This window comes from Campylobacter concisus, from assembly GCF_002913225.1.
In the GTDB taxonomy this organism is placed as follows: Bacteria; Campylobacterota; Campylobacteria; order Campylobacterales; family Campylobacteraceae; genus Campylobacter_A; species Campylobacter_A concisus_J.
The window spans coordinates 1-44,415 of sequence record NZ_PPAW01000034.1; the positions used below are offsets into that span (position 1 = coordinate 1).

The window sequence follows — 44,415 nt, forward strand, 5'->3', positions numbered from 1 at the left end:
GGTCACCACTAAATTTACGGCTCTCGTTTTTGGTATTTATCACTACATCCGCGCTTAGACTAACGCCGCTAAGCTCTTTAAACCAAAACTCATCTTTTTGCACGCTAAAGCCAACAAGGGCAGGCGCGAGAGGTGAGAGCTCAATGCCAAATTCGCTAGCTATCTTGTAGCCAATGTCGCTTGCACCAAGGGCTTTGTAGCTTAGTCCGCCACTTGCGATAACTAAATTTTTAGCTCTAAATTTCTCATCTTTTGTCAAAATTTCAAAAATTTCATCTACTTTTTTAGCGCCGATAACCTCTTTGTTATAAAAAATATCTGCATTTTGCCTTTTTAAAAGTAGGCTCAAAACGCTCTTTGCACCGCTGTCACAGAAAAATTGATTTTGTTTTTGCTCGCTAAATTTAAGCTCACTAAAAAATTTCAAAATCTGATCAGGGTTTAGTACTTTTAAAATTTGCTCTATAATTTTTTGCTCGCCAAGGTAGTTTTTGGCGCTTACAAAGCGGTTTGTGATGTTGCATCTGCCGCCACCGCTTGCTAAGATTTTTTTACCAGTGCTGCTGTTTTTTTCTAAAATGGCAACCCTTTTGCCTTTTAAATTTGCCCCTAAAAAGAGCCCGCTAGCGCCAGCACCAACGATGATGACGTCGTAGATCAAAACTTCAAGCTCTCTTTTAAAGCCGCCTCGCTTGTTAGGCGAGAGTCAAATTTGATCACTTGATTTTTCTCGTTTTTGTAATAATCCACCACGCCTTTTTGGCTGTTTAGAAGCTCTAAATTTAAGCTCGCTTCTGGGCTTAGGTAGATATTTTTAAAAATTCTTGGGTCATTTAGGCTAAAAAGCAAAACAAGCCAAATCACGCAAAGCACCACACAGACGATGGCAAGCACTTTAAAGTCAAAGGCGTGCATGATGTATCCGCCAACAGCGCCCCCAATGAAGCTTCCAAAGTAGCCAAATGAGTTAAAGATGCCAAGAGCGGTGCCTTTTTGTGAGGATTTTACAAATTTGGTCGCGGTTGATTGCATGATTGGCTCGTGAAGGTTAAAACCTATAAAAAATATCGCGATACCAACCACAAAGATAAATTTCGTAAAGCTAAGGGCAAAAATAGCGTAGGTTATGGCAAAAAGCAGCGTGCCAGCTATCAAGATGACCTTGCTAAACCCCTTGCCATCGCCCAGCGCGCCAGCTAGCCCCATAGCCAAAAAACCAAGCACAGCGCCAAGCGTATAGACCTTGTAAAGTTCGCTGCTCTCATAGCCATACTCTCTTACCAAAACGATAGGGATCACTAAAAATGCGATGCTTGTGAGCATCTTTTGCATAAAAGAGGTGAAATTTATGATCATATAGTCTTTTTGTAAAAAGAGTTTGCCAAATGGCACCTTCTGGGCCTTTGCGCTCACTTTTATCTCTTTTGGCACGACGGTGTAGAGTAGCACGACGCAAAGCAAGCTAAGAGCAGCGCTTAGATAAAAGAGGCTTGAAAGCCCGTAGTCTTTGGCAAGAAGCGGTCCAAGCACCATCGAAAGCGTAAAACTAAGCCCTATAAAAGCGCCCATTATCGCCATAGCTTTTGAGCGATTTTCTTCAGCCACAAAGTCGCTTATCATCGCTGTTGCCACGGCTCCTACAGCCCCCACACCTTGTAAAAACCTACCAAAAAGCATTGTGTAAATTTCACTTGCTAGAGCGCAGACGATAGAGCCAACCACAAAGATCAAAAGCCCGATGGTTAGGGCTTTTTTGCGGCCGATCTTATCTGAAAGAGCGCCAAAAGGCACTTGAAATATCATCTGTGAGATCGCATAGACGCCTACTATTAGCCCAACTAAAAATTCATTTGCACCCTCTAAATTTAGGGCATAAAGGCTAAGCACCGGTAGGACTATAAAAAGTCCAAAAAATCTGCTAGCTACGATAAAAGATAGTGGCAAAACGCTTTTTAACATAAATTTTCCCTTACTTTTAAAAGGACTAAGTTTATCATTTTAACACTAATTTAAATTTAAAAATTTAATCTACTTTTTTGTAAAATACGCCTAAAAATCAAGGAGTTTTGCGATGAAAATCGTGCTTGCGACATCAAATTTAGACAAAGTAAAAGAGATAAAAGAGTTTTTAAAAGGCTATGAAATTTACGCACTAAGCGAGGTTGTGAAGCCATTTGAGATCGTTGAAGATGGTAGCACTTTTCAGCAAAATGCGCTCATAAAGTCAAGAGCTGTCTTTGCAAAGCTTAAAGAGCAGGGACTTGATAGCGAGTTTGTCTCACTTAGCGATGATAGTGGCATCAGCGTGGATGCACTTGGTGGCGAGCCAGGGATCTACTCGGCGCGCTATTTTGACCTTGATGAAAATGGCAAAGTGTGTGGCAAAAACGCAAATGACACAAACAATAGAGCAAAGCTAATTAGCAAGCTAAACGCTCTAAATTTACAAAGCTCACTGGCTCACTACACCGCTTGTATCGCTATTAGCTCAAAATTTGGAGACTACACGGCGCATGGCTTTATGTATGGCGAGGCGATAAACGATGAGCGTGGCACAAACGGCTTTGGCTACGACGCACTCTTTATCCCAGATGGCTTTAACAAGACGCTTGGCGAGCTAGATAACGAGACGAAGCTTAAGATTTCTCACCGCTCAAAGGGGCTCGAGCTTGCAAATTTTGTGCTAAAAAGTCTAAAGAAAAACTTTAGTTAAGCTCCTTTAGCCCCTTGTTGGCTCGTTCCAAAAGACCAAGCACACGAGGGTTTTGCTCCTTGCTTTTTAAAATTTCAAGTACTTCTTTGCAGTTTTTGGCAGCTTCGTCCTTTTGCTCAAGCTTTACTAGATCGTTAGCGACCTCTATTAAAAGCTCTGATCGCACAAGCTCGTTGCCACTTAACTCTGGTGTGATATCGAGCAAATTTAACGCTAAAATGTGCTTGTTGAAGGCATTTGCAAAGTCATTTTTTCATGTAGTAGGCGTTACCGATGGACTTTATGCAAAGCAGCTCGTCGCGCATCGGCGTATTTGGCGTGACGTCATAAATTTTTTGAGCTTCTTGAAAATTAGCAAGCGCTTCATCGTATTTGCCTAGCGCCTTTTTTGCTGCGCCTATGTTTTGATAAGAGCGCGCTAGCAGCAGTTTGTCACTAACGTTTGCCGCGAGCTCAAACGCTCTTTGTGAGAGCTCTAACGCCTTTTGTGGCTCTTTATTTACCATGCAAATGCTAGCGCCATTTATGAGCGAAGTGATCGCCTGCTCGGTGTTGCCCTCTTTTAAGCAGACATCAGTCGCTTGCTCAGCTAAATTTATGGCTCTCTCCAAATTTCTATCGCTTTTATAAAACTCATTTACGCTCTCTTGCACCAGCTCGTCGCAGCTATTTGCAAAGAGGCAAATCGGCGCTAAAAATGGCAAAATTTTCTTCATATCTTTCCTTTAAATTTTTGGCTTATTTTACCTTTTAAATCGAGAAATTTATATTAACTTTGCTAAAATCACTAAAATTTTAAGGAGCCAAAAATGTCAAATATCTTAATCATCGGAGCAGGTGGAGTTAGCCAAGTCGCAACCGTAAAATGTGCGATGAACTCGGACGTTTTTACAAATATCACCCTAGCAAGCCGCACAAAAAGCAAGTGCGACGCGATCGCTAAATTTATAAAAGATCGCCTTGGTGTGCAGATAAACACCGCGCAGATCGACGCTGACGACACGGTGGCCGTGGTGGAGCTCATCAAGCAAACAAAGGCTGATCTGCTTCTAAACGTCGCGCTACCATATCAAGACCTAACCCTTATGGATGCTTGCGTAAAGGCTGGCATACCTTACATCGACACCGCAAACTACGAGCACCCAGACACCGCAAAATTTGAGTACAAGCTTCAGTGGGCAAAGGATAGTGACTTCAAAAATGCTAGCACCATGGCGCTTCTTGGCTCTGGCTTTGACCCAGGCGTGACAAACGTATTTTGTGCCTATGCACAGCAAAATTTATTTGACGAGATCCACGAGATCGACATCCTAGACTGCAACGCTGGCGATCACGGATATCCATTTGCGACAAATTTCAACCCAGAGATAAATTTACGTGAAGTTAGCGCAAATGGCCGCTACTGGGAGGCTGGCAAGTGGATCGAGACAAAGCCTATGCAGATAATGTTTAAGTGGGACTACCCAAAAGTAGGCGTCAAAGATAGCTATCTACTCTATCACGAGGAGCTAGAAAGCTTGGTAAAAAACATCAAAGGACTAAAGAGAATCCGCTTTTTCATGACCTTTGGACAAAGCTACCTAACCCACATGAAGTGCCTAGAAAACGTCGGCATGCTACGCATCGACGAGGTCGAGCATAACGGCATGAAAATCGTGCCGATCCAGTTTTTAAAGACGCTTTTGCCTGACCCTGCAAGCCTTGGCCCTCGCACAAAAGGCAAAACAAACATCGGCTGCGTGATACGTGGGCTAAAAGATGGCAAAGAGCGCCAAGTCTATATCTACAACGTCTGCGACCACGAGGCTTGCTACGCCGAGACAGGCGCGCAGGCTGTTAGCTACACCACAGGCGTGCCAGCGATGATCGGCTCGCTAATGGTCGCAAAAGGCATCTGGAGTGGCAAAGGCGTCTTTAACATGGAGAATTTCGACGCAAAACCTTTCATGGACGAGCTAAATAAGCAGGGGCTGCCGTGGGAGGTAATCGAAATGAAGCCAGGAGAGAGATACGAAGTTTAAATTTTAGACTCTTTAGGCTTGTCTTTTTCTACTTATACTTCGTTGGTTTTAAATTTTGCTCGGTCATTACCCACTCGGTAACTCCCGTCACAAAATTTAAAACCGCCTTGTCTAAGCGAAAAATACTTTGCCTAAATTTATTAAATTTAATACCTTGAAAGACTATCTGTTTAGTCTTGGGATGAAAATTTCTTCGCCTCTGCTAGCAGTTGCGACCCTTGGGGATGCAAAGCCCAAAATCCATCTCACGATACTTCGTCAGAGACCTTGCTGCATTTAAATTTAATAACACACTAAATCGAATTTCGCCTCGTCTAAGCGAAAAATACTTCGCCTAAATTTATTAAATTTAACCACTAAATTTTATCTCTCCTTTTTGGTTGCAAGCTATTTTTCACAACTCTTTTACAAATTTTCAAATATAATAAAGCCAAAATTTAAAAGGAAATTTCGGTGCTAACGATAGAAATTTTATATATTTTGGTAGCAGCTCTTACGCTTGTTTGCGTTATCTTGGCAGCTTTTTTGATAAGTGCAAATTTGAAAAATACAAAGCAAAGAGAAGCTTTGGAAAATTTACAAGATGAGCTAAAAGATAGTGAGCGGCTAAATATCGAGCAAAGAGCAAAGCTTGAAGCAAATAGTGACAAGATAAATGAGCTAGCTAAAAATTTAGACGAGTATAAAATTTCACTCAAGCAAAAAGATGAAAAAGAGGACGAGCTAGAGCGCGAGCTAAGGCGTCTAAACGAGGAGCTTGGCAGCCAGACAAAGATGGCTGAGATGGCAAAGACGCTATCTTTAAATTTGCAAAACGAGCTTGGCGCAAAAGAGGATGAGCTAAAAAGATCAAACGAGAGTGAAAACGAGCTAAAACGCGCTATCGTCGCACTAAAAAGCGAGATCGAGGCCAAAGAAAACATCCTAAGATCGCAAGAAGAGAATTTAAAAAAGGTGAAAAATGAGCTAAATTTAGAGTTTGCAAACCTTGCAAATAAGATATTTGAAGAAAAAAGTGCAAATTTCTCAAAAAACAGCAAAGAGTCGCTTGAGCTCTTGCTAACGCCACTTGGAGAGAAGATAACAAGCTTTGAAAAGAGGGTAAATGACGCCCACAGCGACTCGCAAAAGAGCGCAGGCGAGCTTAGTGCGCAGCTAAAAGAGGTGGTCGAGCTTGGCAAAAATATGTCAAAAGAGGCAAACTCACTAAGCACGGCGCTAAAAGGCAGCAACAAGGTCCTTGGCAACTGGGGCGAGATGCAGCTTGAGCGCACACTAGAGGCTGCGGGGCTAGAAAAAGGCACGCACTACACTACGCAAGAGAGTTTTGACGTGAGCGGCAAGAAGCTCATACCTGACTTTGTCATAAATTTCCCAGACGACAAACAGATGATAATAGACAGCAAAGTCTCACTCCATGCCTATGAAAAAGCTGTCGCTGCGGCTGACCTGGCCCAGAGCAAAATCGCTCTTGGCGAGCATATCGCCTCAATAAAAAAACACATCGACGAGCTAGCTAAAAAAGACTACTCGTCGCTTGTAAAAAGCCCTGATTTTGTGCTGATGTTTGTGCCAGTTGAGCCGGCATTTTTGGAGGCTTTGAAATTTGATCCAAATTTGTTTAACTACGGCTATGAGAAAAAAGTGGTGTTAGTCTCGCACACGACGCTCATGCCGCTACTTCGTGTGGTGGCAAATTTATGGCGTATGGAAAATGGCAACAAAGAGGCGAAGGAAATTTTAAAAAGCGCAAATGAAATTTATGAGAAATTTTGCACCGTCGCTGAGAAGCTAAATAGGCTTGGAAACTCGGTGAGATCGGTAAATGATAACTTCAACGAGGTCGTTAAAAGCGTGAGCGGACAAGGTGGGCTTGATAGCAGGCTGGAGAAATTTAAAAAGATCGCTATAAATCCCAAAGATACGCAGGTAAAAGAGCTTGAAGCAAGACCTAGAGAGATCTTGCTAGCTAGCTCTAAAGAGTAAATTTGGAGCTTTTAAATTTAGTGATGCATGTGCATATTAGTTGAGTTATCATCACTCATATTTTGCATCATCTTGTGGTGATCGTGCATTGGCATATCTGCTGGCATGTTCATTGGCATATCCATCGCACCGTTTTCAGCCTTGTAGCCAGTTATGGTAGGATCAACCATGCCAAATATCATTGCGACGTGTGCGACGATCAAGAAGAATATGAGTAGGCAAAAGTGAAGCTTTAGCTTTGCCTTTTCGCTTGCGTTTTTGTAGATCAAATTTAGCTCTAAAAGTGCGATGCCAAGAAGTGGGATGACGCCGATGAGATATGAGTAGATAGCGATGACATCGGCATATCCGCGCCATTTTATACTTGGATAAATTTTTGCTAAAAAGTAGATCACAAGAGCTGTAAAATAGACCCCAAGTACTATGCCAACAAATTTGCTAACGGCCTTAAAGCCAGCATTTTTGCCGCTATCCATGCGATACATCGTAAAAAACTCCATCGCCACTAAAAGCTCCGTAAGCCCTACAGGTATCACCATGTAGAGGATTAGATTGTAGGGTTGATCGAGCGATAAAAGCTCCATGTAGTGTGTCATTACCATTGTAAATCCTTTGTAAAAATTTAAAGAAATTTACTACCAAAGGGCTAAGATAGTTAAAAAATATCAAGAATAGTTGCAAAAATTAAGCGAATGTTAAATTTACTCCTAGCTAGACTAAGAGTAAATTTAAGCTAGTCTTTAAACTCGTGTGAGATGACTGGGGAGAATTCCTCCCAGTGAAGCTTGGTTTTGATTGTTGGCATCTTGCTTTGAAATGGCTCTTTTTTAAGTGCTATCATGGCGACGCTATCGCCTTGTGGCTTGGCTGGTGCCTCTAGGCTTAAAACAGCTCTTTCAAGCTCGATGAAGTCTTTTAAGATGATCGCGTAAGAGTGGAAGAAATTTGCATTTTTATGAGCTAAAAGTAGCGAGCCAAACTCATCTACAAATAAATTTAAAGTCTCGCCAAAAAGCTTGTCGCTGATATTTTTTGCATCGTTAAATTCGTCATTTAAAAACGTAGCCATCGCTAAAAATATAAAGCCAACGTAGTCCTCGCTGTCTTTGCAAAGCTCCTTATCACGCCTATATGGGCTAAGGTTTAGGCAGTGTATCACCCTAAGTCTAGCCGCGCCGTTGTCTCTGCCCTCTTCATAAAAAGAGGCGCTTAAAGGGATATTTGTAAAGCCAAAAAGAACCTCATTTTGCTCATTTACAAGCTCTTTAAAGCTAAATTCTTCTAAATTTGCAAATGCCTCTGCGCTCTGCTCGCTCAAAGGATTTTGTGCTAGGTAGCTTAGCTGCTCTCTCCACCTTGCAAATTTCTCATCGCTCGTGTGAAAAAATAGCGGATAAGCTAAAAATTCGTAAAAATATGCCCTTGCTTTTGTGATGTTCTTATCCATTTAATAAATCCTCTCTCATCGCGTTTAGTTGGGCTTGCACCATGATCTTTGCCTTGCAGTCAGCACAGCAGTAAAGTGACTTGATCTTGGCTCTGTCGTTACCAAATCTTGGCTGCATGATCGCTGCGATCTTCTCGACCGCCTTTTTAGTCGCAAACTCTTTTCCGCACTCCACGCAAGCAAAAAGCTCATCATGTGCAAGCTCGCTATAAACGAAGCTCTCAGGCTTAAGTGCTAGCTTGCCAACCTCAAGTGAGATAGTGTTTTTCTCAGCGCAGCTTAGCTCGCAGTAGCCACAGGCGGTACAGACGCTTGGGTTAAATAAAATCGAATTTGTCTTCTTATCAGCCACCAAGGCGCTTACGTTACAAGCGCCAACACAGCTAAGGCAGAGCGTGCAAGTTTCAGCGTTTATCGCAACCTCGCCATATCTTATCATCTCGCCACTTTTTACCACGCCAAGATCATCACCACCCACGATAAACTCAAGCCTTTTGGCAAAAATTTCTCTCTTTGGTAGCGCATATTCGTTAATTGAGTGCTGAGAGCCAGCTATTAGTTTAGCTTTTTTAAGTGCGATTTCAAGCTCAGCCTTGTCTTTTGCGTGGTGTATCGCTTGCTCTTTAAATTTAAGCTCATAAATTTGATTTAAGATGCTAATGGCGTCCTTTTCGCCCTTGCCAAGGCTCTTGCTATATAAAATCACACTCGCGCCACTTTCTTGAAGAAGCGTCAAAAAGTGCGTTTGGCTTAGCAGATGTGGGGCTAGGATGACAAAAGGTAGGACATTTTGCGGTAGACTCACGTTAAGCTCTTCTAAATTTATCTCTTCAGATACGATGAGAGCGATCTTATCTTTGTAAAGCTTAGCGATAGTGGCAAACGAGCTTTGTGGCATGAGCGTTGAGTCTAGTGAGCCGCTAGGGCAGACGCTGATGCAGTTTCCGCAGTTTGTGCAATCTATCGCTGAAAAGACAAGGTGCTTTGTCTCGTCCTCTTTTAAGATAGCAACCGTTGGGCAAACCTCGGCGCAACGACCGCAAATTTCAGTCCTGCGCTCGTGATACTGGCAGATTGATGAGTCGTATTGAGTAAAGCTTTTGTATCTAAATTTTGGGCTTTTTGCGTTTAAAATTTCAAGCACTTTTTCATCTTTTAGCCCTGAAATTTCATAGCAGCCGCTTTGCTTTAGCATATAATCCCTTGCGTTTTCAACTAAGAAAAAGTCGCAATCAACCTCAAACTCATCATCAGCTCTAAGCACCAAAACGCTTAGCTCACCAGCTGCGCCATATATAAATTTAACCTCAAAGTGCGTGAGCTCGATCACTTTGTAGCTATTTTCTTTTAGTAAATTTGCTAGCTCCTCGCGGCCTGAGTTGCTTACTATGACAACATTTTTGCCGACCTCTTTTTCGTAATCCACATCCTTTGCCATGTCAAAGGCGCTCGCTCTTGCCTCGTATAGCAAAAGTGTGTTTTTGGCTTTTTCTAAGACGCTTGCGGTGGTATTTTTAAGGTAGAAATTTATCTCAGGTGCGATGATGTTTGCTTTTAGCTTTGGAGAGTTTGAGACTAGATAGTCGCCATTTTCGTTGTTGATCTCTATCTGCTCATTTAGCATCAAAGCATCGTCAAAATCGTTATAAAAGCCAAATTCTTTCATTGTTTCTCCTATTATCAAAAACGGGCTTATTCTAATATTAATGGGATTAATAGACTCTGAAATTTATATCCTCCTTTTTGCTCTAAGTTTTAATTTATAATATTTTTATGTTAAAATCACGCCTTGGTAAAACTAACTTACTAGGAGCGCAAATTGAACGATTTAAGAAATATCCCACAAGTTGATAAGATCATAAAAAACGAAGCATTTTTGGGGTTTGATACGAGTTTAGTCACTATGCTTGCAAGGCAAATTTTAGATGAAGTTAGAGCTAAAATTTTAAATGAAAATGCAAGCTTTGAGAGCGAAGAGATAATAAATTTGATCCTAAATGAGTACTATAAATTTAATGAAGCTAGCCTTCAAAGAGTGCTAAATTTAACCGGTGTCACCATACATACAAACCTCGCTAGAAGCGTTATCGATAAAGAAATTTTAAAGCGGGCGACGCCTGTTATCACAGGGTACTCAAACTTAGAGTACAACCTAAAAACAGGCAGCCGCGGCAATAGATACGACTACGTTGGCTCGCTAATAGCAAGGGCTTTTGGCTTTGAAGACGCCATTGTTGTAAATAATAACGCAAGCGCTGTATTTTTGGTGTTAAACACCTTTGCAAAGGGCAGAGAAGTGGTCGTTAGTAGAGGCGAGCTAGTCGAGATCGGCGGTAGTTTTAGGGTGCCAGAGGTGATGGCAAACGCAGGATGCATCTTAAAAGAGGTCGGCACTACAAACAAGACTAGGCTAAAAGACTACGAAGAGGCAATTAATGAAAATACGGCGATGCTTGTGAAGGTTCATAGATCAAATTTTGACATCGTTGGCTTTAGCGAAGAGACCGCGGCAAATGAGCTTAGCGAGCTAGCAAGCAGGCAAAATTTGATAGATTATTTTGATCTTGGCAGTGGATTTTACGGAAATTTGCCTTTTAACTTAGACAAAAATGAGCCAGATCTAAAAAATTTAAAAGATGTTTCACTAGTTAGCTTTAGCGGTGATAAGCTGCTTGGCGCGGTGCAGTGTGGCATCATCGTTGGCAAAAAAGAGCTCATCGCAAAGCTTAGGAAAAACCAGCTTTTAAGGATGCTTCGCGTCGATAAAGTGATCATCTCGCTTTTGGCTGAGAGCATGAAAGCCTATCTAAACAAAGAATTTGAGCTAATCACAACGCAAAAACTGCTTCACAAAAGTGTAAAAGAGCTTGAAAACTTGGCAAATTTTATAAATAAAAGCCTAAAAACTCCGCTTGAAATAGTGCGAACTTCTACCTTTGTAGGAGGTGGGGCGATGCCAAATAAAAAGATCCCAAGCGTGGCTTTGGCATTTGGCGGCGGTGACGCAAATTTAAACGAGCTAAAATTTAGGCAAAAAAAGGTGATCGGACGCATAGAAAATGACAAATTTATGCTAGATCTTAGATCGCTTCTTGATGATGACGTAGAGACGCTAATAAAAATAATAAATGAAACGGAAGAAAAATGAGTTTAATAATAGGAACAGCAGGCCATATCGACCACGGAAAAACCGCGCTTATAAAGGAGTTAAACGGCTTTGAGGGGGACAATCTTGAGGAGGAGAAAAAGCGTGGTATAACGATCGATCTAAGCTTTTCAAATTTAAGTAAAAATGATGAGAATATCGCATTTATCGATGTGCCAGGGCATGAAAATCTCATAAAAACGATGATAAGTGGCGCGTATGGCTTTGACGCGTGCTTGTTTGTGGTGGCGGCAAATGACGGGCTTATGCCTCAAAGCTTGGAGCACCTTGAAATTTTAAATCTTCTTGGCGTGAAATCTATAATCGTAGCGCTTACAAAGTGCGATCTCGTGGATGAGGCCACCATAAATTTAAGAAAAAAAGAGATAAGAGATGAAATTTCTAAATTTAAAAACCTGCAAATTTTAGAAATTTTCGCCGTTAGCATAAAGGATAAGGCGAGCATCGATGAGCTTAGAAACTACCTCTTTACGCTAAGAGCCAAAAAGCGCGATGAGGAGGGCGTTTTTAGATACTACATCGATAGGGTGTTTAGCCTAAAAGGTATCGGAAATGTCGTAACTGGCACCGTTATAGAGGGAAGCGTTAGTAAAAACGAGAAGCTTTTTAACTACGACGCTGGCAAAGAGGTGCTAGTAAGAAGCGTGCAAAGCCACGATAAATTCGTTGATAGCGCCGGAGTTAGCAGCCGCGTGGCGCTTAATCTAACTGGCATAGAGCTTAGCGAGCTAAAAAAGGGTCAGCTACTTAGCAAAAAGGGCTTTTTTAGGGGATTTAGAGAGGTTGATGCGGTCGTAACTGCTAAAAATCTCATCCACTCTCAAAGCGTGACATTTTGCGTGGGCGCTAAAAACGTGCCTGCAAAGGTGCTAATACTAAGCCAAAAAGATGATAGCTACTTTGTGAGCTTTAAATTTCAAAGCGATATGTTTTTGAAATTTGACGAGGCCTTTGTTCTCATCTCAGATGCGCGCGTGATAGGCGGTGGTAGAGTGCTAAACCCTGTGCTTGAGCCACTAAAAAAGGCTGGTAAAATTCTCTTTTTAGCCTCGCTTTTAAAGCATGATTTTGTTGAAGCTTTTTCTATCTTAAAAGAAGCTCACAAAAATGGCTTTGGCATCATCTCTTCTTACCAAAGATTTGGTCTAAATCACGAAGAAGCTGTAGCCGTGGCCAAAAAAGTCTCAAACGTCTTTGTCGATGAAAAGGCTTTAAATATCTACGATCTAAGCGCGGTTGAGCGGATAAAATCAGCCATTAAATTTATGATAGAAAAGAATGAATTCGCTGTCTTTTCAGCTCAAAGTATCAGCCTAAAACTTGCTTGGGCTAGCCAAAATTTAGCCCAAAAAGCGCTTGATGAACTTGAAAGTGCAAATTTGATCGCCAAAGATAGCGGTGTCTATACCAAAAAAGGCGTTGATCTTAGCAAACTAAAAGTTAGGCTTGAAGAGAAAATTTATGAAATTTTAGAAAGTGGCAAGCTAGCCCCAACGGCGCCATATAATATATATGATGAGTTAGAGATCGATAGAGTTAGTGGCGACAATGCCCTTAAAAAACTTACTGCAATGGGCATGGTCATAAGGCTGGAGCATAACCTTTTCATCACTAGAAATTCACTAAAAATGGCACTTGATAAACTAAGAGAGATCATAAAAAATCAAGGCTTTGTAAATGTCACAAACGCGAAGGATGCGCTAAATTTAAGTAGAAAATATGTAATCGCCTACCTCGAGCAGCTCGATCTTGAGAGTGACATAATGAAGCAAGGAAATGATAGAGTTTTTCGCAGTTAGTATTCATTTACAAAAAGCAAATATAATCCGCCAAATTTTTAAAAAGGATAAAAATGAAAAAAGTGATCTTAGCCTCAGTCATCGCGGCAACTAGCCTAATGGCAGCAAGCGATAAGCAAATAGAGGACTTCTACTCTCAAATGGTTGATAGCAGCGTAAAAGTAAAGGTAGCCGATCGTCACAAAGTGGCAGGCGACATCGAAGCTGTCGTGGTAAAACTAAGCAAAGATGGCAACTCACAAGATGAGATCGTTTTTACAAAAGGTGACTTCATCTTCCCAGACGTGATCGATCTAAAAGAGCAAAAATCATACCTCGCTGAAGTGAAAAAAGAGGTCATCGCAAAGGGAATTTCTAAAATTTATAAAGATGAGGACAAGGCAAACATCATCGTTCTTGGTAGCGACCCTAAAAAGCCAACTATCATAATGTTTTCAGACCCTGAGTGCCCATACTGCAGAGCTGAGCTAGCAAAGATCGAGACAACGCTAAAAGATAGCAACGTTGAGATCGTCCTAACTCCAGTGCATGATGTCTCATCACTTCAAAAAAGCTCGCTAATCTACAAAGATGCAAAAGCTGCTAAGAGCGACAGTGACAAGGTTAAAATTTTAAGAAAATACTACGCTGAAGACTACAATGTAGATGATAAGAGCGTTAGCAAAGATGATGTCGCAAAGATCGACAATCTGCGCAAAAAATACTTTGCAGCTGGCGTTAGATCAGTGCCATTTATCGTAAATAAAAGCGATCTAAAATAACATTTTCTAGGGAGCTCTCCCTAGAATTTCTACTACAAATAAATTTCATAAATTTAAAGTATATTTAACTATATTTTTAATAAATACTTAACATTCTTAATTAAACTTTTATATTTACTTTGCTTAACTTAGAAATATGCTAAATTTACATAGTTTAACTTTAGGGTGCTAAAATGCCCTTAAATAGGCTATTTGCGATATTTTAGAAATTCTAAATATGCAAATTTTACAAATTATTGAACCAAATTTCTCAAAAAATTTTGAGGCATAAGGAGGAAAAATGCAAGGATCAAGAAGAGATTTTCTCAAAAAATCTCTAAAAGTCGGTGCTGCCGGCGGAGTACTCGCAGTCTCAGCCGTAGCAAAAGTGACTAGTGATGACTTGGCTCCTGATGACAATGGCGTTGTCGTAGGCAAGTCAAACAAAAAAGAGGTGCTTTATAAAAAAAGCAAAAACTGGGAAACCTACTATAAAATCGCATACTAAGGGAGAAAACCATGAGTGATGCACGTATAGGAAGACGTTCATTTTTAAAGCTAGCCGCACTAGGTGCTGGCACCACAATGGCTTTTGGACAAAATGATACGATAAGACACGCTAGCGCAGAGGAGATAAAAGATCCTTTCCCTGGCTCAAAAAAGGTTAGAACTATTTGTTCTATTTGCTCAGCAGGCTGTGGTATCGAGGCTGAGGTACAAGATGGTGTTTGGGTTCGTCAAGATATGGCGATGTTTCACCCGATATCTCAAGGCTCACACTGCTCAAAAGGTATCGATCAGATCGACCTTACACACAGCAAACAACGCATCAAATATCCTATGAAAAAGGTTGATGGCAAATGGCAGAGAATTTCATGGGATCAAGCTGTAAATGAGATCGGCGATAAGATGCTTCAGATCCGCAAAGAAGATGGCCCTGATAGTGTTGTTTTCTTAGGTTCTGCTAAATTTAACAACGAGCAAGCATATTACTTTAGAAAATTTGCTGCGTTTTGGGGCACAAACAGCAACGACCACGTAGCAAGAATTTGACATAGCGCAACAGTCGCCGGTGTGGCGAATACTTGGGGTTATGGCGCGATGACAAACCACTTTGGAGATATGGCTGCAAATTCAAAATGTATATTTATAATAGGTGCAAACCCAGCTGTGGCAAACCCAGTTGGCGGCATGAAGCACACTTTGCAAGCAAAAGATAGAAACAACGCAAAAGTGATCGTAGCTGATCCAAACTTTACAAAATCAGCTGCACACGCTGACCTTTATCTAAGACAAAGATCAGGCACTGATATAGCACTTGTTTATGGCCTTATCCACATCATCTTAAAAAATGGCTGGGAAGATAAAGAATTTATAAAAAATAGAACTTATGGTATAGACGAGATAGCAAAAGAGGCTGAGCACTGGACACCAGAGGTTACATCTGATGTTACTGGCGTGCCAGTTGATAAGCTAATGGAAGCTGCAAATATCCTAGCTCACACAAAACCAGGCACTGTTGTTTGGGCGCTTGGTATCACTCAGCACTCAGTTGGTAGCTCAAATACTAGAATTTTACCTATCCTTCAACTAATCCTAGGCAACATGGGCAAACCAGGCGGTGGCTGTAACATCATCCGTGGTCACGACAACGTTCAAGGCTCAACCGATATGTGTAACCTCTCAGACAGCTTGCCGATGTATTACGGACTAACTGACGCGGCTTGGAAGTATTACTGCCAAGGCTGGGGTGTTGATTATGACGAGTTTATCAAACGCTTTGCAGTCTCAACCAAAGAGCCAAAACAAGGCGGCACACCAGTTAAAAACACTGTTTTTGAAGAGTATTACTACCACGATCCTAAAAATCCAGAGGATAGAAACTGGAGAAATGAAAAGGGCTGGTCACTTTCAAAATGGTGGCAAGGCGTCTTAAAAGAGGAAAATACATTTAGCAGTGGTGCATTAAGGGTTCTTTGGGTGCAAGGAACTGGTCTTACATCTATGGCGCACCTAGCTAAAATTCAAGAAGCAGCTTCAAAACTAGATATGATCGTCGTAGCCGAGCCATTTGTAAATGAAATTTCTATCCTTTCAGATAGAAAAGATGGCGTTTATATCTTGCCGGTGGCAACTGCCTTTGAAAATGAAGGTCACTTAAACGCTACAAACCGCTCAGGTCAGTGGAGAACAAAAGTCGTTGATCCACTTTATGAAAGCAAGGGCGATCACGAAGTAATGTTTGCATTTGCTAAGAAATTTGGCTTTTACGATGAGTATGTAAAAGGCATGAAGATGGCTGTTGTAGATAGAGAGCTAAAACAAGTCAAAGATGACTTTGTATGGCCAGATGATGCGACAAATGAGATAGCAAGGGTTGGAAATTCTATCGGTTATGGCGGCAGAACTGCTGAGATGTTTAGACGTCACCAAGCAAACTGGGATAAATTTGACCCAGATACGCTAATAGGTCTTGGCGGCGAGGTAAAAGGTGAGTACTACGGCAAGCCGTGGCCAGCATGGGATGAAAAACACCCTGGCACACCGATACTTTACGATATGAGCAAGTCTTATGCTGAGGGCGGTTCTGGCTTTAGAAACCGTTTTGGCTTAGAGCATAACGGCGTTAGCCAGCTAGCTAGCGAAGAGAGCACACTTGTTGGCTCAGCCATAAAAGGTGGCTACCCACAAATCACAAGAGATAATATAGAAAAAGTCCTAGGCATCACTCTAACAGAAGAAGAGAAAGCTAAGATCGGACCAAGCTGGAGCATGGACTACAGCGGTATCATCTTAGAAAAATGCCGTGAAAAAGGGGTCGTGCCGTATGGCAACGCAAGGGCTAGAGCTATCGTTTGGGAATTCCTTGATCCTATCCCAAAACATAGAGAGCCTATCCACTCACCACGCTGGGATCTTGTCCAAAAGTATCCGACATTTGATGATCAAGCTAGAAATTTCCGTGTTTCTACTAAATTTAAGTCAGAGCAACAAGCAAAAGACTGGTCAAAAGAGTTCCCTATCGTATTTAGTACGCAACGCGTCGTAAATTTAAGTGGTGCGGGAATGATCGAAAGAACAAGTAAATACCTCTCAGCTATCACACCTGAGATGTTTGCTAACGTTCACCCTGAGCTTGCTTTAAAATACGGCATAAAAGATCGCGATATGATGTGGATCCACAGCCCACAAGGCACGAAGATCAAAGTAAGGTGCTATCACAGCTATATGGTAACTCCAGATAGAATTTGTATGCCTTACAACTTCGCTGGCGTTATGCAAGGTGTCGATCTCTCAGCTCGCTACCCAGAGGGCACCAAGCCTTATGTTATCGGCGAGAGCTTTAACACAGTTACTAACTACGGATTTGACCCTGTTACTCAAATTTCAGAATTTAACGCAGGTCTTTGCCGCATAGAAAAAGCTGAAGAGAATACCTTTAAAACATCGTTTTATCACGAGTATGGCGAGAGAGACGCCTTAGGTAAAGAGTAAGGAGAGAAAAATGGCAAGAATGAAATTTTTTGTAGATACTAATAGATGTATCAGCTGCTATGGATGTCAAGTCGCTTGCTCTTCTGCTCACGAGCTTCCGGTTGGAATTTATAGAAGAAAGGTTATCACACTTCACGATGGTATCGAGGGCAAAGAGGTTTCAACTACTATCGCATGCCAGCACTGCACCGACGCGCCTTGCGAGCAAGTTTGCCCGGTTGATTGTTTCTACATTAGAGCTGATGGCATCGTGCTTCACGATAAAAACAAGTGCATAGGCTGTGGATACTGCCTATATGCTTGCCCATTTGGTGCGCCGCAGTTCCCTAAAGACGGGGCATTTGGCGTAAAAGGCGTAATGGATAAATGCACTATGTGTGCAGGTGGTCCAGAGCCAACTAACTCACACGAGGAGAGAGAGCTTTACGGTCAAAACAGAATGGCTGAGGGCAAAGTGCCTATGTGTGCGGCTATCTGCTCTACAAACGCGCTTTTAGTTGGCGACGCTGCTGAGGTTTCAAATGTATATCGCAAACGCGTCATGCTAAGAAATACAGGACTAAACGTATAACACTAAGGAGGGCGCTTGCTCTCCTTTTAAATTTATAAAATTTAAATTATTTTTATGATTTTTATAATCTAAAATTTCATCAATAATTTTCTTTACCTATTAAAATTATCAAAAATATATAACTTTTTTATCTCGATATGAAATTTTTGATCTAACCCTCTAAAGCCCTAAATTTACGTAAAGTTGATTATTAGATTGTAAAAAATATTATTTATGCTTTCAAATTACATTCTTTTATGATAATCGTTTTTATTTTAATCAAAGTAAAGCATTGGTAATATTTCACTTTAAAATAATCTCACAGGTGGTTTAATTAATGAATAAAATTTTTAAATTTATGCTTATCATGCTACTGCCTATCTGGCTTGTGGCAAAAAATGACGACTACACACAAGTCGCAGCTCAGATAAAAGAGTCATTACAAAAAGTAATAACAGAGTATAGAGCTGGCAACGTCGAGCAAGCAGTTAGCGATACTCAAAATGCTTATTTTGGTCTGTTTGAAGATGTCGAAGCTGGCATCAGAATAAACTTAGGTCAGAAAAAAGCTTACTCTATGGAGAAGCAGTTTGGCGAGATCAGAAAGGCGATAAAAGCTGGCGAAGCACCAGATGATGTGCAAAAAAGAATAGATCAGATAAATAGCGAAATCGCTGAAGTTTTGCCAGTTATTTTAAATGGACATAAGCTTGTTGGTGAGTATTCAGACAGCCCAGCACAAGCTGCTACAAGTGGCGGCTATGACACTTCTAAATTTATCCCTGAGTGGAAGGTGGCATTTGAAAATTTATCAGCTACTCTAGATAAAGCTATATCTAGCTACGAGGGCGATAAACAAGATGATGCTAAAAATTCTATCCAAGATGCTAAATTTAATGATTATAGAAACACTCAACTTGAAATCGCTGTTCGCCAATATATAGAAAATGGTAAAAGCATAGATGCTGACATCCAAAGAAAGATGGGTGAAGCGATCAGTGGCATCGCAAATGGCATAACAAAAGATGATTTTAAAACAAAGCTAGAAGAGATCAAAAAACTAGCTTATGATGCCGTTTCAAAACTCCCAGCTGAGACAGTAAAACTAGCAAAAGTTGATATGAGCAGTGCAGCATCTAGCGATAGCAGCGAAGATAGTGGCACAGACTACACTCAAACTGTTAAAAACATAAATGACAAAATTCAAGCAGCCATCGCGCTTTACAAAGGCGGCAATAGCGCTAAAGCTATGGGCGATATCCAAGACATCTACTTTGATGAGTTTGAAGGTAGCGGCATGGAGAACAAAGTAGGTGCGATAGATGTAAATTTAAAAACAGCTATCGAAGCTACATTTGGCAACCTTGTAGCCCTTATGAAATCAGGTGCAGACGAAAAAACACTTGAAGAGAGTGCAAGCAAGATGTCATCTCAGCTAGCAGCTGCACTTGAGAAAACTAGCGGTTCAAGCTCACCTTGGACGCTATTTATCTGGGCTCTAACTATCATCTTAAGAGAGGGTTTTGAGGCTCTTATAATCGTTGCAGCCGTCGTTGCATATCTTGTAAAAACTGGCAATGCAAAATCTATGGGCAAGGTCGTATATAGCTCAGTTGGCGTAGCTGTCATCTTAAGCTTTGTCATGGCTTGGATAATGAATGTCATCTTTGGCGAGGCAGCAGGTCAAAAAAGAGAGCTTATGGAAGGCATCACGATGCTTGTTGCTGTGGGACTTCTATTTTACGTTGGCTTCTGGCTTCTTTCAAATGCTGGTGCTAAAAAATGGAACGACTATATCAAATCTCACGTATCTGAGTCTATCTCAAGTGGCTCAAGCACGGCGCTTTGGTGGACTGTATTTTTAGCGGTATTTAGAGAGGGCGCTGAGACAGTGCTATTTTATCAAGCGCTTATCTTTGACGCAAAAGACTCAGCTGGCTACTCAATGATCGCAGCTGGCTTTGTCGTAGGCCTTATCGTTCTTTTGATAGTCTATTTCTTATTTAAAATTTTCGCTGTTAAAATTCCTATTAAGCAATTTTTTATATTTACATCAGCGATCATCTTTTACATGTCGATCGTCTTTGTTGGCAAGGGCGTTGGTGAGCTAGTTGAGGGCAAAATTTTCATCCCAACTATCATAAAAGGACTTAGCTTCCCTGACTGGATGAGAGACTGGCTAGGACTTATGCCATATTATGAGAGCTTAGTACCTCAAATCATTATGGTGCTTGCCCTAATTATAGGCATCGTTATCATGAAATCAAAACAAAATAAAAACTAATCTTATATAAAGGAGAGGATATGAATAAAATTCTTAGTTCAGCTCTAGCACTTAGCCTAGCAGCTGGTTTTGCACTTGCTGGAGAACACCCAATCGGCGAGCCTGTAGAGGCTAATGGCATGGAGATAGCTGCAGTTTATCTTGAGCCAATCGACATGGAGCCAAAAGGCGTTGATCTAGCTCCAAGCTTGGCTGACCTTCACTTAGAGGCTGACATCCACGCTATAAAAGGCAACAAAAACGGCTTTGGCGAAGGCGAGTGGATCCCATACCTAAAGATCAACTATGAGCTAAAAAACCTTGATAATGGTAAAACTAAAAAAGGTACATTTATGCCAATGGTTGCAAGCGATGGCCCACACTACGGCGCTAACGTAAAAATGGATACAGGTGTTGGTAACTATGAGCTTAAATTCCACATTGACAATCCAGAAAAACAAGGCTTTGGTCGCCACGCTGACAAAGAGACTGGTGTTGGTAAATGGTTTGAGCCTTTCACAACAACTTATAAATTTCAATGGACAGGTGGTCCTGTTAAATAATCACTTTGGGGCGTTCTCGCCCCTTTTTAAAAATTCTCATAGGGTTTAGTTATGTCAATTTACTTCTATCAGGTCTTTTTAGCCCTCCTTGGATTTACGCTTTTTGCTGCCTTAAATAACAATGGCAAAAGTTTAAAAACGGTCTTTTTACCATCATTTCTTGGCGTTGTTGCTGGTGTGCTTATCTTTAAAGCTGCTCGTCATGCGCTTGTTGATGACCAGTTTAAAATTTTCATCGATTCAGTGACACTGGTTTTTCTACTAATTAGCATTTTATGGATATTTTTCGAGCTTAAGATAGCAAAAATCGTAACATTTTTTATTTTAGGCATCGGCTTTGGCTTTGGTTATAGCTCAAGTAGCGCATTGTTCCCGCTATTTGGCGGCGAGCTGCTTGACACGCTTTCAGTTATTAGCTTCTTTTTGATGATCTTTGCGATGATCTTGATGCTGTTTTTATTTTTCTTTATTTCAAATTTAAAAGCTAGCATCCCATCATTAGTAGCTAAAATTTTAGCTCTTATCACATTAGTCTTTTTATTAGTTGATAGAAGCTCACAAACTGCACTTGAGCTTTTACGTGCAGGCGCTTTAAAGATAAGTAGCGAGCTAAATTCTCAAATTTTATCTATCAGTGCAAAAGGCATTTATGTCACAGAATTTAGTGCCTATTTTTACATAGTAGTGATCCTACTTTTATGCATCATCGCACTTTGCTTTATGCCAAAAAGTATCGACAAGAGCACATTTGGCTCTATCAAATACCGCTTTACAAAAGCCATTAGAGAAAATGTCTTTGACAATGCAAAATTTGCATTTTGCAGCGTTTTAATAGCGCTTGGATTTTCACTTTATTTTGATCTTTACGCATCTCGCCCACCTCAAATTTCAGAGCCGGTCTTGGTTGAGCCAGTGGGAGATAAATTTATATTTGATGTTGATATGTTAAAAGATAATGAACTTCACAGATTTGCCTACATCACAGATGAGGGCAAGCAGATAAGATTTTTCTTGCTAAACCGCTTTAGCGACCGCCCATCTCCAGTCATCGTCTTTGACTCGTGCATGATCTGCGGCGACATGGGCTATATCAAGAAAGGAAACGACCTTATCTGCATCTCTTGTAACGTCAGAATTTTCTTGCCGTCAGTTGGTAAAGAGGGCGGTTGTAACCCAATCCCTATGGCATTTACCTTTGATGGTAAAAATATCATAGTTGATTACAAAACGATCGTCGCAGGGGCAAACTACTTTAGCAAGGTCGTCGAAAAGATGGTGCTTGACCCAGTTAGTCGCAAAAAGGTGAGCAATCTTGATTCAAGATCATATTTATACTACGGACGCACATATTTCTTTGAGAGCAACGAAACTCAGGCGAAATTTGAAGCAAATCCAGAAAAATATGTAGAAACAAATGGAACGTTAAAATGAAAAATATGCAACTAAGAATGATAAAAAGCTCGATCACGGGCTCAAAGGTGCAAAAGACGATGGCGTTTATCACCATCTTGCTAGCTGCTCTTTTGATAGCTTGCATGCTAAATATCACGCTTAAAATAGGCGATCAAGTGGCAAGCGAGCTTAGAGGATATGGCTCAAATATCGTCGTTTTACCACGCGGTGAGAGCCTAAGCATCGAGATCGAGGGTAAAAATTTCACCCCACTAAAATCACAAAATTTACTCCCAGAGGCTGATCTTTATAAGATAAAAGAGATCTTTTGGAGAAATAATATCGTTGCCTTTGCGCCCTTTTTGGAGACAAAGGTCAAAGATGAAAAAGGTAATGAATTTAGCTTTGAGGGAACATATTTTGACAAAAATATCGGCTTAAAAGACGAGCCAGAATTTAGCACAGGCGTAAAGACACTTTATGGCTTTTGGGGAATTGAGGGGACTAAAAACTGGCCAAAAGATGAGAGCATGGATGAAATTTTAGTAGGAGATGAGCTTGCTAAGGCTAAAAATTTAAAAGTTGGCGACAAGCTTAGCCTTGTGGGCAAAAATGGCACAAGAGAGGTTAGTGTAGTTGGCATCTTAAAGGGTGCAGGCGACGAGACACATAAGCTAATAGGCTCGCTCAAACTCGCTGGCGATCTCTCAGGGCATCCTGGCTCATATACAAAAGCTGAAGTCTCAGCCATGACGATCCCAGAAAACGACCTATCGCTAAAAGCAAGAAGAAATTTAGACAACCTTGATAGCGCAGAGTATGATAAATGGTACTGCTCGGCTTATGCGGGATCGATCGCATTTCAGATAGAAGAGAATTTACCAAACGTTAGTGCAAAAGCAAGCCTTCAAGTAAGCGATGCGGAGAGTAATATCGTAAAGAAAATTCAAAGCCTAATGGGTATCGTTAGTATCATCGCCCTCGTGGTCTCAGCTATCGGCATAACGTCGCTAATGACAAGTGAAATTTATCGCCGTAAAAAAGAGATCGGCCTTTTAAAAGCCATAGGCGCAAGCAACTTTGAAATTTACGCTCTTTTTGCTAGTGAAAGCCTTGTAGTGGCATTTTTTGCTGGTATTACGGGAGCATTTTTAGGATACGCGCTAAGCTACGTGATGTCTTACATCATCTTTTCTCACGGCATCGGTATAGCGTGGATCGTGCTGCCAATAAGCGTGGCATTTGCCTTGCTCATCTCAGTCGTTGGCTCGCTAATGCCAATGAGAAACGTCATAAATTTACTACCTGCGGAGGTGCTATATGACCGCAAATAGCAAATTCTTTTACAATATAATCTACAAAAGCCTAAAAAATGGCTCATCAAGGGTTATGGTTATCGTCATCTCGATCTTGCTTGGAGCGTGCGTGTGTGGTGCCTTTGTAAACGTCTATCTTGACATCGACTCAAAGGTCTCACGCGAGCTAAAAACTTATGGTGCAAATATGATCTTTGCTCCAAAAGATATGGCGACAAGTGATGATATGAGCGAAAAAACTTATAATGAAATGATCGCTAAATTGCCAAAAGACAAGCTTCTTGGCGAGAGCGGTTATCTCTTTGCTCAGGCAAATATCGGTCCAACAAACGCTATCGTCATGGGGACAAAATTTAGCAATCTAAAAAAAGTTAAACCATTTTTAGATGTTAGAGATGGAACTATGATAAATGTTGATTTTGACGATAAAAACGTGCTAATAGGCGTCGATCTTGCTCGTCAAGCTGGCTTTAAAGCAGGCGATGATATAGAAATTCGTGCCATTGGCTCAAATGAGAGCATAAATGTAAAGATAAAAGGCGTAGTGGCAAGTGGCGACAAAGAAGACGCCCTTTTGATCACGTCGCTATCTTTGGCTCAGAAAATTTCAAACAAAGCTGGCAAGATAAACTATGCTGAAGCTGTTGTGCTTGGAAATTTTGACGAGATAACATCGCTTGCAAAGACTATTAGCAACGATGAAATAGTCGCAAAACCAGTGGCAAAGGTCTCAAAGTCTGAAGGCTACATCTTAGAAAAGATCAAGCTTCTAATGGCACTTGTGAGTCTCGTTATCTTACTCATTACTTCAATGTGCGTAAATACAACGCTTAGTGCTATCTTGCTCTCTCGATCACGTGAGATCGCACTTCTTAGAGCTATAGGTGCAAGCAAAAAAGATGTATTGAGGCTATTTGGCTTTGAGACATTTGTGACAGCGCTTATTTCAGCGTTAGTTGGAGCGTTTTTAGGTTATCTACTAGCTCAAATTTTAGGTTATGCGATATTTGATTCTAGTATTGATTTTAGAATTCTAAGCATCCCAGTAGCTGTGGTCATATCACTTCTTTTTGCAGCGATCGCAGCGTTTTACCCGATTAAGCGGGCACTTAATAACAAAATGGCAGATACACTAAGAGGAGAATGATATGCAAAATGCACTAGAACTTAAAAATATTTGTAAAATTTTTGGCGATGTAAAAGCACTTGATGATATAAGTTTTGAGGTTAAAAAGGGCGAGTGGGTCAGCGTCATGGGACCAAGCGGTAGCGGTAAGAGTACACTTGTAAATATCCTTTCTCTAATGGATACTCCAAGTAGTGGCGTATATATGCTTGGCGGCGATGATGCGAGCAATCTAAATGCCGATGATACGCTTAAATTTAGACGTGAAAAGATCGGACTTGTCTTTCAGCAGTTTCACCTAGTGCCATATCTTAGCGCGCTAGAAAACGTGATGATAGCACAGTATTATCACAGCTCAGTCGATGAGGAGGACGCTAAAAAAGCCCTTGAGGCAGTTGGCCTCTCTCACAGACTAACGCACAGACCAAGCCAACTAAGTGGTGGCGAGCAACAACGCCTTTGTATCGCACGCTCGCTCATAAATGACCCTGAAATTTTAATAGCAGACGAGCCAACTGGCAACCTTGATGAGGCAAATGAGAGGATCATACTTGATCTATTTTGTAAGCTAAGAAAAGAGGGCAAAACGATACTTCTAGTCACTCACAATCCAGATCTAGGCGAATATGGCGATAAGATCGTCTATCTAAGACACGGCAAACTAGAGAAAATTCGCACTATCGAAAATCCAAAGTTGCCAAATGCGATATAAAATTTTACTTTTATGTCTAGTCTCAGCCCTAGTTTTGGGCTGCGTCAAACAGTATGAGAAGCACCACATCACGCTAAACGACTCAAGTGGCATCGATACGCAGTTTTTTCCTACTGAGAAGCGCCTAAAGATAGGCGATAAGCCTTATATGCTCTTTTTCTTTGGCACGGACTGCGGAGTGTGCAAGGCTGCGATCCCTGATCTAAACGCACTTGAAAAAGAGTATGGCAAAGAGGTGCAGTTTATTGGCATTTTAGGACCTAGCAAGGGCTTTGATAAAGATATAGAGCTTTTAAAAGAGCACAATATCACCTTTAAAACTACAAGCGACAAGGTTTCGGTGGATTACTTCAGCAAAGCAGTTGGTGGCGTTATGGGCGTGCCAGTTATCTATTTTTTTGATAAAGATGGTAAGATGCGATCAAAATTTATCGGTCTTACACCAAAAAGTGTGCTTGAAGGTGCTATAAGATCGCTCTTATAGGAGTGAAAGATGAGAAATTTATTTTTATTTGTCTTGGCGGTTTTTTTTGTCGGATGTGCTAGCAGCACGCCAAATATCTCGGTCAAAACGAGCGATCCGATCTTTTTTACACTTGGTGAAGCAAACAAAAGCGTTTATGTAAATTTTAAAAATAGCGCGACTGGACAAGACGTAAATGCTGAAATTTTAAGCGAATTTGCAAAGGCTGGTTTTAGAAATGAGCCAAATATCAAAAATGCCGACTTCATCATACTTGGCGACGTGCAAAGCTTTTCTAGGACAACCAAAAGAGATCCTAGATTTTCAATGGGCATGGGATATGGCTTTGGCAGACCAAGTTTTGGCTTTGGTTACTCGATGTTTTTCCCATTTGACTATGATGACGATGATGACTTTAGCACAAACAGCTATGCTTACTACATGCAAGTAAGCGTGCTAGTGCGTCCAAAAGATGGTGGCGAGAAAGCGACAAACATCTCACTCATGCAAGCTGGCAGTGTCTATTCGCCAAGTTATATCTGGCCATTTTTCAAAGAGCGTCTAGCAAAACAGATCGTTAGCCTTTTTTATAACGTCTCACAAAGGTAGAGAAATTTAGCAAAATTTAAAAGGAGTTAAGATGCTAGTTGATGGAAGCTACGAAATTTTATCTTGTGATGATGTGGAGCTTGGCATCAAAAGAAGCTCTGCTTTATCCTTTTATGCCTGTTATGACGATGTCAAGGAGGCAAAAGCGCTTTTGGTGATTATTTCTGGACTAGGAGAGGATTCTGATCTAAGTTACAGAAAACATCTTATGCAAACTATGGTAGAGAACTATGATGTGGCATGCATTAGTGTGGATTATCACTGTATAGGCAACCGCCCACAGCTTGGGGCAAAATTTGGGCTTGACGATATAGATCGCGCGATACTAATAAGAGAATTGGCAAAGATTGGTATAACTTTACCTATTGATTTAAAAATAGTTGATAACTATGATAAAACCTGTGTTTTACTTAAAAGTCTTAACGAAGAAATAACTATGCGAAAAGATAGTAGAGTTTTGCCAAATGATTTTAGTTTAGATATTAGTATGACTATGTTGCCAACAAAAAATGAATATCAAAATTTTGGCGTTATGCAGGCAATGGATGTACTAAATGCCGTTTTTTATACAAAAAAATATATAAATAATACCAAATTTGAACATCTGCCAGTGATAATGGTAGGTAGTTCGCATGGTGGATATCTGGCACATATGTGCGCTAAGATAGCTCCGTGGCTAGTTGATGGGGTGATAGATAATAGCTCTTACGCTATATTTTTATGGAAACTTATTGGTTTTGGCAAGGAGATTGATTTTACTAGGTTTTTTGGTTGTGGCACTGGAAATTTATATAAAAATTTAAATCTTTACTTCTGCGATAAAACTTATTGGACTCTTAATGATAAATCACCATATTATTTTAGTGATGCAAGAGAAGAGATAAGAAACATCTTAAATCCAAAACATTTAAATGTACAGAGTAAATTTAAAAAGACGTTTTATATTGGATATCATTGTGTAAATGATGATATAGCCCCAGCAAAGGATAAAACCGAGCTCTATGAGGCTCTTAAGAAGCTAAAATTTGACGCGACGCTTCATATGATAAAAGATGAGAGCGAGGTTGATGGTAAATTCATAAAGTCTCTAACTCATGGCATGGGGATGTCTTATAAACTACTTTTGCAAAGAGAGCTTCCTGGCGTTATGAAGAAAATCTTGTCTAAAAAAGATAAAAAAAATGAGATCAATGAAAAATGTATAGAGTATAAGTGTGGTGATTTGCTTTATAAATTTAGTGAAGTTTCAGATCAGATAAGGCTTGAAGTTACTAATATTTAAATTTTAGAGCTATTTTTATCTAAAGCTAGGGCTTTTAAAGACCTAGCTTTAAATTTTCTAATTATCTATCATAAAATCATAAAATTCGTTGTTATATCCTACGTTTCCTACTTTGCTGTATTGTATAAGAGCTGCTTTTATGTTATCTATCTGCTGATACATAAAGCCAAGGGCAGCTCTGTTTTCAACAGCACTTGGATCATTTAGCTTTGTAAGCTCCAAAAGTGCGATCGCATTTGCTATTTTGTTCGCTCCAGTGGCTGCCACAGAGGCCAAAAATAGTGTGCCAGCGTCATTTATCTTAAACTCGTCTATAACCTCATTATAAAGCTTATAGCTCTCGTCAAAGTCATTTGTAAAGATATCCACATAGGCTAGAGTTTGGATCAAATTTATATTCTTTGGCGCACTCTTTAGCTCCGCTCTTAGCTTATCGCGCTCCCTTGTTAGCAAGCCTGAGATCTGAAGTAGCTTGATGTACTGCTTTTTGATGATGTCAGCGCCGTGATAAAAGGCATTTGAGTCGAGATTTTTATCGTTAAAGTAAATTTGTATTGCTTTTGCGTACTCTTTGATGTTTTGATCTTTGTTTTTAGAGATGAAATTTAAGATATTTGCGATGATGTCGTTTGGCAAGATTTTCATGAGCTCATCAGCTTTTTTTGACATTAGCTCATCGTTGTTTGAAATTTTAGCGGTGATGATATCAAAGGCTAAATTTAGCGTCGTAGGCTCTTTTGGCTCTTCAAGCCACCTTATCATCGCACTTTGGTTGCCACTAACTAGACTTAAAAGTGAGGCATATAAATTTACAGGCTTTAGGCTTTTGTCGTTTTCTAAATTTTCGCCGATCTCCTCAACTAGTTTTGGATTTAAATTTCTATTTATATCCATACAGATCGCGCCAAAGATGCCTGAAAGATGGTTATTTACATCTTGATGATAGCTTGCTATAAAGTGCTTTGCTGCAAGGCTAAAATTCCCAAGCTGAGCGTAGCTTAGAGCCAGATTATACTGCAAGATCGAGTGGTTTGGATAGGCCTTAGCAAGCTCTTCAAAGTCCTTGTTTGCCTCTTTTAATCGGTAGTTAAGTGCCTTTGCGATGGCTTCGCTAAGTTTTGCATTGACCTTTGAGGCGGCGGCACTTTGGCTAAGGTAGTCATTTGCTGCTGAGGTGTCATCTAAAAAGACGCTAACTCCGCCCTTTCTTATCTGCTCGATGCTTTGTTTTGCGTCAAAAACCTTGTAAGGCGCAAAGTAAAATAGCGTCTCATAGCGCCTTGTTCTATCAAAAAACATATCGTCACTAAAGTGCGCCTGAGCTAGGCTGACGTCAAAGAGATCTGGCTTTAGTATGGTCTTTATCTTGTAAATTTTGCTTGGCATCGAGGCGTTGTAGTCATAAACATCTTTGATAAATGCCGCTGCGTCGCCATAATCAGCCGTTTTTAGATCGATTAGCGCCTCAGTCATCTTGATAAGGTCGATATTTGGCGTATTTTTAGAAGCTTTTGTTAGATGGTCCCTTGCCTTGTCGTATTTGCCAAGTCTTGCATAAAGCTGCGCTAGCGTAAAGTCGGTCTTAAACGCCTTTTGCCCTTCAAGCTTAGCTATGGCTCTCTCGTCATCTCCAAGAAGCGATAAAATTTTGGCGCTCAAGTAGGCATACTCGCCCTTATAGTCCTCTGTGCTAGGGTGCGAGAGTGCTTGCAACGCCTCGTAGTAATTACCCTTGTAATAATTAACTAGCGCATAGTAGTAGCTGTAAAGTGGCGAGCTGTTTTCATACTGCAAAAAGGAGTCTGCAAGCCCTATGTAGTAGTTGAAATTTTTGGTGTTATTTAGCTCAAGCGAGCAAACAGCGGCGTTTATGGCGCTCACTGCGGTGTTTTCACGATCAGTTATCGCCTTGTTAAAGGAGATGATCGCCTCGTCACATTTTTCTTGTTTCATCTGCGAAACGCCGAGGTTGTAGTTTGAAAGTGACTGGTTATAAACAGCTATATTTTCATAAATTTTTAACGCTTCAAATTTATTGCCACGCTCATAAAGCTGGTTTGCCTTGTTTATCATCTCATCGATCTTTGAAGCGCCAAAATTTTGCGTTTGGTAGTTGTTTTCTATATTTTTTACGATAGCTGTAGTGTCTATCTCCTCTTTTTTATCTTTTTTTAGCAAGACGATTAGCAAAACAGTGATTAAAATGACAAGCACCAAAGCAGCCGCACCGATGATGATAAAGAGCTTTTTCTTGCTCTTTTTTACTGGTATTGGCTCTGGGATGCTCTCATCTTGCAGCACGCCATCATTTGCGATGCTCTCAAGCGAGACGATCTCTTCAGGTGCCTCGGCTTTTGCCTCCTCAGGCGCTTGCTCTGCTTGCTCGCCAGGTGGTTTTAGAACTACAACCTCGTCATCAGCCACTACATATACCTTTTAAGAACTTCTGGAATTTCGATAGTGCCATCAGCCTTTTGGTAGTTTTCCATTATCGCTATTAGCGTCCTACCAACTGCCAGACTTGAGCCATTTAGGGTATTTACAAGCATATTTTTCTTGCCATCTTTAAAGCGAATTTTCGCTCTTCTTGCTTGAAAATCACGAGTGTTAGAGATGGAGCTTATCTCGCGGTACTTGCCTTGACCTGGTAGCCAAACCTCAAGATCTACTGTCTTTGCCGCGCTAAAGCCTAGATCGCCGCTGCAAAGAAGCATGTGGCGGTGAGGCAAACCAAGGCTAGTTAACAAGTCGCTAGCGCAAGATATCATCTCAGCAAGCACGCCCTCGCTTTGATCAGGTTTTGTAATACTTACAAGCTCGACCTTTTCAAACTGGTGCTGGCGTATCATGCCCCTTGTGTCACGCCCTGCTGAGCCTGCCTCTTGGCGGAAGCATGCTGAGTAGCAAGTCATCTTTATAGGTAGCTGCTCGGCTTCTATGATGGTGTCATTGTATAAATTTGTCACAGGCACTTCGCTGGTTGGGATGAGGTAGAGGTCCTCGTCGCGCACTTTGTAAAGGTCTTCTTCAAATTTAGGCAGCTGACCGGTGCCAAAAAGCGTGTTTGAGCTTACTAGATAAGGGACATTTACAAGCTCAAAGCCACGCGCGCTGTTAAAGTCGATCATGTAATTAACAAGCGCTCTACTAAGCCTTGCTCCCATGCCACGAAGCACGGTAAAGCGAGATCCTGAGAGCTTTGCACCTCTTTCAAAGTCAAGCCAGCCAAGGCTCTCGCCCAGCTCCCAGTGCTCCTTTGGCGTAAAGTCAAATTTATTTGGCTCTAGCACCGTTTTTATGCAGACATTATCGTCCTCGTCCTTACCAAATGGCACGTCATCATCAGTGATATTTGGCACGCTAAATGAAATTTGCTCAAGCTTTTCTTCATATTGTTTAACGATCTCATCGGCATCAGCAAGGGCAGCTTTGTTTAAATTTAGCTCACTTTTAAGCTCACTTACGTCCTCACCAGCTCTTGCTTTTACGCCAAGCTCCTTGCTCTTTGCGTTTTGGATCGCTTGGAAATTTTCAAGCGCTTTGCGCTTTTGCTTTAGCTCGTTAAAAGTGTGCAAAAGCTCGTCTAGCAAGCTAGCTTTAACGTTTTTGCCCTCTAGTTTTTTTACGAATTCATCGTAGTTTGTCTCAAGTAGTTTTAAATTTATCATTATCTTCTCCTTGTCCTATCCTTGAACTATAAACATAACTTTTGCAAGCAAAACTATCGCCACCGCAAGCGTAAGTGCGATAGGGTGGATGTTGCCAAGTGGGCTAGGGCGCTTAAATATAAATTTGCAGCTCAAATTTACTATTACCGCAGCCACGATCACCATCGCTAAGCAAAATTTGATCATAAAAGCGATCTGTAAATTTGTCTCAAAGTAGCCTCCAGCCTTGCTGCCAACCCAGTTACTCATCATTATGCCACCAGTTAGAACTAAAAGTAGCAGACAAATAGGCATGATCCTAACAGCTACCGAGCCAATGGCTTGCTTTGCCTTTTGTGCAAGCTCTGGTGGCATCTTTTTGCTCGCCGCTCTTAAGATGATCACATCAAAAAATAGATAACCAACAAAAATGATCGCGCAAAAAAGGTGGATTATCTGCGCGTAGGGATATAAATTTTGCATATTTTTCCTTATCTGTAAATTCCAACTGCTTCACGCACTTTTTTTATCGTTTCGTGAGCCACATTTTGGGCTTTTTTAGCACCTAGATCTAAAATTTTAGCCACCTCGTCAGGATTATTTTGATAGTGCTCAAATTTCTCTCTCGCCTCTTTGAAATACTCCCAAACAAGCTCGTTTAGATAGGCCTTAAAGTGTCCGTGACCCTCGCCGCCACGCTCATATCTAGCCTGCAAGTCGCGCTGTCCGCTCTCGTCTAAAAATAGCTTTGCTATATTATAGACGTTGCAGTTTTGCCACTGCTTTGGCTCTTCAAGTGGCGTGCCGTCAGTTACGATACTTGAAATTTGCTTTTTAAGCGTCTTGGCGTCTGCGAAGATATCGATCGTGTTGCCGTAGCTCTTACTCATCTTTTCGCCGTTTGTGCCAGGCACGGTAGCGACGTTTTCGTCGATCTTTGCCTCAGGCAGAGTGAAAATCTCGCCATGTTCGTTGTTAAATTTGATCGCAATATCACGCGCGATCTCTACGTGCTGGATCTGGTCCTTGCCCACAGGCACGACCTGTGCGTTATAAAGCAAGATATCAGCCGCCATCAAAACCGGATAGCTAAAGAGTCCGTGGTGCGAGCTAAGGCCCTTTGCGACCTTGTCTTTGTAGCTGTGCGCGCGCTCAAGTAGGCCCATAGGCGTGTGCTGGCTTAGCACCCAGTAGAGCTCAAGTACGTCTTTAACGTCGCTTTGCAGCCAAAAAATGCTCTTGTTTGGGTCGATCCCAAGCGCCAAAAAGGCACACGCAGCGTCAAAGGTGTTTTGCTTTAGCGCCTTTGCCTCGCTAAGACTAGTCATCGCGTGGTAGTTTGCTATAAACATAAACATTTCGTTTTTTTCTTGCATATCAACCATCTGCTTTATCGAGGCAAAATAGTTGCCAAGGTGTAGTTTGCCGGAGGGTTGGAGGCCGGTTAATACTCTCATCTTATCCTTTCAAATTTTGGCTTCGTTTTTTGAGCGCCTTTAAATGAGTTTGTAAATTTTAATCATCGACAGGCTAAATGCCTAGTCTTGATTAAAATTTAGCTGCACAACATTTAAATTCATCTCAAAACACTTCGCCAAAATGCTTTTTAAATTTTAACATCACGTTAGATTTTGTGTATCTAGCTTGATCTTAAAATTTAGCTGGTAGGCTAAATGCCTAGTCTTGATAAAATTTGACTGCACAACATTTGTCACTTTAGCGCTCTATCAAAGTGAAGCAAAATTTATCTCAAAATTTCGCCAAAATTTCTAACTACAAAACGTTAAATTTGGCTCAAACATGTCAAATTTAAACACCACGCCAGACAGCCATCTAGCCTGATATTGAAATTTATCGTTGCAAGCAGCCTACGCCACTTTGCAACTAAACTTTTAAAAGTATCCTTATCTCTTTTACGATCTGCTTTGGGGTCTTGCCCTCCACTTCAACGATATAATCAGCCTTTTTCTCATAAAGCTTCTCTCGCTCCAGATGCAGTGCCTCAGCCTTTTTTAAGTCGCTTAAAAGTGGGCGTTTGGCGAGCTTTTTCTCGCTATTTTTGCTATTTTTTAGCCTTTGCATGATCGCATTAAAGCTTGCTTTTAGATAGATCACGGTGCCTATTTTGTTTAAATTTTTAACCTTTGCAAAGCCCCCACCTGTCGAGATGATCGCATTTTTGACATTTGTCGCTAAAAATTTAGCTAGATCTTTTTCAAGCTGCCTAAAATACTCTTCGCCAAATTCATCAAAGATAGCTTTTATCTTCATATTTTGTGAGCTCTCTAGCAAGTCGTCGCAGTCAAGGTTCATCGTCTTTAGCGCCTTGCTTAGCGCCCTTGCAGTTGTGCCCTTGCCAACGCCCATAAACCCTATTAAAACGATATTATTGTTCTTTGTCTTCATCACTCTCTCCACGTTTTTTAGGGATTAGCACGATAGGCACGCCAGCTAGGCTAAAGCTCTCTCTAAGCTTATTTGTCAGATAGCGTTTGTAGCTAAAGTGTAGGCATTTTGGGCGGTTCATTATGAGCGCTATCATGATAGGTGCGGTTTTAAACTGCACTGCGTAGTAAATTTTCACGACCCTGCCTTTATCTCGTGGCAGTGGGTGCGCTTTGGTTGCTTCGCCGATCACTTCATTTAGCTTTGAAGTTTGGATTTTTTGGGTGTAGTTTTTGTAAATTTCAACTATCAGCGGGTAAATTTTATGCACTCTTTTGCCACCAAGTGCCGAAACACTGATGATCGGCGCGTATGAGAGAAATTTAAACCTATCTTTTATCTCTTTGCAAAGCTCGTCAAATTCTTCGCTGCTTTTGTCCCATTTGTTTAGCACGATGATGACGCCAAGCTCAAATTTCGAGGCGATGCCAGCGATACGCTCGTCAAGCTCGGTTAGTGGCTCAGAGCTATCAAGCACAAGTAGCGCCACGTCTGTCTCTTCTAAAATTTTCTCAGTTCTATTTAGCGCGTATCTCTCGATGCCCTCGATCTTGCCACGCTTTCTGATGCCAGCAGTATCGACAAATTCAAAAACTTTGCCATCGTGCTCGTAAATTTCATTTACTGGATCGATCGTAGTGCCAGCTACGTCGCTAACAACGGCGCGGCTCTCTTTTACAAGGGCATTTAGAAGTGAGCTTTTGCCGACATTTACGCGGCCTATGATGCCAACTTTGATGTTTTTGCTCTCATAGTCTATCTCGTCGCTTAGCTCGCCCTCGTCGTTATAGTTTTCTAAAAAATCATCAAAATCATCGCTCGTATCGGCCTTTATCTGCACTTTTGCTTCTAAGTGTTTTGCTAGCCAGATGCTAAGCTCATCGACGCCGGTGTTGTGGCTTACTGAAATGCCAAATGAGTTTTTTGCGCCAAAACTTACAAATTCCCACTCTCTTTGCTCATCTTTTTTGCTGTCGATTTTATTTATGACTAGAGCGATTGGTAAATTTAGTTTGCTAAGCTCGTAAAAAATGGCTCTATCATCGTCATCTGGCATCATTTTGCCATCGACCATGTATAGGATAACGTCTGAGTTTCTAGCCTCTGCTAGGGTCTTTGCTTTTACGTTTTTAAAAAGCTCGCTGCTATCATCAAGCCCGCCGCTGTCGATTAATATACACTCTTTGCCCTCAACTTCGATCTTAGCTTTGTTTGTATCTCTTGTAGTGCCGCTAACGTCGCTTGTTATGGCGATGCGTCTTCTTGCTAAGCGGTTAAAAAGTGAGCTTTTGCCGACATTTGGCTTGCCTACTAATATTACTTTTTGCAAATTTTGTCCTTTTTATGATGGCTGATTATACAAATTTTTCTCTTATATAAAGTATAAAATTACGCTTAAAAGCGCCGAAATAAAAGAAAAAATCAACCAAAATTTAAGCCATTTTTTATTAAAATGAGTGCTTTAAATTTAGAGGTTTTGCGATGTTAAAAAGGTTTTATATTTCACATCTTGGCATTTTTTATATGCTCTTTGCTTGCTTTATGTTTGCCGTGACTGGCGCATTTGCAAAGTATCTGAGCAAAGATATGCCTTCTATCGAAGTTGTTTTTTTTAGAAATTTGATCGGACTTTTCATCGTCATCTACGCCATCTATAAATTTCCATTTAAACAAACTGGCGGGCACTTTTTCTTGCTGATGTTTCGCGGTTTTGTGGGTACGGTGGCGCTTTTTGCCTTTTTTTACAACGTCGCGCACGTAAATTTAGCCACAGCCTTTACATTTCAAAAGACAAACCCGATATTTACAGCCATTCTTGCAGCTATCGTGTTTAAGGAGCGGCTAAGCTCGCTTGGCTGGTTTGCTGTCTTTTTGGGATTTGGCGGAATTTTGCTCGTTATCCAGCCAAATTTAGGTATCAATAAAACCGATATCATCGGCATTTGGAGCGGCCTTGGAGCGGCTATCGCCTACACAAGTGTCAAGGAACTAAACAAGAGCTACGGCACAAATGTCATCGTGCTAAGCTTCATGCTTTGGGGCTCGTTTTTGCCACTTATTTGCATGGGGATGGCCGAGTTTTTCACTTATGAGCCTCTTGATTTTTTATTTTCTAAATTTACTATGCCAAGCTGGCACAACGTCGTTTTTATCTTGCTAATGGGGCTTAGTGGCTACTATTTTCAGGCGTTTATGACAAAGGCATTTGCAGTTGGTAAAAAAGCTGGCGTGATCGCTGCGGTTAGCTATGCTGACGTCATTTTTACGCTTATCATTGGCTATTTTATGGGCGATGCGTTGCCAAATCACTTGGCGCTCGCAGGTATCGTGCTTGTCGTGGTGAGTGGAATTTTAGTTGTTAGAGAAAAATAGGACAATACTGTGAAAATCGAAATCGGTGAATCTTTATTTTATTCTTGGCTTCGCCATGTAAAAGAGTGTCAGATAGTACAAACCAACTGGAAAATTTCTCCAAAATGGGAGATAAAATTTTTAGACGAGTTAGACAATATAATGTTAAAAACAGATGAGTTTTTTTCTAACAAATACGGATATAAAATTTATAAACAAAATACCTCATTAAATCAACTTTTGCAACAAGCAGAGTGTGATGTGCTTGGCGTTTGTATGAGTGATGGAATTAGTGAAATTGATGCAGTTGATGTTGCTTTTCATGAGTCTGGGCTAAATTATGGTGGACTTGATGAAACGGTGGCGAGAGTTGTAAAAAAATGTGTAAGAACAGCTATGTGTATTTATGGATATTTTGGTGTTAAAAAAGCCAATATTATTTTTGCATCTCCAAAAATAAATAAACAAATTTTATATGCCCTACAACCTTGCTTTATTGATCTAAATGAGATGATGCTTGAAATGGGATTGGAATTTGATTTTAGAATAATTGCTAATGATGACTTTTTAAATTCTGTCTTAAAACCTATTTTGGAAGTAAGTGGCAACATAGCCGACACAGCAGAGCTTTTTATGCGCTCTTATCAGATGATAACTTTATTTGATAAAAAAGAGCCAAAAAGTATTGAAAAAATCGAAAAAGAGAAGCGAAAAATAGTCTCAAATACTTATCAATTTTCTAAAGAATATATTGACAACAAAAACAATCAAGATGAATACGCAGAGCTAAAAGTCGGACAAATAGCGCGTATCATAATGAGAGAAATTTTAGAAAGTGGTAGAGTGGGTGCGGATGAGATAAGCAGGCTACAAAGCGAAAAATATAGCAAAGATTATCTTGGGCTAAACTATGCTGCATTAGTTAAAGTAGATAGTGAATATGAAAAAGTTCGCTACTATGCGGTCCCAATACTAATAAATGGCATATACTACAAGCTTTGTTCACAATGGTATGAAGTGCCTGCAAACGACGATAGACCGCTTTTGATAGATTGGATTAGAAAATTTAGAGAAAAATAAAGGAGAAAAAATGATCTTAATCGCTGGACCTTGCGTGATAGAGAGCAAGGAGCTTGTTTTTGAAGTGGCAAAAAGGCTAGTTAAATTTAATGAAAATCCAAAGCTTGATTTCTACTTTAAGTCAAGCTTTGACAAGGCAAATCGCACGAGTATTAGCTCATTTCGCGGCCCTGGGCTAGAAAAAGGATGCGAAATTTTGGCTGAGGTTAAAAAGGAATTTGGCTTTAAAATTTTAACCGATATCCACGAGAGCTATCAAGCGCAGCCAGTTGGAGAAGTGGCTGATGTGTTGCAGATCCCTGCATTTTTGTGCCGCCAAACTGACTTACTAGTAGCGGCTGCTAAGACAAAAGCGGTCGTAAATATCAAAAAAGGGCAGTTTTTAGCAGCGTCTGCGATGAAGCACTCTGTTAAAAAGGTGCTTGAAACAAGGGGTGTGAGTGGCGATGGATATGAGGTCGCAAAGGCAAATGGCGTCTGGCTAACGGAGCGTGGAAGCACCTTTGGATATGGAAATTTAGTCGTTGATATGAGAAATTTGGTGATGATGAGAGAATTTGCGCCAGTAATCTTTGACGCGACCCACAGCGTGCAGATGCCAAGCGCACTTGGCGAAAAAAGCGGCGGCGATGCTAGGTTTGTGCCGTATCTTGCAAGAGCGGCGGCTAGCGTTGGGGTGGATGGATTTTTCTATGAGACGCATATAAACCCTTGCGAGGCGCTTTGTGACGGGCCAAATATGCTAAATTTAGACGAGCTTGAAAAAGTCGTAAATGACACGCTAAAGATAGAGGAAATTTTAAATTTTTAAACTAAGGAGAGAGATGAAAAGGATTTTAGCGCTACTTTTAGGAGTGTTGTTTTTAGTAGGTTGTGGCTCATCTCAGCCAAAGGTGCCGCTTGCTGGCAAGTATAAATTTGAGGGCATTAGCTACACTCAGGTGCAGCACCACGAGCCGACAAAATTTCTCTATCAAAGCCCAAAAATGGTCGAGAAAAAGTACAATAAGCAAATCACAGAGGCACTTATAAAAGAAAATTTGCTTGATCCTAGCTCAAGTGATGAGCTAAAGATAAAGATAACTCACCGCAGGGGATTTGTAGGCGAGGCGACCTTTGTTAAAACTGATAGAGTTGGCGGTATCTTTCTTATACTTAGCATAGAAGTTTTAAAAAATGGCAAGGTTTTAAGAGATTATCACACAGATGAGTTGATGTATGATCCAGGTTTTTTCGGAAATTTAAAGACGATAGCTGGGCAAAATACAGATGATAGTTTAGAAAATGATGCGATAAAAGCCATGGTGAGAAAAATTTTAGAGATAGTAAAAGGGTTCTAAACAGTTTGTCAAACAGAGGCTTTTTGTGGATATTGCTTGGTGCGGTGGCTGAGTGCGGCTGGGCGTATGGGCTAAAGCACGCTTCAAATTTAAGTGAATTTTTGCTTACGACGCTGCTAGTGAGCATAAGTTTTGTCTCGTTTATGAAAGCTTTAAAGTATCTGCCTGTAAGCATCTCTTATGCTGTATTTGTGGGCTTTGGGACAGTTTTTATCGTCATAGCTGAGATCGTTAGCGACTACGTAGCAAGCGGGATCATGCCAAATTTCATTAGGCTGTTTTTCATAGCGACGCTCATTTTAGGCGTGCTTGGGCTAAAAGGCATAAAAGAATGATCCATTTTTTAGCACTTTTACTAGCTGGATGTTGCGAGGTCTCTGGCGTTTTTTTTATCACAAAATTTTCAAAAAGCACAGGCATAAAAAAGTGGGCAAATTTCATCCTTTTGCTTGGAAATTTCGCCCTTTCTTTAACGCTACTTAGCTATGCGATGCAAACTATCGCTATGTCGGTAGCGTATGCGATCTGGACTGGCATCGGAGCAATCGGAGCAGTCGTGGTTGGCGTAGTTTTTGAAGGTGAAAAGATAAATTTTAAAAAAGCCTTGTTTTTAGCGCTCATCATCTTTAGCGTGGTGATGTTAAAGATCGTTTGAGGGGCAAATTTAAATATATTTTCAAAACAGATAACTTCAAATTTATACACTTGTATACTCTAAAAATAATAATATTTAAACTCACTTTCTAAGATGCTAGTCGCTATAAATATTATTTTTTACAAAATATTGATTTTTAAATTCAAAATAAATTTATATAAATAACACTACACTTTCAAGTTATTTTTCAAATTTAAGGAGACATTGTGCAAATTTGTAGAATTTTGTTTATCTCTGGTGTGGCGTCCAGCTTTGTCTTTTCATCACAAGATGTGCTGCTGGAAGGTGTTGTAGTAAGTGCGAGTGGTATCTCAGCGAAAAAGACAGAGCTTAGCAAAAGCGAGCTAAAAAAAGGTCAAATTTTCTCCGAGCGAGATCTCGTGCGAAACGAAACTGGCGTAACTGTCACAGAAGGCGGTAGAAGCGGAAATAATGGGTATGCCATACGAGGTGTAGATAGCGATAGAGTTTCTTTGAAAATAGACGGAATGGAAGCTGTTGAGAGCTTTATGCCTCGTTCTTACAATATTTTAGGGATATTAAATGGCAATCGAAACAGCACCGAGCTTGAAAATATAAGCAGTGTAGAGTTTGTAAAAGGTGCAAATTCATTAAACAAAGGCAGTGGCGCGATCGGTGGTAGCGTTAGTATGCAGACAAAAAATGTTGATGATTTTGTAAGGGATGGGCAAAATGTTGGCTTTTATAGCAAAAGCGCATACGCATCAAAAAATAGTGAATTTAGGCAAGTTGCAGGTGCAGGCGTAAAAGCAGGCGGTATAGAAGCACTATTTCAGCACACGTATAAGCGTGGCAAACAGACAAAGAATTTTTACAGCGGTAAGCTAGATGATGTGCCATTTTGTGGAATGGGGACTAGTGTGGAGGATTCGTATTTGGCGGATAAATACCCAGAGCTTTGCTCCTTTGGTAGAATTTTGCCCGATGATGTGAGATTTCGCACGCACTCAAATTTGATGAAATTTGGCTATAGGTTTGATTCGCATTTTATAAACACTTCTTATGAAGACTTTAGGCAAAACTATTTTACAGAAGAGAAGAGTAATAGCATCGCAACACTTAATAGAAAGCAAACAAGAGATAGCATCCCTTACAAAAGATATGGAATTTACTATGAGTTTGTGCCAGACCATGATGCTTTGCTAAGTAATTTAAAGGTAAGCTTTTATAAGCAAAGAGTGCAGCAGAGATCAAATTTCACAAGATATCATGCAAACTATCCAAACGACATGCAATACAACTCAAGTTTTGATCAAAAAGATAGCTATGAATTTTTTCAAGACAAAAAACAGTTCGATGTAAGCGGCATGAGTGGCGACATTAATGCAGGTAAATTTTCTCACATATTGAGTTTTGGTCTTGGTAGGCATATCTCTACCTTTAAAAATAGAAATTTACAACTTAGACAAAGTTTTAATACAAAATTGGACGGTAGCGTAGATCCAGCAAATCCTTTCAAGCCGGTTAAAGCAACTGACGTAACCTTTGCTCAGCCAGTAAAAAGCACTCTTGAATATATTTTTCTGGGAGATGATATGAGCTTAAATGAGGCCTTAAGTCTAAACTATGGAGTTAGGCTTGATAGATATGTTTATAAACCAGAGCAAGCATCTATTGCCTCTGGCGCAGGATATAAAATGGTCACAACACCAGAGCTACAAAAAAGTAAATTTAAGGCAATTACCTACAATGCAGGAGCCCAGTATGATATAAATAACAATGTGAGTATTGGCTACGCATTTAGCACCGGCTTTCGTGCGCCAAGAGTGGAGGAGATGTATTTTGATACACCAAGGGATAGTACAAGATATGTTAGAAATTTAGAGCTAAAACCAGAAAAAGCCTTTAATCATGAGGTAAGTTTATTGTCATCAGGTCAGAGTTATGCGCTTGCTCTTAGTGCTTTTTACTCCAAATATAGAGATTTTATTGATAGTGATTATGAGGTTGGTATTGAAGAGATAGAAGAACTTGACTTTGCGACATTTGATTTTGTAAAAAAATATAGTAAAAAAAGTCTCGATTTTAAACATGTAAATGTCGGTAGAGCTACCGTCAAAGGTTTGGAACTAAACTCGCGTGTAAATGGAGATGTGCTAAATTTAAATGAAAATTTATATGCAAGCTTAAAAGCGACCTATGCGCGTGGCAAAAAAAATGATGGAACTTCGCTTATGGCTATTCAGCCGTTTACTGCAGTGGCTGGACTTGGGTATAGTGATAATAAATTTGATCTCTTGCTAACTAGTAAATTTGTAGCAGCCAAAAAAGCAAAAGATGCGGTTTCAAAAATACCGCCAAATTTTTCTCAAATAACTGTTGATAGAGATACAGGTAAAGTAATTGGTACCACACAGCCAGAAGCACATAAATTTCTAAGTAAAAGCTATTTTGTCTTTGACTTAACTATGGGTTATAAGATCAGTAAAAATTTCAGCATCAATGCAGGGGTGTTTAATATTTTTAACAAAGAGTATTCTACTTGGGAAAATTTAAGACAGCTTAGATATAACGGCAACCAAAGCTATGTTAAATTTGATGGTACCGGACTTGAGCGATATACTGCTCCTGGTAGAAATTTTAGCGTTTCATTCGAGGTTAGATATTAGCTTTAGTTTAAATAAGATTTTGATAAACTACGCAAAATATAAGGAGAAGAGAATGAAAATAATCGAAGGAAATTTAGCTTTAAAAGGCGATGAGAAGATAGCGATCATCAACGCAAGGTTTAACCACATCATTACAGACCGCTTAGTAGAGGGTGCAAAGGACGCATTTTTACGTCATGGCGGCGATGAGAAAAATTTAACTTTAGTGCTAGTTCCTGGCGCATTTGAGATACCTATGGCGCTTGAAAAGGTGCTTGCAAGCGGTAAATTTGACGCGGTTTGCTGCGTGGGAGCGGTGATAAGAGGCGCAACGCCACACTTTGACTACGTAAGTGCTGAGACCACCAAAGGCATCGCAAACGTGACGCTAAAATACGCAAAACCAGTCACATTTGGCGTGCTAACGGTGGATAACATCGAACAAGCGATCGAGCGAGCTGGCAGCAAAGCTGGAAACAAGGGCTTTGAAGCGATGACGGGCGTTATAGAGATGCTAAATTTATACAAAAAGCTAGGAGAGTAAAATGGCCACACGTCATCAAGTGAGACAAGCCATAGTTTCACTGCTTTACTCAAACGAGATAAATCCCGTAACTGTGGAGTTTGAAGAGGAATTTTTAGAAGAAAAAAAAATAAGAAATGAGCGCAAAAACGAAGCTTTGCAGACCTTTAAAGCGGTGCTTGCAAACAAAGAAAAACTAGATGAAATTTTAAAGCCACACCTAAAAGATGGCGATTTTAGCAAGGTTGGCGCAACAGAGCTTGCTATCCTTAGACTTGGGCTTTACGAGATGAAATTTAGCCAGACAGATAAAGCTGTCATCATAAATGAGGCGATCGAGCTTGCAAAAGAGCTTGGAAGCGACCAGGCGCCAAAATTTATAAACGGCGTGCTAGATAAGATAAAGGGCGATCTATGAGGCTCTGCGTCGCTCTTGATATGGCGAGCAAGAATGAAAATTTAGCCCTTGTAAAAGAGCTAAAAGGGCTTGATCTTTGGCTAAAAGTGGGGCTTAGAAGCTATTTGAGAGACGGAGCTAAATTTATAGAGGAGCTAAAAGGAGCAGGGGAGTTTAAAATCTTTCTTGATCTAAAGCTCTATGATATCCCAAACACGATGGCAGACGCCGCTGAGGTCGTCTCAAAGATAGGCGTGGATATGATAAACGTGCACGCAAGCGCTGGCATACGTGCAATGAAAACTGTAATGGAGCGTCTTAATGCGCTGCAAAATCGCCCTTTAGTGCTTGCTGTATCAGCACTTACTAGCTTTAATGAGAGCGAATTTGAAGCGGTTTATAACGATACGCTATCTCGCTCGGTTAGGAAATTTAGCCAGATGAGCTTTGAAGCGGGGCTTGACGGCATGGTCTGCTCGGTCTTTGAAAGCAAGCTCATAAAAGACGTGACAAATCAAAATTTCATCACGCTTTGTCCTGGAGTTAGGCCTTTTGGCGAGAGTGCGGGCGATCAAAAGAGGGTTGCAAATTTAGTTAGCGCAAAGCAAGAGGGCAGCGACTTTATCGTTGTTGGCAGACCGATCTACGAAAACGCAAATCCAAGAGAAATTTGCGAACGCATTTTGGAGCAAATTTAAATTTTTTTGAGATAAATTTAGTGTAGCTAAGAGTTTAATAGATAAAAATTAAATTTTCATCTCATAATATATTTAAAAATTTACTAGCAGTCATCTAAGATAAAAATTTTATCAATATTGCTACCGCCGTAAGTAATAATGCTATTAATAATAATATAGAAAAAGCAAAAGCTATCGAATACTTAATGAAATTAAAATATGTTTTATAAAAGCTAATAAAATTCACAAATAAAAACCCAGTAATATATAAAAACAATGGATCTAGGTATTGTATTTTAGATATATTTAGAAAAAATACGCCAAAAAGTATGAGAGAGATAGCTATAGCTATTTTATGAATATTACCAAATTTTTTACTAAAAATGTTAAGTATATGTAGAAATGAACCAACTACAAGTGCCCCATTTATAGTATCTAACTGCATTCTTAGATTAGCTTTAAAAAAAATATAAATGATTAAACCAGGTATGAAAAATATAAGTGGTTTTTGAAAAATAATAAAAACAGATTCAATAAGTGCACCAATGGCAGATGGAGCTTTTCCAATAGTTTTTCCTATCTCAAAGTCTGTTTGTTCTATCTTACCTGAGCCACTACAGATAGGACAAGTTTCACCAGGTTTTATAAAGCCATACCCTTGACAATATCTACACTTTATTTCTCTAGTTACCATAAAAATTTCCTGAATATTATTTGGTTTGATTATTATATATAAAATATTCTTATTTTTGACCATATTTGTCAAAAGCTATAGATGTTGTTGATTAGTATGGTTTGTTTAAGTGGTGTAAGATAAAAATTGTAACTAATTTTGGAGATAAAATATAGAAAATTAGAATATTTTTAAAGAAATGAATGATGATTTATTAATTTTAAACTTTTTACTATCTCTACCTCATTTATATCCTCAAATTTGATTTTAGTTTTTACGATTATGAGGATTTTATCTTTGAAATTTACATCCGATACTAGGCCGCTAGTTTTTACGTAAGTAAAGCCGTCGTGGTAGCTCACACGCACTTCATC

The 44,415-nt window shown here is 40.2% G+C and carries 42 protein-coding genes and 2 pseudogenes; 29 read left to right on the plus strand and 15 right to left on the minus strand.

Features of this window, described 5'->3' with window-relative positions; genetic code table 11:
• Together CYP26_RS06250 and CYP26_RS06255 are read right to left on the minus strand one after the other, a co-directional pair.
• A partial coding sequence (locus CYP26_RS06250) for an NAD(P)/FAD-dependent oxidoreductase (protein WP_141090090.1) occupies nt 1–661 on the minus strand: 661 nt, incomplete at its 3' end.
• On the minus strand, nt 658–1,959 hold the full coding sequence (locus tag CYP26_RS06255) for an MFS transporter (RefSeq protein ID WP_103630792.1): 1,302 nt from the start codon (nt 1,957–1,959) through the stop codon (nt 658–660). The genes CYP26_RS06255 and CYP26_RS06250, both read right to left, overlap by 4 nt.
• A gap of 112 nt (nt 1,960–2,071) precedes the next feature.
• On the opposite strand from CYP26_RS06255, the gene CYP26_RS06260 reads away from it, so the two are divergent.
• On the plus strand, nt 2,072–2,713 hold the full coding sequence (locus CYP26_RS06260; RefSeq protein WP_103630793.1) for a non-canonical purine NTP pyrophosphatase: 642 nt from the start codon (nt 2,072–2,074) through the stop codon (nt 2,711–2,713).
• On the opposite strand, the gene CYP26_RS10275 is transcribed toward CYP26_RS06260, so the two are convergent.
• Entirely contained in the window at nt 2,706–2,918 is a 213-nt protein-coding gene (locus tag CYP26_RS10275; RefSeq protein ID WP_181000874.1) for a hypothetical protein, read from the minus strand. The two genes, CYP26_RS06260 and CYP26_RS10275, sit on opposite strands and share 8 nt — an antisense overlap.
• A gap of 40 nt (nt 2,919–2,958) precedes the next feature.
• Nucleotides 2,959–3,429 carry a tetratricopeptide repeat protein gene (locus tag CYP26_RS06265; protein ID WP_181000875.1) on the minus strand — a complete coding sequence of 157 codons (471 nt, stop codon included), beginning with the start codon at nt 3,427–3,429 and terminating at the stop codon, nt 2,959–2,961.
• Between the two features lie 93 nt (nt 3,430–3,522).
• Here CYP26_RS06265 and CYP26_RS06270 point away from each other — a divergent pair, with 93 nt between their 5' ends.
• Both CYP26_RS06270 and rmuC read left to right on the plus strand, forming a co-directional pair.
• Nucleotides 3,523–4,734 (plus strand): saccharopine dehydrogenase family protein, encoded by a 1,212-nt coding sequence (locus tag CYP26_RS06270; protein WP_103630794.1) that lies wholly within the window; start codon nt 3,523–3,525, stop codon nt 4,732–4,734.
• A 453-nt stretch (nt 4,735–5,187) separates the two neighbouring features.
• Nucleotides 5,188–6,720 carry a DNA recombination protein RmuC gene (rmuC, locus tag CYP26_RS06275; RefSeq protein WP_103630795.1) on the plus strand — a complete coding sequence of 511 codons (1,533 nt, stop codon included), beginning with the start codon at nt 5,188–5,190 and terminating at the stop codon, nt 6,718–6,720.
• 17 nt (nt 6,721–6,737) lie between these two features.
• Here rmuC and CYP26_RS06280 read toward each other — a convergent pair whose 3' ends face one another.
• The 3 genes from CYP26_RS06280 to CYP26_RS06290 form a co-directional block, all read right to left on the minus strand.
• Complete coding sequence (locus CYP26_RS06280) at nt 6,738–7,322, minus strand: DUF6803 family protein (RefSeq protein WP_103630796.1); 585 nt, start codon at nt 7,320–7,322, stop codon at nt 6,738–6,740.
• A 131-nt stretch (nt 7,323–7,453) separates the two neighbouring features.
• The gene (locus CYP26_RS06285) at nt 7,454–8,167 is read right to left on the minus strand and encodes a TorD/DmsD family molecular chaperone (RefSeq protein WP_103630797.1); all 714 of its coding nucleotides are present in this window, start codon (nt 8,165–8,167) and stop codon (nt 7,454–7,456) included.
• Nucleotides 8,160–9,833 (minus strand): 4Fe-4S dicluster domain-containing protein, encoded by a 1,674-nt coding sequence (locus CYP26_RS06290; RefSeq protein WP_103630798.1) that lies wholly within the window; start codon nt 9,831–9,833, stop codon nt 8,160–8,162. Before CYP26_RS06290 ends, CYP26_RS06285 begins: the two co-directional genes overlap by 8 nt.
• A 153-nt stretch (nt 9,834–9,986) precedes the next feature.
• Between CYP26_RS06290 and selA the strand changes: the two genes are divergently transcribed.
• The 16 genes and pseudogenes from selA (at nt 9,987) to CYP26_RS06370 (ending at nt 27,643) form a co-directional block, all read left to right on the plus strand.
• Nucleotides 9,987–11,315, plus strand: coding sequence for an L-seryl-tRNA(Sec) selenium transferase (selA, locus tag CYP26_RS06295; RefSeq protein ID WP_103630799.1), 1,329 nt, complete (start codon nt 9,987–9,989; stop codon nt 11,313–11,315).
• A complete protein-coding gene (gene selB / locus CYP26_RS06300) occupies nt 11,312–13,132 on the plus strand; it encodes a selenocysteine-specific translation elongation factor (RefSeq protein ID WP_103630800.1) in 1,821 nt (606 codons plus the stop codon). The genes selA and selB overlap by 4 nt, the downstream gene beginning before the upstream one ends.
• 53 nt (nt 13,133–13,185) lie before the next feature.
• A complete protein-coding gene (locus tag CYP26_RS06305) occupies nt 13,186–13,893 on the plus strand; it encodes a thioredoxin domain-containing protein (RefSeq protein WP_103630801.1) in 708 nt (235 codons plus the stop codon).
• 280 nt (nt 13,894–14,173) lie between these two features.
• Nucleotides 14,174–14,380 (plus strand): twin-arginine translocation signal domain-containing protein, encoded by a 207-nt coding sequence (locus CYP26_RS06310; protein WP_009294906.1) that lies wholly within the window; start codon nt 14,174–14,176, stop codon nt 14,378–14,380.
• A 77-nt stretch (nt 14,381–14,457) separates the two neighbouring features.
• Nucleotides 14,458–14,652 (plus strand): annotated as a pseudogene (locus CYP26_RS10495) (hypothetical protein); the annotation flags it as partial.
• A gap of 60 nt (nt 14,653–14,712) precedes the next feature.
• Complete coding sequence (locus CYP26_RS06320) at nt 14,713–17,367, plus strand: formate dehydrogenase subunit alpha (RefSeq protein WP_430747077.1); 2,655 nt, start codon at nt 14,713–14,715, stop codon at nt 17,365–17,367.
• Between the two features lie 10 nt (nt 17,368–17,377).
• On the plus strand, nt 17,378–17,938 hold the full coding sequence (gene fdh3B / locus CYP26_RS06325; protein ID WP_021092752.1) for a formate dehydrogenase FDH3 subunit beta: 561 nt from the start codon (nt 17,378–17,380) through the stop codon (nt 17,936–17,938).
• Between the two features lie 316 nt (nt 17,939–18,254).
• Entirely contained in the window at nt 18,255–20,201 is a 1,947-nt protein-coding gene (locus CYP26_RS06330; protein ID WP_103630803.1) for an FTR1 family iron permease, read from the plus strand.
• A gap of 20 nt (nt 20,202–20,221) precedes the next feature.
• Nucleotides 20,222–20,743, plus strand: coding sequence for an iron transporter (locus CYP26_RS06335; protein ID WP_004317727.1), 522 nt, complete (start codon nt 20,222–20,224; stop codon nt 20,741–20,743).
• Nucleotides 20,744–20,794: 51 nt separating this feature from the next.
• Nucleotides 20,795–22,174, plus strand: coding sequence for a Fe-S-containing protein (locus CYP26_RS06340; RefSeq protein ID WP_103630804.1), 1,380 nt, complete (start codon nt 20,795–20,797; stop codon nt 22,172–22,174).
• Nucleotides 22,171–23,469 carry an ABC transporter permease gene (locus CYP26_RS06345; protein ID WP_103630805.1) on the plus strand — a complete coding sequence of 433 codons (1,299 nt, stop codon included), beginning with the start codon at nt 22,171–22,173 and terminating at the stop codon, nt 23,467–23,469. The genes CYP26_RS06340 and CYP26_RS06345 overlap by 4 nt, the downstream gene beginning before the upstream one ends.
• Nucleotides 23,456–24,598 (plus strand): ABC transporter permease, encoded by a 1,143-nt coding sequence (locus tag CYP26_RS06350; protein ID WP_103630806.1) that lies wholly within the window; start codon nt 23,456–23,458, stop codon nt 24,596–24,598. The genes CYP26_RS06345 and CYP26_RS06350 overlap by 14 nt, the downstream gene beginning before the upstream one ends.
• Nucleotide 24,599: 1 nt before the next feature.
• On the plus strand, nt 24,600–25,289 hold the full coding sequence (locus CYP26_RS06355) for an ABC transporter ATP-binding protein (protein ID WP_103630807.1): 690 nt from the start codon (nt 24,600–24,602) through the stop codon (nt 25,287–25,289).
• Complete coding sequence (locus CYP26_RS06360; protein ID WP_021084538.1) at nt 25,279–25,773, plus strand: TlpA family protein disulfide reductase; 495 nt, start codon at nt 25,279–25,281, stop codon at nt 25,771–25,773. Before CYP26_RS06355 ends, CYP26_RS06360 begins: the two co-directional genes overlap by 11 nt.
• Nucleotides 25,774–25,782: 9 nt before the next feature.
• Nucleotides 25,783–26,361, plus strand: a complete 579-nt coding sequence (locus tag CYP26_RS06365; RefSeq protein ID WP_103630808.1) for a hypothetical protein — start codon at nt 25,783–25,785, stop codon at nt 26,359–26,361.
• A gap of 31 nt (nt 26,362–26,392) precedes the next feature.
• Nucleotides 26,393–27,643, plus strand: coding sequence for a DUF2920 family protein (locus tag CYP26_RS06370; protein ID WP_103630809.1), 1,251 nt, complete (start codon nt 26,393–26,395; stop codon nt 27,641–27,643).
• Between the two features lie 57 nt (nt 27,644–27,700).
• Here CYP26_RS06370 and CYP26_RS06375 read toward each other — a convergent pair whose 3' ends face one another.
• The 6 genes from CYP26_RS06375 to der all read right to left on the minus strand — a co-directional run bounded on the left by CYP26_RS06375 (nt 27,701) and on the right by der (nt 35,065).
• Entirely contained in the window at nt 27,701–30,067 is a 2,367-nt protein-coding gene (locus tag CYP26_RS06375; protein WP_103630810.1) for a tetratricopeptide repeat protein, read from the minus strand.
• Nucleotides 30,067–31,311 (minus strand): serine--tRNA ligase, encoded by a 1,245-nt coding sequence (serS, locus tag CYP26_RS06380; protein WP_103630811.1) that lies wholly within the window; start codon nt 31,309–31,311, stop codon nt 30,067–30,069. The genes CYP26_RS06375 and serS overlap by 1 nt, the downstream gene beginning before the upstream one ends.
• A gap of 15 nt (nt 31,312–31,326) precedes the next feature.
• Nucleotides 31,327–31,773 (minus strand): copper resistance protein CopD, encoded by a 447-nt coding sequence (locus CYP26_RS06385; RefSeq protein WP_103630812.1) that lies wholly within the window; start codon nt 31,771–31,773, stop codon nt 31,327–31,329.
• 8 nt (nt 31,774–31,781) lie between these two features.
• Complete coding sequence (gene trpS, locus CYP26_RS06390; RefSeq protein WP_103630813.1) at nt 31,782–32,747, minus strand: tryptophan--tRNA ligase; 966 nt, start codon at nt 32,745–32,747, stop codon at nt 31,782–31,784.
• A gap of 427 nt (nt 32,748–33,174) precedes the next feature.
• A complete protein-coding gene (locus CYP26_RS06395) occupies nt 33,175–33,696 on the minus strand; it encodes a shikimate kinase (RefSeq protein WP_103630814.1) in 522 nt (173 codons plus the stop codon).
• On the minus strand, nt 33,677–35,065 hold the full coding sequence (gene der, locus CYP26_RS06400) for a ribosome biogenesis GTPase Der (protein ID WP_103630815.1): 1,389 nt from the start codon (nt 35,063–35,065) through the stop codon (nt 33,677–33,679). The genes CYP26_RS06395 and der overlap by 20 nt, the downstream gene beginning before the upstream one ends.
• Before the next feature lie 152 nt (nt 35,066–35,217).
• Between der and CYP26_RS06405 the strand changes: the two genes are divergently transcribed.
• The 10 genes from CYP26_RS06405 (at nt 35,218) to pyrF (ending at nt 43,389) form a co-directional block, all read left to right on the plus strand.
• On the plus strand, nt 35,218–36,108 hold the full coding sequence (locus CYP26_RS06405; RefSeq protein WP_103630816.1) for a DMT family transporter: 891 nt from the start codon (nt 35,218–35,220) through the stop codon (nt 36,106–36,108).
• 9 nt (nt 36,109–36,117) lie between these two features.
• Nucleotides 36,118–37,167: a hypothetical protein gene (locus CYP26_RS06410; RefSeq protein WP_103630817.1), complete on the plus strand. Its 1,050-nt coding sequence runs from the start codon at nt 36,118–36,120 to the stop codon at nt 37,165–37,167.
• A gap of 10 nt (nt 37,168–37,177) precedes the next feature.
• Entirely contained in the window at nt 37,178–37,978 is an 801-nt protein-coding gene (kdsA, locus tag CYP26_RS06415) for a 3-deoxy-8-phosphooctulonate synthase (protein WP_004317708.1), read from the plus strand.
• A 13-nt stretch (nt 37,979–37,991) separates the two neighbouring features.
• Nucleotides 37,992–38,507, plus strand: coding sequence for a hypothetical protein (locus CYP26_RS06420; protein ID WP_103630818.1), 516 nt, complete (start codon nt 37,992–37,994; stop codon nt 38,505–38,507).
• Nucleotides 38,508–38,512: 5 nt separating this feature from the next.
• On the plus strand, nt 38,513–38,842 hold the full coding sequence (locus CYP26_RS06425; RefSeq protein ID WP_103630819.1) for a DMT family transporter: 330 nt from the start codon (nt 38,513–38,515) through the stop codon (nt 38,840–38,842).
• Nucleotides 38,839–39,162: a DMT family transporter gene (locus tag CYP26_RS06430; RefSeq protein ID WP_103630820.1), complete on the plus strand. Its 324-nt coding sequence runs from the start codon at nt 38,839–38,841 to the stop codon at nt 39,160–39,162. Before CYP26_RS06425 ends, CYP26_RS06430 begins: the two co-directional genes overlap by 4 nt.
• Before the next feature lie 206 nt (nt 39,163–39,368).
• The gene (locus CYP26_RS06435; protein WP_181000876.1) at nt 39,369–41,792 is read left to right on the plus strand and encodes a TonB-dependent hemoglobin/transferrin/lactoferrin family receptor; all 2,424 of its coding nucleotides are present in this window, start codon (nt 39,369–39,371) and stop codon (nt 41,790–41,792) included.
• Nucleotides 41,793–41,844: 52 nt separating this feature from the next.
• On the plus strand, nt 41,845–42,315 hold the full coding sequence (gene ribH / locus CYP26_RS06440; protein WP_103558932.1) for a 6,7-dimethyl-8-ribityllumazine synthase: 471 nt from the start codon (nt 41,845–41,847) through the stop codon (nt 42,313–42,315).
• Between the two features lies 1 nt (nt 42,316).
• Entirely contained in the window at nt 42,317–42,712 is a 396-nt protein-coding gene (gene nusB / locus CYP26_RS06445) for a transcription antitermination factor NusB (RefSeq protein ID WP_103630822.1), read from the plus strand.
• Nucleotides 42,709–43,389: an orotidine-5'-phosphate decarboxylase gene (gene pyrF / locus CYP26_RS06450; RefSeq protein ID WP_103630823.1), complete on the plus strand. Its 681-nt coding sequence runs from the start codon at nt 42,709–42,711 to the stop codon at nt 43,387–43,389. The genes nusB and pyrF overlap by 4 nt, the downstream gene beginning before the upstream one ends.
• Nucleotides 43,390–43,483: 94 nt before the next feature.
• Here pyrF and CYP26_RS06455 read toward each other — a convergent pair whose 3' ends face one another.
• Together CYP26_RS06455 and CYP26_RS06460 are read right to left on the minus strand one after the other, a co-directional pair.
• Complete coding sequence (locus CYP26_RS06455) at nt 43,484–44,062, minus strand: hypothetical protein (protein WP_103630824.1); 579 nt, start codon at nt 44,060–44,062, stop codon at nt 43,484–43,486.
• A 170-nt stretch (nt 44,063–44,232) separates the two neighbouring features.
• A pseudogene (locus CYP26_RS06460) lies at nt 44,233–44,415 on the minus strand (YolD-like family protein); the annotation flags it as partial.

Excerpts from the sequence above, each read along its gene's own strand:
- CYP26_RS06255 (WP_103630792.1), bottom strand. The coding sequence starts at position 1,959 with ATGTTAAAAAGCGTTTTGCCACTATCTTTTATCGTAGCTAGCAGATTT.
- CYP26_RS06260 (WP_103630793.1), top strand. The coding sequence starts at position 2,072 with ATGAAAATCGTGCTTGCGACATCAAATTTAGACAAAGTAAAAGAGATA.
- CYP26_RS06265 (WP_181000875.1), bottom strand. The coding sequence starts at position 3,429 with ATGAAGAAAATTTTGCCATTTTTAGCGCCGATTTGCCTCTTTGCAAAT.
- CYP26_RS06270 (WP_103630794.1), top strand. The coding sequence starts at position 3,523 with ATGTCAAATATCTTAATCATCGGAGCAGGTGGAGTTAGCCAAGTCGCA.
- CYP26_RS06280 (WP_103630796.1), bottom strand. The coding sequence starts at position 7,322 with ATGGTAATGACACACTACATGGAGCTTTTATCGCTCGATCAACCCTAC.
- CYP26_RS06285 (WP_103630797.1), bottom strand. The coding sequence starts at position 8,167 with ATGGATAAGAACATCACAAAAGCAAGGGCATATTTTTACGAATTTTTA.
- CYP26_RS06290 (WP_103630798.1), bottom strand. The coding sequence starts at position 9,833 with ATGAAAGAATTTGGCTTTTATAACGATTTTGACGATGCTTTGATGCTA.
- selB (WP_103630800.1), top strand. The coding sequence starts at position 11,312 with ATGAGTTTAATAATAGGAACAGCAGGCCATATCGACCACGGAAAAACC.
- CYP26_RS06305 (WP_103630801.1), top strand. The coding sequence starts at position 13,186 with ATGAAAAAAGTGATCTTAGCCTCAGTCATCGCGGCAACTAGCCTAATG.
- CYP26_RS06310 (WP_009294906.1), top strand. The coding sequence starts at position 14,174 with ATGCAAGGATCAAGAAGAGATTTTCTCAAAAAATCTCTAAAAGTCGGT.
- fdh3B (WP_021092752.1), top strand. The coding sequence starts at position 17,378 with ATGGCAAGAATGAAATTTTTTGTAGATACTAATAGATGTATCAGCTGC.
- CYP26_RS06330 (WP_103630803.1), top strand. The coding sequence starts at position 18,255 with ATGAATAAAATTTTTAAATTTATGCTTATCATGCTACTGCCTATCTGG.
- CYP26_RS06335 (WP_004317727.1), top strand. The coding sequence starts at position 20,222 with ATGAATAAAATTCTTAGTTCAGCTCTAGCACTTAGCCTAGCAGCTGGT.
- CYP26_RS06340 (WP_103630804.1), top strand. The coding sequence starts at position 20,795 with ATGTCAATTTACTTCTATCAGGTCTTTTTAGCCCTCCTTGGATTTACG.
- CYP26_RS06345 (WP_103630805.1), top strand. The coding sequence starts at position 22,171 with ATGAAAAATATGCAACTAAGAATGATAAAAAGCTCGATCACGGGCTCA.
- CYP26_RS06350 (WP_103630806.1), top strand. The coding sequence starts at position 23,456 with ATGACCGCAAATAGCAAATTCTTTTACAATATAATCTACAAAAGCCTA.
- CYP26_RS06355 (WP_103630807.1), top strand. The coding sequence starts at position 24,600 with ATGCAAAATGCACTAGAACTTAAAAATATTTGTAAAATTTTTGGCGAT.
- CYP26_RS06360 (WP_021084538.1), top strand. The coding sequence starts at position 25,279 with ATGCGATATAAAATTTTACTTTTATGTCTAGTCTCAGCCCTAGTTTTG.
- CYP26_RS06365 (WP_103630808.1), top strand. The coding sequence starts at position 25,783 with ATGAGAAATTTATTTTTATTTGTCTTGGCGGTTTTTTTTGTCGGATGT.
- CYP26_RS06370 (WP_103630809.1), top strand. The coding sequence starts at position 26,393 with ATGCTAGTTGATGGAAGCTACGAAATTTTATCTTGTGATGATGTGGAG.
- serS (WP_103630811.1), bottom strand. The coding sequence starts at position 31,311 with ATGATAAATTTAAAACTACTTGAGACAAACTACGATGAATTCGTAAAA.
- CYP26_RS06385 (WP_103630812.1), bottom strand. The coding sequence starts at position 31,773 with ATGCAAAATTTATATCCCTACGCGCAGATAATCCACCTTTTTTGCGCG.
- trpS (WP_103630813.1), bottom strand. The coding sequence starts at position 32,747 with ATGAGAGTATTAACCGGCCTCCAACCCTCCGGCAAACTACACCTTGGC.
- CYP26_RS06395 (WP_103630814.1), bottom strand. The coding sequence starts at position 33,696 with ATGAAGACAAAGAACAATAATATCGTTTTAATAGGGTTTATGGGCGTT.
- CYP26_RS06405 (WP_103630816.1), top strand. The coding sequence starts at position 35,218 with ATGTTAAAAAGGTTTTATATTTCACATCTTGGCATTTTTTATATGCTC.
- kdsA (WP_004317708.1), top strand. The coding sequence starts at position 37,178 with ATGATCTTAATCGCTGGACCTTGCGTGATAGAGAGCAAGGAGCTTGTT.
- CYP26_RS06420 (WP_103630818.1), top strand. The coding sequence starts at position 37,992 with ATGAAAAGGATTTTAGCGCTACTTTTAGGAGTGTTGTTTTTAGTAGGT.
- CYP26_RS06430 (WP_103630820.1), top strand. The coding sequence starts at position 38,839 with ATGATCCATTTTTTAGCACTTTTACTAGCTGGATGTTGCGAGGTCTCT.
- ribH (WP_103558932.1), top strand. The coding sequence starts at position 41,845 with ATGAAAATAATCGAAGGAAATTTAGCTTTAAAAGGCGATGAGAAGATA.
- nusB (WP_103630822.1), top strand. The coding sequence starts at position 42,317 with ATGGCCACACGTCATCAAGTGAGACAAGCCATAGTTTCACTGCTTTAC.
- pyrF (WP_103630823.1), top strand. The coding sequence starts at position 42,709 with ATGAGGCTCTGCGTCGCTCTTGATATGGCGAGCAAGAATGAAAATTTA.
- CYP26_RS06455 (WP_103630824.1), bottom strand. The coding sequence starts at position 44,062 with ATGGTAACTAGAGAAATAAAGTGTAGATATTGTCAAGGGTATGGCTTT.